37 protein-coding genes and 1 tRNA gene are annotated in these 46378 nt (G+C 56.3%); 7 read left to right on the plus strand and 31 right to left on the minus strand.

Annotated features, from left to right (window positions below; all coding sequences use genetic code 11):
- Positions 1 to 667: 667 nt before the first annotated feature.
- The 8 genes from BCS36_RS06600 to BCS36_RS06635 all read right to left on the minus strand — a co-directional run bounded on the left by BCS36_RS06600 (position 668) and on the right by BCS36_RS06635 (position 9542).
- Positions 668 to 6064: a hypothetical protein gene (locus tag BCS36_RS06600; protein ID WP_291302112.1), complete on the minus strand. Its 5397-nt coding sequence runs from the start codon at positions 6062 to 6064 to the stop codon at positions 668 to 670.
- A gap of 203 nt (positions 6065 to 6267) precedes the next feature.
- A complete protein-coding gene (locus BCS36_RS06605; RefSeq protein ID WP_291302113.1) occupies positions 6268 to 6573 on the minus strand; it encodes a HigA family addiction module antitoxin in 306 nt (101 codons plus the stop codon).
- A gap of 56 nt (positions 6574 to 6629) precedes the next feature.
- A complete protein-coding gene (locus BCS36_RS06610) occupies positions 6630 to 6908 on the minus strand; it encodes a type II toxin-antitoxin system RelE/ParE family toxin (RefSeq protein WP_291302114.1) in 279 nt (92 codons plus the stop codon).
- A gap of 187 nt (positions 6909 to 7095) precedes the next feature.
- Positions 7096 to 7290 (minus strand): hypothetical protein, encoded by a 195-nt coding sequence (locus BCS36_RS06615; protein WP_291302115.1) that lies wholly within the window; start codon positions 7288 to 7290, stop codon positions 7096 to 7098.
- A 25-nt stretch (positions 7291 to 7315) separates the two neighbouring features.
- Positions 7316 to 8302, minus strand: a complete 987-nt coding sequence (locus BCS36_RS06620; RefSeq protein ID WP_291302116.1) for a relaxase/mobilization nuclease domain-containing protein — start codon at positions 8300 to 8302, stop codon at positions 7316 to 7318.
- Positions 8299 to 8706 carry a plasmid mobilization relaxosome protein MobC gene (gene mobC, locus BCS36_RS06625; protein ID WP_291302117.1) on the minus strand — a complete coding sequence of 136 codons (408 nt, stop codon included), beginning with the start codon at positions 8704 to 8706 and terminating at the stop codon, positions 8299 to 8301. Before mobC ends, BCS36_RS06620 begins: the two co-directional genes overlap by 4 nt.
- A gap of 195 nt (positions 8707 to 8901) precedes the next feature.
- Positions 8902 to 9276 carry a hypothetical protein gene (locus BCS36_RS06630; RefSeq protein ID WP_291302118.1) on the minus strand — a complete coding sequence of 125 codons (375 nt, stop codon included), beginning with the start codon at positions 9274 to 9276 and terminating at the stop codon, positions 8902 to 8904.
- Between the two features lie 128 nt (positions 9277 to 9404).
- Positions 9405 to 9542, minus strand: a complete 138-nt coding sequence (locus BCS36_RS06635; protein ID WP_291302119.1) for a hypothetical protein — start codon at positions 9540 to 9542, stop codon at positions 9405 to 9407.
- Positions 9543 to 9759: 217 nt separating this feature from the next.
- Between BCS36_RS06635 and BCS36_RS06640 the strand changes: the two genes are divergently transcribed.
- Entirely contained in the window at positions 9760 to 10635 is an 876-nt protein-coding gene (locus tag BCS36_RS06640; protein WP_291302120.1) for a hypothetical protein, read from the plus strand.
- Positions 10636 to 10838: 203 nt separating this feature from the next.
- On the opposite strand, the gene BCS36_RS06645 is transcribed toward BCS36_RS06640, so the two are convergent.
- From BCS36_RS06645 to BCS36_RS06670, 6 genes are all read right to left on the minus strand, one after another.
- A complete protein-coding gene (locus BCS36_RS06645) occupies positions 10839 to 11261 on the minus strand; it encodes a site-specific integrase (protein WP_291302121.1) in 423 nt (140 codons plus the stop codon).
- 218 nt (positions 11262 to 11479) lie between these two features.
- The gene (locus BCS36_RS06650; protein WP_291302122.1) at positions 11480 to 11773 is read right to left on the minus strand and encodes a hypothetical protein; all 294 of its coding nucleotides are present in this window, start codon (positions 11771 to 11773) and stop codon (positions 11480 to 11482) included.
- Between the two features lie 22 nt (positions 11774 to 11795).
- Positions 11796 to 11889: transfer RNA gene (locus tag BCS36_RS06655), tRNA-Ser, on the minus strand.
- Positions 11890 to 11974: 85 nt separating this feature from the next.
- Complete coding sequence (locus BCS36_RS06660) at positions 11975 to 12793, minus strand: hypothetical protein (protein WP_291302123.1); 819 nt, start codon at positions 12791 to 12793, stop codon at positions 11975 to 11977.
- Positions 12787 to 13605 (minus strand): nicotinate-nicotinamide nucleotide adenylyltransferase, encoded by an 819-nt coding sequence (locus BCS36_RS06665; RefSeq protein ID WP_291302124.1) that lies wholly within the window; start codon positions 13603 to 13605, stop codon positions 12787 to 12789. Before BCS36_RS06665 ends, BCS36_RS06660 begins: the two co-directional genes overlap by 7 nt.
- Complete coding sequence (locus BCS36_RS06670; RefSeq protein WP_291302125.1) at positions 13605 to 14876, minus strand: glutamate-5-semialdehyde dehydrogenase; 1272 nt, start codon at positions 14874 to 14876, stop codon at positions 13605 to 13607. The genes BCS36_RS06665 and BCS36_RS06670 overlap by 1 nt, the downstream gene beginning before the upstream one ends.
- A gap of 183 nt (positions 14877 to 15059) precedes the next feature.
- Between BCS36_RS06670 and BCS36_RS06675 the strand changes: the two genes are divergently transcribed.
- The 3 genes from BCS36_RS06675 (at position 15060) to BCS36_RS06685 (ending at position 18433) form a co-directional block, all read left to right on the plus strand.
- Positions 15060 to 15830 carry a tetratricopeptide repeat protein gene (locus BCS36_RS06675; RefSeq protein ID WP_291302126.1) on the plus strand — a complete coding sequence of 257 codons (771 nt, stop codon included), beginning with the start codon at positions 15060 to 15062 and terminating at the stop codon, positions 15828 to 15830.
- A 128-nt stretch (positions 15831 to 15958) separates the two neighbouring features.
- Positions 15959 to 17815, plus strand: coding sequence for an indolepyruvate ferredoxin oxidoreductase subunit alpha (gene iorA, locus BCS36_RS06680; RefSeq protein WP_291302127.1), 1857 nt, complete (start codon positions 15959 to 15961; stop codon positions 17813 to 17815).
- Between the two features lie 9 nt (positions 17816 to 17824).
- Positions 17825 to 18433, plus strand: coding sequence for an indolepyruvate oxidoreductase subunit beta (locus tag BCS36_RS06685; protein WP_291302128.1), 609 nt, complete (start codon positions 17825 to 17827; stop codon positions 18431 to 18433).
- A gap of 225 nt (positions 18434 to 18658) precedes the next feature.
- Here the strand turns inward: BCS36_RS06685 and rlmN are convergent, their stop codons facing one another.
- From rlmN to BCS36_RS06770, 17 genes are all read right to left on the minus strand, one after another.
- The gene (gene rlmN / locus BCS36_RS06690) at positions 18659 to 19759 is read right to left on the minus strand and encodes a 23S rRNA (adenine(2503)-C(2))-methyltransferase RlmN (RefSeq protein WP_291302129.1); all 1101 of its coding nucleotides are present in this window, start codon (positions 19757 to 19759) and stop codon (positions 18659 to 18661) included.
- 2466 nt (positions 19760 to 22225) lie between these two features.
- Complete coding sequence (locus tag BCS36_RS06695) at positions 22226 to 23557, minus strand: HD domain-containing protein (protein ID WP_291302130.1); 1332 nt, start codon at positions 23555 to 23557, stop codon at positions 22226 to 22228.
- A gap of 469 nt (positions 23558 to 24026) precedes the next feature.
- Positions 24027 to 25196, minus strand: a complete 1170-nt coding sequence (dsrP, locus tag BCS36_RS06700) for a sulfate reduction electron transfer complex DsrMKJOP subunit DsrP (RefSeq protein ID WP_291302131.1) — start codon at positions 25194 to 25196, stop codon at positions 24027 to 24029.
- Between the two features lie 12 nt (positions 25197 to 25208).
- Positions 25209 to 25991 carry a sulfate reduction electron transfer complex DsrMKJOP subunit DsrO gene (dsrO, locus tag BCS36_RS06705; RefSeq protein ID WP_291302132.1) on the minus strand — a complete coding sequence of 261 codons (783 nt, stop codon included), beginning with the start codon at positions 25989 to 25991 and terminating at the stop codon, positions 25209 to 25211.
- Entirely contained in the window at positions 25991 to 26371 is a 381-nt protein-coding gene (gene dsrJ / locus BCS36_RS06710) for a sulfate reduction electron transfer complex DsrMKJOP subunit DsrJ (RefSeq protein ID WP_291302133.1), read from the minus strand. Before dsrJ ends, dsrO begins: the two co-directional genes overlap by 1 nt.
- Positions 26372 to 28015, minus strand: coding sequence for a sulfate reduction electron transfer complex DsrMKJOP subunit DsrK (dsrK, locus tag BCS36_RS06715; protein WP_291302134.1), 1644 nt, complete (start codon positions 28013 to 28015; stop codon positions 26372 to 26374). It abuts the gene before it with no gap.
- Positions 28016 to 28027: 12 nt separating this feature from the next.
- On the minus strand, positions 28028 to 29047 hold the full coding sequence (gene dsrM / locus BCS36_RS06720) for a sulfate reduction electron transfer complex DsrMKJOP subunit DsrM (protein WP_291302135.1): 1020 nt from the start codon (positions 29045 to 29047) through the stop codon (positions 28028 to 28030).
- A 121-nt stretch (positions 29048 to 29168) separates the two neighbouring features.
- The gene (locus BCS36_RS06725; RefSeq protein ID WP_291302136.1) at positions 29169 to 29702 is read right to left on the minus strand and encodes an RsbRD N-terminal domain-containing protein; all 534 of its coding nucleotides are present in this window, start codon (positions 29700 to 29702) and stop codon (positions 29169 to 29171) included.
- Between the two features lie 617 nt (positions 29703 to 30319).
- Entirely contained in the window at positions 30320 to 31360 is a 1041-nt protein-coding gene (locus BCS36_RS06730) for a hypothetical protein (RefSeq protein WP_291302137.1), read from the minus strand.
- 695 nt (positions 31361 to 32055) lie between these two features.
- The gene (gene sat / locus BCS36_RS06735; RefSeq protein ID WP_291302138.1) at positions 32056 to 33327 is read right to left on the minus strand and encodes a sulfate adenylyltransferase; all 1272 of its coding nucleotides are present in this window, start codon (positions 33325 to 33327) and stop codon (positions 32056 to 32058) included.
- A 348-nt stretch (positions 33328 to 33675) separates the two neighbouring features.
- A complete protein-coding gene (locus BCS36_RS06740; RefSeq protein ID WP_291302139.1) occupies positions 33676 to 34068 on the minus strand; it encodes a hypothetical protein in 393 nt (130 codons plus the stop codon).
- A gap of 228 nt (positions 34069 to 34296) precedes the next feature.
- Positions 34297 to 34836 carry a single-stranded DNA-binding protein gene (locus BCS36_RS06745; protein ID WP_291302140.1) on the minus strand — a complete coding sequence of 180 codons (540 nt, stop codon included), beginning with the start codon at positions 34834 to 34836 and terminating at the stop codon, positions 34297 to 34299.
- Positions 34837 to 34877: 41 nt separating this feature from the next.
- Entirely contained in the window at positions 34878 to 35216 is a 339-nt protein-coding gene (locus tag BCS36_RS06750) for a hypothetical protein (RefSeq protein WP_291302141.1), read from the minus strand.
- 185 nt (positions 35217 to 35401) lie between these two features.
- The gene (locus tag BCS36_RS06755; RefSeq protein WP_291302142.1) at positions 35402 to 36052 is read right to left on the minus strand and encodes a biotin attachment protein; all 651 of its coding nucleotides are present in this window, start codon (positions 36050 to 36052) and stop codon (positions 35402 to 35404) included.
- A 484-nt stretch (positions 36053 to 36536) separates the two neighbouring features.
- Positions 36537 to 38786 carry an acetyl-CoA carboxylase carboxyl transferase subunit alpha/beta gene (locus BCS36_RS06760; protein WP_291302143.1) on the minus strand — a complete coding sequence of 750 codons (2250 nt, stop codon included), beginning with the start codon at positions 38784 to 38786 and terminating at the stop codon, positions 36537 to 36539.
- Between the two features lie 15 nt (positions 38787 to 38801).
- Positions 38802 to 39089 carry a DUF1847 domain-containing protein gene (locus BCS36_RS06765; RefSeq protein WP_291302144.1) on the minus strand — a complete coding sequence of 96 codons (288 nt, stop codon included), beginning with the start codon at positions 39087 to 39089 and terminating at the stop codon, positions 38802 to 38804.
- 13 nt (positions 39090 to 39102) lie between these two features.
- On the minus strand, positions 39103 to 40521 hold the full coding sequence (locus tag BCS36_RS06770) for a biotin carboxylase N-terminal domain-containing protein (protein ID WP_291302148.1): 1419 nt from the start codon (positions 40519 to 40521) through the stop codon (positions 39103 to 39105).
- 297 nt (positions 40522 to 40818) lie between these two features.
- Between BCS36_RS06770 and BCS36_RS06775 the strand changes: the two genes are divergently transcribed.
- The 3 genes from BCS36_RS06775 (at position 40819) to BCS36_RS06785 (ending at position 46285) form a co-directional block, all read left to right on the plus strand.
- On the plus strand, positions 40819 to 41733 hold the full coding sequence (locus BCS36_RS06775; RefSeq protein ID WP_291302145.1) for a purine-nucleoside phosphorylase: 915 nt from the start codon (positions 40819 to 40821) through the stop codon (positions 41731 to 41733).
- Between the two features lie 56 nt (positions 41734 to 41789).
- Positions 41790 to 43619: a translational GTPase TypA gene (gene typA / locus BCS36_RS06780; RefSeq protein WP_291302146.1), complete on the plus strand. Its 1830-nt coding sequence runs from the start codon at positions 41790 to 41792 to the stop codon at positions 43617 to 43619.
- 620 nt (positions 43620 to 44239) lie between these two features.
- Positions 44240 to 46285 (plus strand): cache domain-containing protein, encoded by a 2046-nt coding sequence (locus BCS36_RS06785; protein WP_291302147.1) that lies wholly within the window; start codon positions 44240 to 44242, stop codon positions 46283 to 46285.
- The last annotated feature ends 93 nt before the right edge of the window (positions 46286 to 46378 follow it).

Raw genomic sequence — 46378 nt, forward strand, 5'->3', positions numbered from 1 at the left:
CAACCACCGTAGGCCGCATCGCTCCCTTAACGGTAGACCTCCTGCGCCATTGACAGTTTTTACCCCTCCCCAAAGAGGAGAAATGGGACCAATCTCGCCTCCGCCAGAATTATCAGCTATACAGGCGACAGAAACAGAACCACAAAGAATCTACCACTAACATTTAACCTGGTACAAAAAAACGGGGCTGGTCATGGCTGCCGTGAGCCCCCCCCAAAAAAAAGAGCCCCCAGGCATTGATATGCCTGAGGGCGTAACTGAACCGTTCCCAAATGCATCGTGGCAGCTAGAACGAGCACGAATCGGCAAAATTCAGCAATGATATCGTCAGGGGAAAACACCCGCGCCGTCGACAGGGCTGCTATTGTCGAAGTCGCTGGAAAGCCCATCCAGAGCTCAGACGAACCACAAATCGAACCACAACCCTCAAGTTATAAAAAATAGGCTGCCATGCCTTTTAGCATAGCAGCCTGTTATTATTTACTTATGGCGGAGAGGGTGGGATTCAACTACACCTATAACTATCCGATATGTTTTAAAATAAAAATGAAATGATAAATTTGTGTCCGGTTTCATATCCATTATTCGTAGCGCTCGCACGAATAGGTATGCCCCTGCCGGACCGCTATTGGGTGAACTCTCGGCTGAGCCTCCAGTGAGCAATCAGTCATGATGCGCAAGGTACACGGACATCCCGAAACGATTCACTCAGTTGAAGGGCTGCGCTTCTCCTGTCACCCATATCAACTAGCCAATCAAGTATTCGCAGAAACTTTTGCGCGAGAGTCAATGGCATTGGCGAATCTCTATGTGCCATATAGTGCACAAGTTCCGCGATCCGGGCCGGAGCAAGAACGTCGTGCCATTGCACTAACCCGTTTGAGGCATTTGAAATGACCGAAATAAGTTGATCTGCAAATGCTTCAGCAGGGTAATTGGCTTTAGAGCGTTCGCAGAGGGTCAAAAACATGGACATTACCGAGCCGGACCATCCTGCAACTCGGATAAAGCGATCAACTATCGGCAAAATAAAGTTTATTTCTGACCAGTCTCCATTGACATAGCGGGCTGCTAGTTCTGCATACTCAACCGAGATAAACATCAATGAACGCGCGAGATCTGGCAAGTCATAGTCCCAAATTCTTCCGTCAGAATATCCATTCTGAAATACTTTGTCGCAGAGCGTATGCTCAAGGCAAAGCTCAAGAACAACTTTTGCATCTGTGTGTATAATTTGTGCATCATACACATATTTACAAATATATATATCCACAAACGGAGCTAACAGAGCCCAGCAAGCCTCCCCTTCAATTTTTAAAATCGGATCCAACAGCCGTGATCGCAAAATATCAAATGATATTGCACCAGATGCTGATCCTAGCACCCGTCCTAAAGCATGAGTCCATTCATAGAACTCAGCCGCAGGGCGGGGTTTAAATGTTTCCGTCTCCCAAGGTGGAGAATTTTTTTGAATCGTCCAACCCAAAAGGTCACTCAAAAAGTCAACGAGAGAGGCTCCTGCTTGGCTTTTCAGAATTTCACCATAAGGAATGTGCTCAAGAAATTTTTTAGCACGGTACTGATTCCACCGGATGTCGGGTTCCGTCCAGTCATCAGCGGGGCCATCGCCGTTGCCATGAGCGAATTTACTATTAAACTTGGAGGAGGGGGAGTTAAGTTTCCGCCGTCGTACCTGCCGATTTTCTTGAGGTATTTTTATCCAAGCAACAGGGAGAGGAGAAAGTGCGGGCCAATTTTCCCCATTTTTATATAGTTCGATTGCTCTCTGTAATGCTGAGGCGACCATTTCTGAGGAGGGCGAGACTTCATTATAAGGGCGTCTCTCCGAATGACATAACGCAAAAGCTAAATAAATTCCGCACCATGACAGTTTAGGATTTTTATCCCATAATTTACACAATTCATCAAAAGCAGCTAGAGATACTATTTCCAGAGGATGTGTCAGTAACTCTAGAAGCTCTTGCGCAGTCGTTTCACTTTCAGTCCCTTCGCGCAGTTCAGCGGCAAGCCCATGCGCGAGGAATATTGAATGGTGCCATGGAACATAAGAAGATTCAGACAGTAGCGGGCTAAAAGGCTGCTCAACAAATCGTGCCACTTGTTGCAACACATCGCGAGCCCAATCAAGTTCCTCGGGAGAACGCCCTTTTCGAAAATTGAGAACTATGGCTGCGGTTGCTGCCACAGCCCCCCTAGGCATTCCCACTAGGAAGTCTTCGTCTGCACTTTGGGAAACCCTAAATAGTCCATTAGCAATTATCTCGCAGGCCGAGGCAATAGCCTTCTCAACAGTATATGTTTCATCAAGGGAGCTTTTCTTTAAAGATTTTTCTGCCCACATGTATAGGCTGCTCTCCTCCAACCGCTTAGATGCCTCTTCAGCCTTAGCCATGCTTTCTGGCGCAGATTTTGTCGGACTGACATGAACGATTGCGATTTGGTCTGGTGCTCCATCGACTCGCTGAGCGTGGTAGTTATTCCGATCCACTAGCTCTGCGTATTCAATAGCTTGTGCTGTAAGCTGCGCATTAATTTCAGTGTTATCCCGATGTTCTTCATATTCAAATGGCAATTCATTTTGAAAGCCGAGGATGGAATCTCTGGTTTTTTGGTCGTAATCTGGGTTAGAGAAAAAAATAAACCGTGGAATCATCCAACTTAGAGTTTTTCGACGAACTTCCTTGCCATTAAGCTTTTCAACTGCTTCAACATGGGACTTATCAGAGGTTTTCGTAAATCCAATCAAACTTGATGACGGTAAGCAGTCACGTACCCATCGTTTTTTATCCATATCGAGCAAACGCTGTGAACTGATAAGCGGAAATACAGTTTCTGATACGGTTTCAGTCTGGAGCGCAATCATTGCCGCGACACCTAGGATAGCAACGCATTCATTCTCTTCTACGACAGCCTTAATGAGTTCATCTACGGGGACTCTACGCTCAAGCTCAGCGCAACACCATTCTTCTAAAGCCATCAAAGCGCAGCCAAGGATGTACGGAGGCCATACGGACCTGCACCAAAGATACTCGCGGTCATTACCCCAAAATTTTTGCGCCCCCCACGGGAATTTTATCTCGAGTGGAATTGGAGTGCTACGATGATCGTATGACCAGCGGTGCAGCTGCCTCCATGCTGTGATTGCGTGATTACATATTTCTCTGACCAGCCGTAATCCCTCTTGCGGCGCTGTTTGAAAAAGCGAATGAAAGGGGTCTCTAAGAGGAGATGACGGGAAAAATCTGTGATCATCAAGAGAAAGCTTATCCCAATCATGTGAACCCAAATGGTCAGCGAAGAGAGTAGGAAAGGATAGCTCTAGTTCTAGTCGTTCTCGTTCTGTGCGTTCATCTTCGGGTTTGGCAAGAAGAGATTTGCGCCATTCAGAATTGGATTTCTGTCGCCGAATATCACGAGAAATTCGATCTTCTGGCAACTCCTTTAGCAGGAATGCGAGTGAAATATCTACAAGCTGCTTGGGTAATGTTTGAGAAAGAATGCCTGAATAGGCTATGATGTTGTGAAAGCTTTTTTCTTCAATTCGGCTTTGATTTGTGACTCGTTGTAAATACTCTGAGACGAATTCAGGCTCACTCCTTGCTGAAAGTAAAATCAACCTAACCAAAGATTCATGAAATGATGGTAAGTCTTTTATATCATCCCAACCCATTGAATCTCTAGCGCAATTTCGAGATGCCTTGAGTTCATCTTCTGCTGAAGAAAGCCATATAGAGCATTGTTTCAAGATAGCATGAGAAGTCGGATTTTTATAACCAGAAAGGGCATGTTGCCAAACCTCAAAAATGGAAATTATCTCTGGATAGAGGCGCTGCGGAATTTCTTGAATTCGCCTAATGATAAAGTCGATAAGGCGGCGCCATGTTGTTAAATCTGATGGCCATGCAAAAAGATAAGCCATCCGAATCAAATTAGCGTTTGGCACGATTCCAGACATGACGTTAGAGTTTGGTATCGTCTTTTCAGCCTGAAACCACACAAGTACTTTTTTGAATAAATAAAAATCATCAATGAAAGTTGTTGATGCAAACAGAGCATCTGAAGCATCGAATTCCGAGGTTCCAAGAGGACCAAGTAGCCAAGCTCGTAACCATTGATATCTTAACTCAGCACACTTCAATTTTTCCAGACAGCCCCCCCAATCGTTCCCCCTAGTATATTCCCATTGAGAAATTAGCTCTACGACACGTGCAACGGCTGGAGGTTCTCCGCAGTTTTTGATTATATCCATCCACTGAGGGCTAGCCTCTGTGAGAACATAAAAAAAGGCCCACTCAAAAAAAATGTCATGTGTAAAACGAACAGATATGCCCTCACGAGCATCTTGAAGTATGCCGTCTACTCTTAGTGCGTCTAAGTGGTTGATCGTCGATAGCCTGCTAAGAAAAATTGGCTGGCTGAGATTGCTGACGCGAGCTTTTGCCAATTCAAGCAAGGTGCGCTGCCGTTCTACAACGTTTTGTCCGATTTCGTTGTAGCCACCTCGTCGCCACCAGTTTTCAATTAAGTCTATCTCTGATTGGGGAGCAAAGGTTGAATCGCTAGGGTCGGCTAGGTACCCTTGGTTAAGAATTTTTGCAAAAAAGGGCCTTCTAACAATATTTCGCACCTGATCTGTGCCAAACAGAAGCGAACGTAACTGTGGTTTTTTATTTGCCAATATTTCCGATTCTTGATCGTCAAATATCTCTACCTGAAGAGTCTCAACCCTCAACGTGTCAATAAAATCTCCCAACCAGTTGCGAAGAATTTCGACACCAGAGTCTCTGAGTGACACCACGATACGCCAGTCACTCAATAAAGGAGAATTTGTGATAGTGTTGAATAAATCAAGAATGACAGATTGATACCTTCTTTCTACTCGATCTATCGCATCTATAAAAAGGATATTGGTGCCAGCTGCGCCGACTTCTACAAGAAGTCGCTCAAGAGGTATGTTTGATAGCCCATGTGATGTCGCGTAGCTAATCCAACTTGTTCCTTCGAGCTGCTCTGCTTTGATGAAGATCGTCGGACCATGTTCAAGCGAGCGCTCCACAGCCTGCCGCATTATGACGGATTTACCACTTCCGGGGAGGCCTCGAATCTGGAGCAAGCGTGCTGCTGATAGTTTAGTATTATAGTCATCAAGCAGCGCACTTCTTTCAACATTAATTCCACTAATATCATCAGGGATAAGGCTCACATAGCTTCTAGCTAGTTCAGTTAACTTGTTTAAGTCAGAAACGATTGAGGGGGCTCCACGTAGTTGCACGAGGTGCGATACGTCCTTTACAAGCCGGATACGGTTAAATTGGCCAGATTTTCCCGCAGAATCGCGTGCCCACTGAATCATTTTCCCCCATACGAGGGGAGCTTTGCATCCCTCGTTTGGGGCTAAACATTCCCTTATACGATTAATAGCTTCTGGAGAATCCGTGTTGCCTTCACGAAGAAAGTCAAACTGAATAAGCACAAAATGGGCAAGAAACTGGTGGGCTTCGTCATCTGCACATGGTGTACCATTTATTTTTTCTAGCAAGGAGAGGATAGTTTCTTTAATCGCCCGTATTTCATCACTTGCACTCCCATTTGGCGCAAAACGAGCATTAAAATGTTCAGGAGTGAGGCTTTCTCGTGCCCAGTCACAAAGGGTTTTGAGGGCACGTTCTTTGGCGGAGGAGATTGTGCCAACGGCTGTACCGTAGCGATCAATGCCAAAACGAAAATTATTTTTTTTGAAAGTTGCCCAACTGTCGCGAATGATATCACGAAAATCATTATTTGACTCAGCATTGCTGACAGTGAGCGAACGCTTAATTTGCAAGCTAAGGCGTGCTTCATTTTCTGTCGTATCTTTAAAGTCAACAATGACGTCATCAAGTGGTTCGCCGAAGTCACGCTGTTGAACCGAAACACAACATACAATTCGATCTTCAATCCCGGGCGCATATGCTTCGGCGAGAAGGGCAGCAAGATAAAAAGCTGCCACATTACCTTCATAGGTAAATCCTTCTCCTCCGGCTAATTCTGGTGATTGGGGCATAGTTTTATACAATAGTTAAAGTCTCATTTAAAATATGGGCCACACCAAATGCGGACACCTTTGTTATAGCATAAGGTAAGGTTCCGCATAGCGCAATTCGTTACCTTATGGTCTTTGAAGCGTTTGTACTTAATTTGATTAAACTGGCTTACCGGAACGATAGAGGGCGGCCTAAGGCCGCCCTCTATTTTCTGAACAAAATATTATAGCGTAGCACTAGCCCTCTGCAACTCGCTGTAAGGAACTATCCTTTCCATCTCCGTGCGCTTCTGAGCATCCATCGAATCCGCTTCATACTGCGCCTGCAAGTTGACCCACAAATTGAGGTCAGTTTCAAAAAACTTTGCAAGCCGCAGGGCAGTGTCTACAGAGATACCCCGCTTTTCGTTAATAATCTCATGCACTCGTGAAGCGGGAATCCGCAGCTCCAGAGCAAGCATGGAGGCAGTGAGACCAAGTGGAGCCATATATTCTTCGCGCAATATTTCGCCGGGGTGAATAGCAATCATAAAATATCTCCTAACCATGAGTGGTGTTTTGTTGTTTTCTGCCAATAGCTTTGCCGCTAGTGATAATCCACCACTTCTACATCATATGCGTTTCCATCTTCCCATCGAAAGCATATGCGCCACTGCATGTTAATAGCGATGCTGAATTGACCGTCCCGATCTCCCTTCAATTTTTCCAGCCTGTTGCCTGAAGGAATTCGGAGCGAATTGAGCTGGCCTGTTGCATGCAGAATACGCAGCATGCGCAACCCCTTTCGCTGTGCTGTATTCAGAGGCGGAAAATTGCCAGAGGTAAAAAGCTCTTCCGTCTCTTCGTTTTTGAAGCTCATAATCATCTGAAGCGTACCCTCATTAATGCCTCCAGCGAATAGCCTGAACGCTCTTGGCAGCATTCGCAGCGCGAATACGTTAAGCGTATTCGTTAAACATAAATGCGCTCAATTTTGCTCGTTGTCAATATTAGGGCGCGGAAGGAGGTTATCCATGCTTCACGCGCCCATTGCTACTCAACAATATCAGCCATTACCTTTTGAGCCAGCCGATAAAGGCGTACAAAAACACAAAGAAAAGTGCTGTGCATCCAGCAGTTACACTTGCCAACCACCACGTATCACCCCGCAATTCCTTGCCGTAACCATCCATTACTGCACGCGATTTATCAAAATACTCCTTTGATGCGATTGCCGCCGCCTCGCACTTTGCCATGCATTGCTCCATACGCGCCCTGTGTTGATTCAAAACCTCAACGGGATAATCCCTCACCTGACGGGCTGCGCCCTCGATCTCGTTGGCTGCGCGCGAGGTAGCGCTTTGCAATTCCTTCAAACGTTGTATCAGCTCTTGCGAATTCTTGATCCGGGTTTCCTCTTGTAAGCTCAACACCATCAGATGGGCTTCTACCCTTGTCTGATCTATCTCGCTCGGCGCGGTCTGTGCTGTCGCCGCTTCCGATGCCCTGCTCATGTTCTTCAATTCGTCTATCTTGCTCATGGAGTAATCCTCTGAGTTGCAATGCGCCCCATGTGTAGCCTTTGCCGAGCTTGCTGCCCTTGAACTTCACGTCACCAAGCGCAAAGCTGATCCCCGAAACAAATCCGGTGGAGGCTTTATTTAAACGCACGGTCATGCCCTGGGCCGCCAATTTCTGACAAAACGCATTCAACGCAATTTTTTGCGTAAGGGCCGCATCAATTATTTTTTGTAGGTTCATGCGGGTGGATGCCTCGCCAGTACGCAGGGCGTGCTCAATCTCCTCTTTCGTAAGGGCTGCCCGCAACGTTTCCCGGCTTGAGCTCACTTGCCGAAGAGAAAACCGTTGCTCCAGTTCCCGCATGATTTTTTCTTGTCGCCTGTAGTCGTGCGCGTCAGTCACCACTTTTCCATCCAGTGCAATTCTGTTCACCAGAATATGAATGTGTGCGTGTGCTGCGTCAGTATGTCGGCTAATGACATATTGATTGTTTATAAAACCCATGCCTTGAAGCCACGAACGAGCAGCCTCGCACCACTGCTCATCTGATAGGGATTCTTCCGGGTGTAGGCTCAGGCTCACATGACAAACGGCCTTGGACAGATTCGGCCTCAGGGCGCGAATAGCTCCAAACTCCGCAGCAAGGGCGCGTGGTGTTCGCCCCGCCATATTGGTTTCAAGCAGCAGGCTTTTGTGGGGCTGCAAATCATAGGTGGCCGCCCCACGAAAGCCCTTGCCCTTGATACATTTGGCTATCAAGGCGCTTCTTCCGCAACTGGCGGCATGCTGTCAGCAACACCCATCAGGGAAGCTTGCAAACACATGATCTGGCGAAGTAGTTCCCTCAGTAGTCCGAAGGGAACAGCTGTTCGGCCCGCATTGGCAGCCTTGGCGATTTGGTTAAGATTAACGCCCAACCGCGCAAGTTCGCCGTAGGTCTTGCGGTTAACCTCTGGCACAGGGGGAAGCGGCATGCGCCTGCTCAAAGCTGCTGTGCGTAACCACTGCGCAGGACTCATGCCCATGTGCTGCGCACGAAGCTGAAGCGCCTCCCACTCAGCCGGATTGACGCGCACCCCGATTGTCATGTGGCGCACCTTTATGGGGTCGCCTTTTGGGCGGCCATTTTTTCGGGGGGCGTGTTTGCGCGACTCAGCAAGCATAGGCGCGCTCCTTTTGCCGTGAAGCGGCAATGTGTTTTGACGCCTCGCAGAGCAAGCCGTTTGAGCCAAGCGAAAACATGGCTTGCTTCAAACCATCTGGCGCTTGTGGGGTGATGCGGCTGATTGCTGTCCCGCTGTCCCTGCCCCAGAGAGTGGGACAGTGGGACAGAGGACGGGCAAGATTTGCAGATCGTGTCATTGGTCACCCTCCAAGCGCTTTTTGAGCCGATGCAGAACAGATTTGCTGACACCCATTTCATCAGCACAATCTCTGAGGCTGAGGCCTTCTCCAAGAAGGCGCTTAAGTTCTTCAGCCTGAATATTCACTAGATCGCTTACGTCCCAAAGAAGCCGATTGTCCTCACTACGCAGATGCACTTCAAAGGGCAGAGCTTCTTCACCAACAATGCCCCGCGCTTTGGTCAGATGCACTTCAAATCGCGCTCCCTCTGCCACGTTGTATATTTTGGGGCGTCTAAGGCTGATTACCGTGTCCATAATGTCTTCACGGGCAGACGTGCCGCGCTGATCCCTTGATTTCCCTGCATGATGCACCAACAAAACAGCCATGCCACGCCTTCGCAAATCCAGCAGCCATGTTTGTATGGGCGTCCAAGATTGAGACGCGTTTTCTTTACCTGTGCGGCAAAGAGTGGCGAGGTTATCCAGAGCGGCATGTTTACCCGACTCACTGAAATCTATCCCTTTGTCGCGCGGGGTATATTGCTTTGTGGAGCCACAAAAAGCGCCTCAGAAGTTATTTCTTCATTGGCAAAGATGTAGTCCTGTGGCTCAAGGCCGGATTCTACCGCTTCTCTGTAGCTGTATGCGCGCATCATTTTCTCCTCTCTATATCTGTTGCTTTTTGCAGTCAGGTGTCACAGGGTGTGGAAACATATACGCACCCGGACAGCTTCCCCCTTTCGTCAAAAAGGCGGACGAACATTTTGGCTTTGCAAATATAGAGTGAGTCCACATTTGCTTTTGCCGTTTTCAATGTTGGCCGAAGTTGTGAGTAAAATGTAGGTAAGAAATAGAAATGGGAGGAGAGAAATGGAAAAATGGGCTGACTTTGCTGCGCTAATTGATCAAATAAAAGAGATAGGAAAACTTGAGCGGAAAGGAGTTGATGCTACGGCTCAACTTAAAAAAAATGATGAACTGTTTGCTGTATACAACGAGTTAAAAGATAGATTTTCGGATTTGCTATCTATAGATGAGATGTATTCATGTTTTCCAATCATCAGAGAATCTCATGATACGCATAAATTTTTTGGAAAAGCGACATCATATTATGCAAGTATTGATGGAATGTTATTTTTAATCACTGCATCACATGCTCTCGATTGCGCCGCTTCAAATAATATTATAGTTTGTATACCAGGACACGGACTGCATGTTTTAGATGTAAATTTGTTTATAATAAATAAAAGTCTTGATTTGGCAGTGTATCCTTTGTCAAAAGATGATATCCTTGCAAGCAAGCTTCGCATGATGACACCTATAAATGTTGAGGAATCCATAGGCTCGCTGTACCATGATGAAATGTTTTACGTTGTTGGATTTGAGGCTTCAAAATTTAAAATAAAACCCAATAACGTTTTCACATATGAAAAACCATTTGACTGGATGACGCTGCCAAGGGCTACGCCTGAAAACTTGAAGCCTGCCACCCCTGAAATCCAATCCGATAGTTTTTTTTGCATGGAGTATCATCGGAGAAAGCAGAACTCTTTGTCTGCCAACTTAGAAATCACTGGCCCTGTCCCTAGAGGGGTAAGTGGGGGGCCAATATATCGTATCATTCCGCGTGATGGCACTTTTGTACAACTATTCACAGGAATGTTCATTGAATACCACGAAGTGTATTCAGTTTCTCTCGGAATAAAAGGTGCCAAGATTGTAGACTACTTGAGGTCAATTGGCTGAAAATATTTATCAAACGTTGTTACGGCGAAACTTCCCCACGCCTAGCCCCGCAAGCCTGTCTACAAGCTTGTACGCCCGGAGATGGCTATGTCTCGCAAGCAGTTGAAGCGTCTTATGCCCGGATATGGATTTGATTTCCATGATGTCGAGGTCGGTACGTTCGAAAAGGCAGGGTAAGCGCTCATGCCATAAGTCATGAAAGGTTAGCTCTCAATGTTTGCCCTTTGGCATGCCTTGATGAACGCTTGTATGATGGAAACATCGGAGAGCTTGAACTCGCTAGGGTATTCATCCCGCTCTATGCCTTTCAGGATTTCGATAGCGGCAGGGGAGAGGGGAAGCGTCCGCTGCTCATTGTTTTTTGTCTTGGGCAGATAGACAGTCTTCCGGGCAAGGTCTACGTTCTGCCATGTCAAAGACGCGATTTCTCCGCGTCGCATTGCCATTTCAATGGCGAACTGGACGATAGGCCGGAGAGTGTCCTGGCATTCAGCCAAAAGCCGTTCTTCTTCTTCTTCTTCTTCCCCCTCAAGCCGTCTGGTGCGTCCGTTGCCGATTTTAGCGCGCGGAACTTTACTGACGGGGGAGGCGCAGCGATTCCATACCCCATGAGGCGAGTGCCACATTGAAAACTCGGGAGATTACCGCCAAGTCGAGCCTTACGGTGTTGCTCGTAACGCCTTCGGCCTCGTGCTCTTTGATGAATTCCGCAATATCCCTGGAGCGGATAGCCGCCATAAATTTTGTCGCCATCTTCCGCCGCTGCACAGAGCGGGCTTTTATCGTTTCCAGTTTGGGATTATTGTAACGGGGAACATATTCAGCGATAAAGCGTTCAAGGGCTTCATGCAGGATGGTGTTTTCCGCCCGGTTCGAGAGGTGAAAACGCCCCTGTCCATTTCATTTTCGATATCCCGCGCCACTTTTCAGCATCACTTTTTGTGGTGAAGGTTTTGCAAGTGATAGGGTGACCCTTCCGTCGGATTCTCGCTCGGATTCTCGCTTCCCATTGCAGGTCGCCGCGCTTGAGAATGCTTGCCATTTTTACCCCTCCTTTCAAACTGAGTGGAGCATAAATGGAGCAAAAAGATAAATGATGCAAAAAAGGAGCATCGTTTTTGACACTCCATTTTTTCATAAGTACATAATTTTATTATATATGGCGGAGAGGGTGGGATTCGAACCCACGTGCCCCGGTTAAGGGACAACTCGATTTCGAGTCGAGCGCGTTACGGCCAGCTTCGCTACCTCTCCGCAGGTCAGGGCGTTGCGCCCGTGACCGGAAGGCTGTCTATAGCGCATCTTTTTTTGAATGGCAATGCCCAGACGTTACAGTGGACTACCTGCGTTCCAGTGCGGCCATCACTTCCAGCGCGTCGGCCTGCTCCGGATCATCGTGCAGTGCGCGCAGGGCCATGTCCTCTGCTTTCTGGCGTTTGTGCCAGATGAGGTACAGCTTTGCCATTTTGCCGTAGGTGGAAGGGTGCCCGCCGAACGTTCGCAGCACAGCCCTGTAGACGTTCTCGGCCTTTTCGTATTCGAGCAGTTCCATCCAGGCGGCCACTGCGCCGGTGTAGGCGGCAGGGTCGCGTGGCTGTTTGACCATGGCCTCTTCATACGTTTCGGCGGCTTCCTGATACAGACCGGCGGCGGAAAAAATCTGGGCCACCTGGACGCGGATGCCGTCTTCCTGCGTGAACTCTTCAACCACACGCTTGAGAAAGGCGCGCCCCTTGGCGGTCTGCCCTTCGCGAATAAACTGCAGCCCCGTATCAATAAGATGCTTTTTTCTTTCCATACGGGCGGTGGCTTCTGCCTGAACGCAATTTTCAGATTCTTTTTGCAGAATTTTGGCAAGGCCGTCCATCACTGTGGCCAGGGCCGCTTCCTTGCCCTGCTGAAAGGGAATGTTTTTGGGATTGCCCGTCCGGGCCGGGTCCAGCAGCGGCTGCATGCACTGATGGCGCACCAGTGTGGACAGAAATTCATTGATCTGGCTGTCCAGCTCCGCCCGCGCGGGGCGCAGCATCTTGACCTCGGCCATACGGCGCAGAGCTTCACGCATGACCAGAAGCGAGCGCTCCACCTCATCCTTGCGCAGATACCCTAAGGCTCTTGCCACATTTTCGCGTATGTCCTTGGGGGCGGTTGTCAGCATGTCGGCTCCGTCTGTCGCCAGTGTGCTTGAACAGTTTTCTCGCTCTGCTTCAGAATTTCAAAAGCCGCCCGCGGCAGCAGAAAATCCACCCTTCGGCCTGCCAGCCACAAACTGCGCAGGCGCGACGCGCTCACGTCCAGCCAGGGCAAGGGCAGAAAATGCGCCAGCCCGCCGCCGGGCAAGGCCATGCAAGGGCCGCCGCCCACAAGAGGGTCGCGCTCGCGGGCTTCGGGCCACAGCCTTTGCGCCGTGGCTATCACGTCCTGCGCGGTTTGTCCGTCGCGCGGCACCACAACAAAGTGGCACAGACCCGGCAGTTCCAGCCCCCTGTGCCAGGTGGGGAGCAGGGCAAAGTCTGGACTGCCCAGTATGAAATACAGTTCTGTTTGCGGTTCGGCCTCACGATACGCCAACAACGTGTCCCATGTATAGGATGGCCCCTGTCGCTGCCCCTCAAGTCTGTTGCAGCGCAGAAAGGGCAGGTCGACGATGCTGGCTTCCACCATGCGGGCGCGCAGATCAAAAGGCAGCATGCCCGTCATGGTTTTGTGCGGCGGCACGGCACAGGGCACGAGATCAACGCCGCTCACCAGAGGGGCCAGAGCTTCGGCGGCCTCAATGGCCAGACGCAGATGCCCCACATGCGGGGGATTGAAGCTGCCGCCCAAAATGGCCCGACCCGCGCACGGCCCTGGCGTTCCGCCGGGAGCCGCTACACCGTGAGCCTTGCCGCCGGGAGCCGTCACATCTGGAGCCTTGCCATCCGGAGCCGCACTGGCCGCCGCCCCTTGTGAGCCGAGGTTCGCCGTCACTACTGCCGCACCTGCCCTTGCCCAAGTACCACAAACTTGGTGGTGGTCAGCTCTTCCACGCCCATGGCGCCGTAAGCGTGCAGCTTGGAAGTGGAGATGCCGATTTCTGCCCCAAGGCCAAGCTGGCCGCCATCGTTGAAGCGGCTGGACGCATTGACGGCCACCATGGAGGCGTCGGCCTCACGTAGAAAGCGCATGGCCTTGGCGTAGTCGTTGGTGCAGATGATTTCTGTATGATTGGAGCCGTAGCGGGCAATGTGGTCCAGGGCTTCGTCCATATCCGCAACCACGCGCACGGCAAGGATGAGGTTGTGGAACTCCTGTCCGAGGTCTTCGGGTTTCTGGGGCACGACGCTGCCTGCGGGAGCCTTGTCCATAAGCGGCAGGGCGGTAGCGTCGGCGCGAAACTCCACACCGGCAGCGCCGAGCTTTTCCGCCACCATGGGCAGAAAACGAGCGGCCACGCCCTTGTGAACCAGCAGGCATTCCAGCGCGTTGCACACGCCGGGGCGCTGCACCTTGCCGTTGAACACGATGTCCAGAGCCTTGTAAAGGTCAGCGTCCGGCTCGATATAAGCGTGGCACACCCCTTTGAAATGCTTGAGCACGGGCATGGTGGCGGCCTCGGTCACGGCGCGCACAAGACCTTCGCCCCCACGGGGGATGATGACGTCAATATACTGGTCGAGCTTGCACAGGGCGTTGACGGCCTCATGCCCGGGCACGGCCACAAGCTGCGCGGCTTCGGCGGGCAGGCCAGCCTGCACCATGGCGTCCTGAAGCGCCTGCGCAAGAGCGGTATTGGAGTGCAGGGCTTCGCTGCCGCCGCGCAGGATGACGGCGTTGCCGGCCTTGATGCACAGAATGGCCGCATCAACGGTGACATTGGGGCGGGCTTCGTAAATCATGGCGATAACGCCAAGGGGAATACGCATCTTGCCCACCAGCAGGCCGTTGGGGCGCTGCCACTGGCTTTCGGTGGCTCCCACCGGATCGGGCAAATTGGCGACGTGGGCACAGGCGGCGCGCATTTCTTCCATAATGGCGGGAGTGAGCGTGAGGCGGTCAAGGCGGGCGGAATCCTGCCCGGCAGCCCTGGCGGCTTCGACGTCGCGGGCGTTGGCGGCCAGAATATCCGCCTCGCGTTCGCGCAAAAGTTCGGCCAGTCCCAGCAGAGCCCTGTTTTTGGATTCGGGCGTAGCCCTGGTCATGGCACGCGCCGCGTTTTTAGCCTGCGCGCCAAGGCGCGCCATTTTTTCCGATGGCGTCATGCGAACTCCTTGTAACAGCGGCTGTGGGCGCGCGTTTGCGGTCCTGGCCGGGGATATTTGTTTTGACAGAAGGACTGTTTGTGGCCTATGAAGAAGACTTCCGTCCTGAGTCCGTCCTCACGTGCGCGCTCCGCTTGCACGCCGGAAATGGCGGCGATTTCGCCCCTAAGGAGTTTTTGATACATGAATCCGCAAAAGAATCAAGGCACGGGCGATGCGCCCCTGCTGCGTGACCTGCAACTGGAAGTGAGCCAGGAGAGTGCGCCTCTTCTGCAATTCATGCTGCGCCATGCCGGTCTTATAGCCAGCGTGCTGGTGCTGTTTCTTCTGGTGCTCATAGGCACCGGCATCTATAACTGGCACGGCGACTCCCGGGCGAGTGAAGCCCGCGATGCCCTGGCGCGCACCCTTATACAAAATCATGGCGCGGATCAGGTCAAAGCTCTCTCGCAGCTGGCGGAGGGCGCGCCTTCTTCCACCCGTTTTGCCGCCTATATGGCCCTGGCGCAAAGTGCCCTTGAAAACGACGATTACGCCACTGCCGCCCAGGCTTACGGCAAGGCCGCCAAAAGTACGGACGGCGCTTTCAGCCTGTCCGCTTCGCTTGGCGAGGCCGGAGCCCTGCTCAAGGCTGGCAAAAGCGCCGAAGCCCTGACCCTGCTGCAAGGGCTGCAAAACACCCAGCCCGGCGCGGCCAGCGCTCCGCAGCTGCGCCAGATGATGGCTGAAGCCGCCATTGCCTCCGGTCAGAATGAACTGGCGGCCCGCACATACCTGGCCCTGGCCCGTGAGACTGACGGCGTCAACAGCAGCTACCTGCGCGCCCGCGCAGCCGAGCTTGACCCCAAGCTGGCCGCTGAAGAAGCCGCGTCCAGCGCTCCGGTTGCCAAGGCCGCTCCGGATGCGGACAAGGACGGGCAAAAGCCCGTGCAGGCAACACCAACAAAGCCGTAATGATTTCTTACAACAACCCGCAGCATGCACAGCACTGCGGGTTGTTGTGCAATAAGAGCGCGCCACCGGGCGCACCTTGCATCTAGCAGAAGCGGCCCGCGTGCCACGCGCCGGGGTCGGGAGGAAGCATGAGCAACAATCCCCTGTTGCACGGCGCTCATGGCGAGCGTCATTTGTTGTTGGGCAACGAGGCCATCGTGCGCGGCGCCCTTGAGGCGGGCGTGCATGTGGTCACCTGTTATCCGGGTACGCCTTCATCCGAAGTGCCGGACACTTTTCACCGTATTGGCGGCGAAGGGCGCTACCGGCTGGAGTATTCCGTCAACGAAAAGGTCGCTATGGAAGTGGCCGCAGGCGCGGCCCTGGGCGGCGCTCTGAGCCTTGTGACCATGAAGCATGTGGGCCTCAATGTGGCCGCAGACCCGCTGTTCACAGCCGTGTACACGGGCCTGCCCGGCGGGCTGGTGGTGCTCTCCGCTGACGACCCCGGATGTCACTCCAGCCAGAACGAACAGGACAACCGTTATTACGCGCGTTTTGCCATGCTGCCCTGTTTCGAGCCTGCCTCGGCCCAGGAGGCCAAGGACATGACCCGCGCAGCCTTCAGCCTTGCCCGCCAGCTTGAACAGCCCGTGCTGCTGCGCACCACTACGCGCATCAGCCACATGCGCGGCCCGGTGGATTTTGACGATCTGCCCGCGCCGCAGCCCAAGGTGGACTTTCGCCGCGATCCCACACGCTTTGTGCCCGTGCCCGCCGTGGCGCGCAGGCGGCATGTGGCGCTGGACGAAATTGTGGCCCGTGCCCGCCAGATTGCGGAACAAAGCCCCTTCAACACGGTTACCGAACCCTCCGCGCCCACGGATCTGGGCATCATTGTCAGCGGCGTTTCGCGCAACTATCTGGCTGACGCGCTTTCCGCCAATGACTGGACGGACCGCGTGCGCGTGCTGGAATTGGGCATGACCTGGCCTCTGCCGGAAGAAAAAATCTGCACCTTCCTGAATCAGTGCAAGCGCGTGCTGGTGCTGGAAGAAGGGGAAGACCTGCTGGAGCAGGACATCCGCGCCCTGGCGCAGAAGCGCGGGCTGACCGTGGCCATTGACGGCAAGAATGACATCCTCACGCATCAGGGCGAGTATTCCACCACCCTTGTCACGCGCGACCTCGCACAGTGGCTGGGAGTTTCCTGTTGCGTGCAGGAACCGCGCAGCGTCGAGCCGGATCTGCCGGGCCGTCCGCCCAACCTTTGCCCCGGCTGTTCGCACAGGGCCGTGTACTACACGGTGCGCCAGGTTTTTGGCGACGACGCCTACTATTCCAGCGACATCGGCTGCTACACTCTGGGCCTTCTGCCGCCCCTGCGCACTGCGGATTTTCTTGTCTGCATGGGTTCGTCCATCTCGGCGGGCAGCGGTTTTGCCCGCGCCTCCGAAAAGCCGGTCATCGCCTTTATCGGCGACTCCACCTTCTTCCATTCCGGCATGACCGGGCTGGCCAACGCGGTTTTCAACCAGCACAACGTGCTTATGGTCATTCTGGACAACGGAACTACGGCCATGACGGGCCACCAGCCCAACCCCGGCATGTTGCAGGATGTGCTCGGCGGCATGAGCAGCCACATGGACATTGAGACCATCGTGCGCGGCATGGGCGTGACCGAAGTAGCCAAGGTGCGGGCCTTCAACATCAAGGCTCTGACCAACACTCTGGAAGAAATGAAAAGCAAGCCCGGCGTACGTGTGCTCATCACTGAAGAGCCCTGCGTGCTGTATGCCCGCCGCCAGCTCAAAAAGACCTCGCCCCAGGTGGCGGAGGTGGCGCAGCAAGGGCCTGAGGCCATGCGTTGCCTTGAGCAGCTTGCCTGCCCCGCTTTTTACCGCAGTGGCGACAATCTGGCCGTGGACGCGACCCTTTGCACGGGCTGCATGGTATGTTTGCAGGTGGCCCCTGGGGCCTTCAAGGCGCGCAAGCGTCAGGGATAGGTGAGAACAATGACTATGCAGAACAACCAGAAACGCATGCGCGTGTATTTTACTGGTGTGGGGGGGCAGGGCACCCTGACCGCTACGACCCTGCTGGCCCGTACGGCCCTTGAAGCCGGGCTGGATGTTGTGGCTGGCGAGGTGCATGGCATGGCCCAGCGAGGCGGCGTGGTTGAATCCGTCATGCTGCTTGGCGGCTGGCGTTCGCCCAAGCTGGATCTGGGCGAGGCCGACGTCATGCTCGGCTTTGAACCCTTGGAAACCCTGCGCGGTTTGCCCTACCTCAAAAAGGGCGGCGCGGTGTTTTCCAGCAGTGATCCCATGCCGCCTGTAAGCGTGTCGCTGGGCAAGGCCGACTACCCCGCTTTGAGCCGCATTGAAGCCAGCGTGCGCGAAGTGGCGGGGCTGTGCCATTTCATTCCCTGTCGTGAACTGGGAATACAGGCAGGCTCCGTGCAGAGCGGCAATACCGTGCTTTTGAGCGCCGTTTGCGCCTCGGGCGTTTTGCCCTTTGGCGTTGACGCGCTTGAAGCGGCCATCAAAAAATTCTTGCCGTCCAAGCTTCAGGAAGTGAACCTGCGAGCTCTGGAACTCGGTAAGAATGCCCTCAAGGGCTGATAACGTTCGTTATCAGATTATAAATGATAAGGCGGCCCGGCTTTGAAAGTCGGGCCGCCTTTTTTTTGTATATTAGGCGAGATGACTGGAAGGCGGCGTCTCTGGCGCGTCCACTCCAAACTAGAAAGTTTGTTGTGCTATCCTACACTACTATAAGAGTTTTAGGGGATGGGGGCCCTCCCCCACAAAGTATTTCAATGTGTTATTACTCTACGCAGACGTTCTTTACTCGCCGCCGTCAGGCTGGGGAACCCTGATCTCTTCCAGTTGTTCCTTTTGTCTGGCGGCCTTGAGCTGGCCGCAGGCCGCCTTGATGTCCTGTCCCTTGCTTTTGCGCAAAATGGCCGTGACGCCGCGATCCCATAGGTACTTTTCAAAAGCCAGCACGCGCTCATGGCTGGGCGCAGCGTAGGGCGAACCTTCAGCGGGATTGTATACAATGAGGTTCAGTTTGCCTTTAACGGAATTAACCAGGGGCACCAGCTCCCGCGCGTGTTCCAGCCCGTCATTGACGCCGCCGAGCAGCAGATACTCAAAGGTGATGCGTTCCCGCGTGTTGAGCGAGTAGGACTGGAGCGTGGACATCAGGCGGTCCAGAGGCCAGCGGGCGGCCTTGGGCATGATGCGTGCGCGCAATTCCTGATTGGGCGCGTGCAGCGAAACCGCCAGAAAAGCCAGGCCGCATTCGCCCAGTTCCTTCAGGTTTTTTTCAATGCCGCAGGTGGAAACCGTGATGCGGCGCGGCGAAAAATTTAATCCCTTGTCGCTGTTGAGGCTGACCAGCGAGCGCATGACTTCGTTAAAATTCAGCAGGGGTTCGCCCATACCCATAAAAACGATGTTGCGCAGCATGGGCCAGTGCAGGCGCGTGTCGCCCAGATGCTCGCGGGCTACCAGTATCTGGCCGAGAATCTCGGCCATGGTCATATTGCGCTCAAAACCCATGTCGCCCGTGGAGCAGAAGGTGCAGCCCATGGCGCAGCCCACCTGGCAGGAGAGGCATTGGGTCCAGCGGCGCACGCCGTCACGTGAATCCGAGGGAATGAGGACAGTTTCCACCTGCGCGCCGTCTTCAAGGCGCAGCAAAAATTTGGTGGTGCCGTCCTGGCTTTCTTCCACGGCGGTGACTTCCGGCCAGATGATGCAGGCCTTGGCGGCCATGCGTTCGCGGCAGGGCCGGGAAATGTTGGTCATGATGTCGAAATCACGGGCCATGCGCTGCCATATCCATTGCCAGATCTGCATGGCGCGGAATTTGGGCTCGCCCAGTTCTGTCTGCGTCCATGCTTCCAGTTCAGGAAGGGTGAGATTGAGAAGGTTGATCATTCTGTCCTGCCGGGCCGGGGGCGTCCTGGCTGCTGGTTGGTGTTACGGCCTCGCCCTGTGCGTGAAGGCCCGCCCTTTGTTTACCGGGAGGAGGAAAAGAGTACAAGGGGATTTGTTGAAGTGGGGGCCTGCGGCGCGGAGAATACGGGAAGCGGGGAGGGGGCACGGCAGGTATTTCAGGATGAATAAAAATCAAGTCTGTCCTTTGAAGGGCGGGTGTTGTGCCCTGCGGGCACGGGGGCTTTTTTCTTACTGTTGTTTGGGCCGCCTACGCGGCGTGCGGCAAGGCGGGGCCGGTTATGGGGCTGCGCCCCCTTCTCGGCCCCCCTTGCATCCCCCCGAAGCACCCCGCTGGGGCTTTCCCGTTTCCGCCACTCCACGAGGGCTGCGCGGCTTTTGCTTCGGGAGCTTCCTCGCTGCGCTCGGCGATCTCCCTGCGCGCCGCGCAATGCCAGTGCGTGCTCTCGCGCTGAATGAGCGATTGGAAAGGGCGTCTTGTTGACTGTATGAAATTTCTGATAATAAGGTGTTATTATTGGAAAAGATATCGATGTGGCGAGGAGTTTCCGCAGTAGGGGCTCAGGGACAGCCAAGTGGGGCTTGTCCTTTGAGTGGTGATTGTTGTGCCCTGCGGGCTAGAAGGCTTTTTTCCCTGTTGTTTTGACCGCCTGCGCGACAGCGGCGAAGTGCAGGGCTGCGGGGCTGGCGCTCTGAAGAAGATAAAGCAGGGCTTGTCTTTTGAGAGGCAGTTTCTGTGCCCTGCGGGCACGGGGGCTTTTTTCTTACTGTTGTTTGGGCCGCCTACGCGGCGTGCGGCAAGGCGGGGCCGGTTATGGGGCTGCGCCCCCTTCTCGGCCCCCTTTGCATCCCCCCCGAAGCACCCCGCTGGGGCTTTCCCGTTTCCGCCACTCCACGAGGGCTGCGCGGCTTTTGCTCCGGGAGCTTCCTCGCTGCGCTCGGCGATCTCCCTGCGCGCCGCGCAATGCCAATCTCTGCCTTCACTATGGATGAATAAATCTGCGCACTTCGGTAATTGCGGAACGTTTAATACCAAAAAGCCAGCTTCATGAGCAACGTGTCCAGGCTGTTGTTTATGCGGGAAACTAGCAGCTGCGCAAATAAATTGCACTTGTGTTTTCATGCGGATGTCATTTCCTACCGTTACCGGAGCATTTCTGGGTGAAAATACTCTGACTGCACAGGCACGTTATTTTCAGTAAATGCGGTTTCTCATACAGGGACGGAATGTTGCCGGGGGCTGCATCATAAAGAACCGATGCCGACATGTCGGCGAGGTTCGTACGTAGCCGCGCGCTGCGCAATCGTCCCAAACAAAATAGAAGTAAAACCTATGTGGCCACAGGGCATTAGCCACGCATCTCAAAACCAGGGCAAGGTCCAAATCCTTCATCGCAACGTGTCTTACCTGAACAACAGGGCGTCGTTCTTGAGATTTCACGCAGCCAACGAGACGTCCTCACCGGTCTTTCATTCAGTGTGAAGGCGCATGATGGCATTGCGCGGCGCGCAGGGAGATCGCCGAGCGAAGCGAGGAAGCTCCCGGAGCAAAAGCCGCGCAGCCCTCGTGGAGTGGCGGAAACGGGAAAGCCCCAGCAGGGTGTTCCGGGGGGAGTGCAGAGGGGGCCTCGGAGGGGCGCAGCCCCTAACAGGCCCCCATCTGCCGCCCGCCGCGCAGGCGGCCCAAACTAAAGAAAAGAAAAGCCTCCGTGCCCGCAGGGCACGTTCACTTCAATCGAGCGACAGGCCAAAAACTTGAAAGTATGCTGGAAGCACTGCCGGCCGCGCAGGCGGCCCAAACTAAAGAAAAGAAAAGCCTCCGTGCCCGCAGGGCACGTTCACTTCAATCGAGCGACAGGCCAAAAACTTGAAAGTATGCTGGAAGCACTGCCGGCCGCGCAGGCGGCCCAAACTAAAGAAAAGAAAAGCCTCCGTGCCCGCAGGGCACGTTCACTTCAATCGAGCGACAGGCCAAAAACTTGAAAGTATGCTGGAAGCACTGCCCGCCGCGCAGGCGGCCCAAACTAAAGAAAAGAAAAGCCTCCGTGCCCGCAGGGCACGTTCACTTCAATCGAGCGACAGGCCAAAAACTTGAAAGTATGCTGGAAGCGCCGCCCGCCGCGCAGGCGGCCCAAGCTAAAGAAAAGAAAAGCCTCCGTGCCCGCAGGGCACGTTCACTTCAATCGAGCGACAGGCCAAAAACTTGAAAGTATGCTGGAAGCACCGCCCGCCGCACAGGCGGCCCAAACAACACAAAAAGGAAAGCCACCGTGCCCGCAGGGCTCACACATTTCAGTCAATCAACATACCCCAAAATAAAAGCACGCCGGAACCGTCATCAGTTCTCGCTTCGTGAAGGATCAAAGCGAAAAATAAAAGGCCGTCCCATATTTCAGAGACGGCCTCAACAGTCACACAGTCAAACTAACGACGAACTTTCCTCAACAATTACCCCACAGACTTCCGAGCGTATTCCCGCACAAAAATAACCGCTGAATCCAGGTCCGTGACCTCTCCGGCGATCTGCGCCTTGAGCAGGGCATCACGAATAACCCCTACCTGCGGGCCGGGCGACAGCTTGGTTTCGCTCATGATCTCATTGCCGTTGAGCAGAGGCTCCAGCATCTGCTCGGGCGTTTCCGCGCGGTCCAGATACTTCATATTGTGGTTGAACGAGGTGGGGATGCCGTCACGCGCCTTGAGGTCCGCCCGCGCCATGGCGATAAGACGGGGGTAATCGTCCAGCGCCTTGAAGCGGCGTATGCCCCTGTCCGTCATCATGAAGTGGAAGCGCATGTGATTGCGCACAAGGTTGCACAAAAGGTCGATGTCTTCCTGGGTAAAGTGCAAGCGGCGCAGGATTTTGCGCGTCACCTTGGCGCCGACGCGGTGGTGCTGGTAGTAGGTCCACAGGCCGTCATAGTATTCGCCGGTGTAGAGCTTGCCAACATCGTGAAAGAGCATGGCCATGGTGCCCAGCCAGTCGTAATGAAAATCCTCTTCGGGATAGCGCTTCATGCACTCGAGCGTGTGTTCGAACACGTTTTCGGTGTCGCCTTCCTTGTTGCGCATCTGCGTCAGGCAGGAGAGCGACGCCACTTCGGGGATAAGCCCCTGAAGGATATGGGCGTCAAACAACAGGCGGACGAAGCGGTGCATGTTTTCGGCGGCAACCTTGCGCCACTCATCCATAATGTCGGTGGCGGGCACGTAATCAAGCACGCGGCTGGAGGCACGGATAATGGCCAGCCAGGTGTTGGGCTCAATGGGCAGGTCAAAGTTGGCGGCAAAACGCAGGGCGCGAACAGCCAGCAGATAGTTGTGGCGCAGGGTCTCATCCGGCAGGCCGGTGAGGCAGATGGCTCCGCCTTTGATGTCTTCAAAACCGTCATACACGTCGTTGCTGGGTTCGGGCGTATTAAAACCCGTGAGGCGCAGCTTGAGGCGCTCTTCCGGGCTCATGAGATCGATCATCGTGGGCGTGATCCTGACCAGCGACAGTTCGGGGTGTCCGGCCGCAGCCACTTCAAGAGGATAAAAACGGTATGTGACGCCGTTTTCTTCCATAACGGCCAGCGCACGGCTTTCAGAGGTGGCCGTGGCTTTGGGAAAGAGCTTGAACAGGGTGTCCATGTCCGGCTCGCAGGCAATGTCCACGGCCAGATGGTTAGCCTTCTGGAGCAGATGTTCCTGCAAGGGGGCATTGATGACATGCGCGTCATAGCCGTTGCGCAAAAAAGTTTTGCAAATGGTTATGGCGTCTTTAAGCGCTTGCTGCATCGTGATCTCCTTGCAAATAATGATGACAATGGTCTGTACTATGCCTTTGGGGAGCAATGAAAGTCAAGCATGCCGCCTTGTTGAGCTTCTGAATTTGGGCACATGCCAGCAGCCTTGACGCCGTTTGCGTCCGGGCCTGTACAAAGACTTTGCCAGATTTTCGCTTTGTCTTGGGCCGTATCCTGACCGGTCGACTCTGCAAATATACAGTCGCACGGCGTATGGCATCCTGGCTGCGGCCTTGTACTGTTTAGGACTGCAGCAGCCGCCCCCCCGTCGTGTGCGCAGGCGGTTAAAGCTGTGCTGGCTTTTCCACGCCGGGCGTCCGCGTAGGCGGCTCGCTCTGGTTCCGGCACACACGCTCTGATAAGAGAATTTTATCACAATTGGATGGTATAGGAAAGCCCCCGTGCGAACACGGGGGCTTTGGTAACGGTTTTTTCACCGTATGGCCGACCTCGCGGTCAACCTAGTCGTGCATGTGGTTCACTTCCATCTTGACGCCAAGAGCGACGCGCCACAGCAGGGAGAGCACCAGAGCGCCGACGCCGTAGACGCCGAGAGCAACTGCGATTTCCTTGGCGCTGGGCATGTAGGGCGTGAAGGCTTCAAACATGTTGGGCGTGAAACCGGCCACCAGCAGGCCAAGACCCTTGTCGATCCAGGAGGCCAGCACCAGCATGATGAGGGCGATGGGCAACAGGCAGGGGTTTTCGCGCAGCTTGGGCGGAATGAGCAGGGCCAGAGAGGCAAAGGCCATGATGACAGCGCCCCACATCCAGTAGCTCACCCAGGGCAGATGACCTTCGTGCCCGAAGAAGAGGAAGTGGATGGGTTCTTCATGGCCGGGAATGCCGCTGTAGAAGGCGGTGAAGATTTCCAGCAGGTAGAAGAACACGTTGATGCACATGGCGTACACAATGATGGTGGTCAGGGTTTTCACGGCTTCCTTGCCGGGCTCGAAGCCCGTCAGTCGGCGCAGCACCATCATCAGCAGGAGCAGGATGGCAGGACCGGAGCAGAAGGCCGAGGACAGGAAGCGGGCGGCCATGATGGCGGTGAGCCAGTAATGGCGGCCGGGGATGCCCGCGTACAGGAAGGCCGTGACCGTATGGATGGAGAAAGCCCACAGGATGGAGATGTAGATAAGGGGCTTGATCCATTTGGGCGGCTCAATCTCGTGCCTTTCGGCCTCAAGCGTGACCCAGCCGATGATGATGTTCAGACCCAGGTACCCGATGAGCACCATCATGTCGTAGAACATGACGGAATGGGGCGAGGGGTGAAGCATGACGTTGAGCATGCGCTGGGGCTGACCAAGGTCCACCACGATGAAGAGCGCGCACATGACCACGGCCGCGACGGCCATGAATTCACCAAAGATGATCATGCGTTTGAACTTTTTGTAGTGATGGAAGTAGGTGGGCAGCACCAGCATGACGGCCGAGGCCGCCACGCCCACGAAATAGGTGAACTGCGAAATGTACAATCCCCACGAAACGTCACGGCTGAGGCCGGTGACGGAGAGACCGTTCTGCAACTGATCGAGGTACACAAGGCCGCAACCCGCGATAAGAACCAGCAGGAAGATCAGCCACATGTAGTAGGTCTTAGGACCGTCGAGCAATTTTTCAAGCATGGCCTGTTCTCCCTAGATAAGGTAGTAGACGCCGGGCTGGGTGCCCAGGCTGGGCTTGCGGCGAATACTGTAGTTGGCGGCCAAAGCCTGGCGCACCGTTGAATTGGGGTCTTCCAGGTCGCCGAAAAGTATCTTGCCATTGGCCGCTTCCACGCAGGCGGGCAGCTTGCCTACGGCAAGACGCTCGGCGCAGAACGTGCACTTCTCCACCACGCCGATCATGCGCGTGGGGTACTCGGGATTGGGCACGGGGTTGGACAGGAACTTGCGCGGGTCTTTGAAGTTGAAGGAACGCGCGCCGTAGGGACAGCCAGCCATGCAGAACCGGCAGCCGATGCAGCGGTGGTAGTCCATGGCCACAATGCCGTCTTCCATCTTGTAGGTGGCCTGTGTGGGGCACACGCGTACGCAGGGCGGATTGGTGCAATGGTTGCACAGCAGCGGATACATGGATTCGCGTGAGTGGGTGTTCAGGTGCGCGTTCATGTCGTCAGGGAAGACATGGGCGTAGCTGTCCAGCCAGAACCACTTGATTTCCTGGTTGCCGGGAATCTGCGGTACGTTGTGGAAGGCGTGGCATGCGTCGCTCAGGGGCTTGTAGTCTTCAGGGCCCTTGAACTGGCGCGTGTCGATGACCATGGCCCAGCGTTTGGCATGCAGCGCATTGGCCGCGGGCTCATACTTGCCGGGGGCAATCTGCGCCTGGGCAACGCCAGACAGGGCAGCCATGCCGCTGGTAAGGGCGAAGGCCGAAAAGCCCGCCACTTTCAGAAAGCTTCTTCTGCTCTTGTTCATTACTTGCTCCCCTGGGGAATGATGTGGCAAGTCCAGCAATAGGGATCAACGCCGTTAGCCGTATGGCACTTTTCACAGAATCCCTTGTAGTCATTATGACACTTCAAGCAGGTATTCTGGAGGCTGATGTTCCACTTTTTGCCGCTGGTGGCCACATAGACGCGGTTTTCCTTGCGCAGGGCCTCGTCGCGCCATTCATTGAGCAGGCGCATGTGCTGGTCGCGCATGAACTGCACGTCCTCAATGCATTCCTTTTCGCCCTTGGGCAGCTCAATGCCGGTGCTTTTGTAATCCTTCCCCATCATGCTCAGCCAGAAAGGGGAGGTGAACAGGGCCACAAATACTATGATCCCAACGATAACTGCTTTGGCGTTATACATTTATTGGCCCTCCCCCTGTGCTTCGGGCGCGTCCTCGTCGTCCACCACATTGGGCAGGTCTTCCTGACGCAGGTCCATGGTGCGCTTGCCTTCGCCCTTCATGACAAGGGCGTTGGCCACCAGTTCATGCAGGCCGCTCACATTGACGCCCGGCGCCCAGTAATTGGCGAGCGGGGGCAGGGTGGCGCGGTCAATGGCGCAAACGCAGGCCATGTGATTGACACCGTACTTTTCCTGCACAAAGCGCAGGGCGTTGCCGCGCGGCATGCCCGCGCGCATGCGCAGTTCCATGATTTCTTCAGTGTTGAGGCCGGAACCGGCGCCGCAGCAGAAGGTTTGCTCACGAATGGTGTTTTCGGGCATTTCATGGAAGTTGTTGCACACGGCTTTGAGCACGTAGCGGGGCTCTTCCAGCAGGCCCATGCCACGGGCCGGGTTGCAGCTGTCGTGGAAGGTGGTGATGATATGGTCGTTACGGCTGGGATCAAGATTCAGCTTGTTGTGATGAATGAGGTCAGCCGTAAATTCCGCAATGTGCACCATCTTGGTGGAGGCGGCATTCTTGAACACCGTGCCCGTAATGGGCGACACGGGAACTTCCATGCTGGCCGGGGCAGGGCCGTTGTAGGTGTCCATGTATTGGTTGATCACGCGCCACATGTGCCCGCACTCGCCGCCGAGAATCCACTTGGAGCCCAGGCGTTCGGCCTCGGCGTACATCTTGGCGTTGAGCTTCTTGGCCATGTTGAAGGTGGTGAAGGAACCGAAGTTGCCGCCTTCAGATGCGTAGGTCGAGAAGGTGTAGTCCAGGTCAAGCTCGTGGAAGAGCATGAGGTAGCCCATGAAGGTGTAGATGCCGGGGTCGGCAAATACGTCGCCGGAGGGCGTGATGAACAGGATTTCGTGGCCCTTTTCGTTAAAGGGCGTCTTGGGACGGATGCCGGTGATGGTTTCGCAGTCATCGGCCAGCATTTCCACGATTTCCACAAAGGAGTGGGGCTGGATGCCAAGGTGGTTGCCCGTGAAGCTGCAGTTTTTCACAGGATCCATGATCCAGTGGGTGCCGAGGCCGACTTCATGCAGCAGTTCGCGCACGATGGCGGTGATTTCGGCGGTGTCGATGCCGTAGGGGCAGAAGAGCGAGCAGCGGCGGCACTCTGTGCACTGGTAGGCGTAGTAGAACAGTTCTTTGACTACGGCCACGTCCCAGCCACGGGCGCCGACCTTCTTGCCAAGAATCTTGCCCAGCATGGTGTAGTCGCGGCGGTAGAGCGAGCGGAGCAGCTCAGCGCGCAGCACAGGCATGTTCTTGGGATCGTTGGTGCCAAGGAAGAAATGGCACTTGTCGGCACAGGCGCCGCAACGCACACAGATGTCCATGAACAGCTTGAGCGAGCGGTGTTTTTCAAGCCTGTCGGCAAAGGCGTCGCACAGGATTTGTTCCCAGTTTTCGGGCAGGTTCCAGTCCTCGGCGGACGGATCCCACTCGTGGGGATTGGGCATGTGCAACAGTTCCATTGTGTCTTTCTTGGCCGGATAGCAGAAGCTGCCCGGCGTAAATTCCGGCTTGACGTCAAGCCAGTCTTCGACCGGGAATTCCGGACGGCTGGCGACAAGCATTTGCGGCGTAGGTAATTTTGCCATGATGAAGACTCCTTACTCGGCGGCCTTTTCGGGTTGCTTATCCAGCGGCAGCCCGGCTTCAGCCATGGCGTCGCGATAGGTATCCTCGTACTCGGCATAGGTGAAGTACTGCTTGGGCGGATTCCAGGGGTTGATGTGGCGGACCCGGCGGGAATTGTTGGCCAGGTTGCGCGTGGGGCTGAAGAACACGCCCGGCATATGCATGAGCTTGGAGAAGGGGAAGTAGAGCAGCAGTACGCACACCAGAGTAAGGTGGGTGAAGAAGAGCGCGTTAATGCCGGCAGTGGTCACGGGGGCAAAGTGGGTAAGCCCCATGACGAAAATCTTGACCTGGGCTATTTCGGTCTTGTCAAAATACCGAAGGCACAGGCCGGTGCTGATGATGCCTGTGATGAGCCACAGCGGGAAATAGTCGTTGAACAGCGAGATGTAGCGCAGGCGCTTGTCATAGATGCGGCGGCCAAGAAGAAAGAGCACGCCCACCAGCACCAGACCGCCGGTCATGAAAAAGCGGGGCGAGCCCACCTGCATGATGCCGTCGATGGTTTCGAGAAACTTGATACAGGAGGGGATGGGCTCCATGAAAAAGCGGAAGTGCCGGATGAAAACCAGCAGGAAGCAGTAGTGGAACAGCAGGGCGAAAACCCACAGCCACTTGGAAGAAAAATAAATGGTACGCGGTCCCTTGCTGATGGGGTCGTTTTCGCGCACATCGGCTACAGTGTTGCGGAACAGCGAACGGAAGAAAAACACTTCCAGAAACATGCGACGCACCACGTCCCAGGTGTTGCTGGGACAGTCGATCCGGTTGGGCTTGATGAAATCAAGCGACACTTCCTGCCCGCCCGTGGTGGGGATGCAGAAAGGCACGGGCGATTTGGCCCAGTACACCATGCGCCAGATAACACCAGCGATGAAGACGACGACTGCCACATAAGGCAGCACAACGCCGAACAGAGGCGCAAGCCCTATGGCCGCTCCCGCCCAGGCGGTGGCTCCTATGAGCAGCACCAGCAGTAATGAATTGAACATTCCCTACCTCACTTCCACTAAAGTTGCCTCAAAAGCCCACCACGGGATATTGAGAAATGCCTGGACCGCACGCCTGAAAAGCCCGGCAAGGGCAAGATGCCGGGCAGAAAACGTGTGGATTTCAGCGTTCGTCAACCGGATGCGGCGAGCCGCCTTCCAGCTTTTGCGCCCAGCGCGCCAGTTGGGCGTGCTGGTTGCGAATTTCTGTGATGCGCAGGTTGGCCAGAACCTCGCGAGCCTCCGTGTACATGTCGAAGGCCAGCAGGGTCAGGCTGTCCAGGCGCGACTCGGCTTCCATATATGGCGCCACATCGCCCAGAGCTATGAACTCGGGCAAGAGGTGCTCGCGCAGAATGGGCTTCATGAGAAAAAATACACCCAGACCCTGACTTGGAGAAAATTTTTGCACGGCGCGCAGCCTGATGAACCTCTCCAGAGCCTGCTTGGTCTGGGCGGGGTCAACGTGTTCACCGGCCATGGCGTCGTACAGCGCATCGGCCGCTTCCTTGGTCATGTTGGCGACAGGATTGCTGAACGGGTCTTCGCGGGTACGCAAAAAACCCGTCGTTTCAAACGGGTAGGTGTTAAAAACCTCTTCAGCCCAAAGGCGAACGATTTCACTTTTGCGCTCTCTGAACAAAGCCTTTGCTTTCATGCCGCCCTCATGCCTTACGGGTAAGGCTGTTTCATATAAAGTGGAAGAGTAAAGGGCGTCAAGCCCCTTTACCGCTTGTCTGCGCTACTTACGTTATTTTTTGCACAAAGTTGTCTTGCGCCGCACTTGTGCATGGGGTGGCTGCCCATCCCTAACAGCGCCCATCACCTTTGCGCCTGTGTTGCCATGTCGCTATTATTGTTACAACAACGCGCTCCGGGCCTGACGCGGCAAAACGCACAATGCCGCGCACCCGGCGTACCGGGCAGTTCCGCCGCGATTCTTCTGGCGGAGTACCTCCGGGAATGTCCATTCCCGGTGGTTGCGGCATGCCGTGACGCCTTCCGGGGGTTAGCGGCATGCTCTTTACGCCTGTGAGCCGCCTGGAAATCCTGTGCGGCTGCCCTGTGTGGTTGCCCTGTACGCCTACCCGTGCGGACTCCCTGAGTCCATACCCGGCGCGGGACAGGCAGCGTGGATAAACAGTGCGCATATCCTGGGACCTGCCCCGCAGTGCCCCGCGTTGACGCTTTTACGTCGAACGCCCGCTCCCGCAGCCGTCAGAACAATCGTAACGTGCCGCTACTCCCATACCGTCAGGCGGTCAACTGCCCAACCTACTCAGGGCAGGGGGCAGGGCCGCCGCACTGTCCCGCTATCTGCGGTTCCAGCGGCAGCACGTCGCTGGCGTTGCCCTGCGGTCTTTGCGGGGCGGCCGCGCCTGCGCCGCCCGTCATTCCTGCGCCGGTCATGCCGCCAGCAGGTATGCCGGAGTTGGCGGCAGGACCCGCTGCCCCACGCTGCCCGGAGCTCTGGCCCTGCTTGACCAGCATCGAGGGCAGGCCGTGGTATTCAAAGAAAGGCACTGCATGGGATCCCGCCAGAAATACGTGGGATTTGTTGCGCAGCATACGGAAGCGCAGCCACATCATGTCCAGGCTCCAGTTGGCGAGGCCGCCTGGCGCGGTCACGTTTTGCGCGCGCGTCAGGGCTTCTGCCATGCTGTCTCCCAGGTTCAGCCTGTGCAGCATGTGGGCCACGCGGTATACGTCCGTGTCATTTTCCGCCAGGGGATAGAAGGCCACGTCCACATGGCCGGAAAGACGGGCGATGCCTTCACGGCAACTGGAGCAGGAAGGCGAAAAATACATATGCACGGAGGCTTCCTGCCCATTATCGGTAATGGCCCAGACATTGGCCTGCGATTTGGCCACAGCGCCCAGATTGACGATAAAGAGCAGACCCCAGACAAGCAAAAGCGCCGAGCGGCCCACTTTTGCGGAGCGGCTGCGCGCAGCTGCCGCCTGACGAAAGCTCGAATAGGTAAGGGCAAAGAAAATGGCCACGATGAGGCAGCTTACGCAAGGTGCGGTGAGGGCCATGACCAGCAGCAGCGCCACATCACCCGCGAGCGCCAGGGCAGCCAGGCCCCGGCCCCAGTTCGCCGCGCCGAGCAGGGCCAGAAAGCTCAGGACAGCAAAAGCGCCTGCGCCGAGCCACCACAGTGAAATGCCCGCCACGGACGTATCTTGATATAATGAGCAGCCAGCCGTTACGCACAGATTGACCTCGTTGCCAAGGGCGCTCCATGCGCAGAATGCCGCGCCCAGGAGGGCAAGGCACAAGGCGCCGGTAACGATTTCGTGGGATCGGTTCATGGACCACCTGTAGATGGGTTTGAGCGGGAACCGCCTGTGCACGCACAAAGCGCAGGCCTTTGGTGGCCCGCCCGCCGGAACATTCGGGCCGCCCCTTCATGGCAGCCAGCAACGACTTCTATGCCCGAAATGTATCATTTAGGTATAGGCTTTTTTTTGCCTCAGGTAAAGCGCGGGCTGCTCCAAACGGTGCTGCCTGGCAAAAATGCGGAAGGGCATCACCTGGGTGTGGCCGTAAGGATTTTTTGGCAAAAATGGCGGTTCGTTAGCGCAGGAGCAAACAGCATGCAGGCATGAAGGCGACCCCGCATCACGAGTGCAGGGCATCTGCACCACATGGGGGACGTGGCGGGAGCGCCCGGGAGGGGCGCGGCACTGTGCGCAGCAGCGCGGCAGGGGAAAGCGGAGGCGTAAAAGCCCTGCGCAAAAGGCCTGCGTAAAAAAACGCATAGTGCACACGGCAGGGGCACGCGGCACTGGGAGGCCGGGAGCACAAACGCTCCGTGCAAAAGACCTGCGCAAAAAAACGCATAGTCCACGCGGAACAGAGGGCACGCGAAATAGGACACGCGACGCAGTATATGCGCTGCAGGGAGGCTGCGCGACAGGGGAAGGCCATGCATCTGGCAACGGCACTGCGGCAAAACAAAAGGACGCCCTTGCGGGCGTCCTTTCGCGTTGTGACTGCGGCGTCCTTACATGGTGGAACCAGAGGCGGCACGCTGCATCTTGACTTCGACTTTTTCGGTAAGGCTGGAATAGTACTCACGCAGGATGGTGAGAACTTCTTCACGACCGAAGTGATCCGGCACTTCCGCGCCTTCGGAGAGCATCTTGCGCAGCTTGGTGCCGGACAGGATGACGCGATCATCTTTGCCGTGCGGGCAGGTGCGCATGCTGGCCATGCCGTCGCACTTTTTGCAGTAGAAGGTCCAGTCGATATTCAGGGGGTCGCAGAGCAGGCGCTTGCTGGGATCAGCAGAGGCAGGCATCTTGCGGAAGATTTCCTGGGCTTCGAACATGCCGTAGAAGTCGCCCACGCCAGCGTGGTCGCGGCCAACCAGCAGGTTGTTGATGCCGTAGTTCTGACGGAAGGTGGCGTGCAGCAGGGCTTCACGCGGGCCAGCGTAGCGCATGTCCAGGGGGTAGCCAGCCTGGATGACGAAGTCTTTCACGAAGTACTTGTCGACCAGGGTATCGATGCAGCGCACGCGCACTTCAGCGGGGATGTCGCCGGGCTTCAGGGAGCCCACCAGGGAGTGGATGACCACGCCGTCGCACACTTCAACGCCGATTTTGGCGAGGTATTCATGCGAGCGGTGCATGGGGTTGCGCAGCTGCAGGGCGGCAACCTTCTGCCAGCCGCGTTCGTCCATCTTGGCGCGCAGCTGGGCGGGGGTCATGTAGACGCCGGGGAACTTTTCGGGGAATTCGCCCTGCGAAAGCACTTTGACGGGGCCGGCGATGTTGAATTCTTTCTGGGCCAGAACCATTTTCACGCCGGGGTGATCTTCGGGAGCCACTTCCCAGAACTTTTCAGAGTCGGGGCCTTCGCCTTTGAAGACCAACTCGCATTCCAGCTTTTTGTCGGCTTCAGTCATTTCATAGACTTCTTCGACCTTCATGGTGGCCATGATTTCACCCTTACGGACCAGAGCCACTTCTTCGCCAACCTTGAGGGACTTGGCTTCAGCAGCGGAGACATCCAGGGTCACAGGCACGGGCCAGAAGGTGCCGTCGGCGATGGTCATTTTTTCGCACACGCTCTTCCAGTCGGCCTTGTTCATGAAACCGTTCAGAGGCGAAAAGCCGCCAATGCCCATCATGATGAGGTCGCCCTTGGCGCGGGAAGAAATCTCGATCTGCTTGAGGCCTGCAGCCTTTTTCTTTTCGTCTTCCAGGGCCTTGCCTTCAAGCAGGCAACAGACCAGACCCTTACCGCCGTGAGGAGCTACCAATTTGGACATCGCGAAATCCTCCGTTTTTTTGTTATGACAGCCTCCCCCCGTGGCATCACGTTGACCGGAATGGGAAGGGCTTCTTTCAGACATCATCTTGTGAATAATCTAACAAAAAGTCAACTACCTCTCGCAACTTTTCCTGACAACACCAACAAAAATATACGAAAAGGCGTTGATCCCCGCCGAAAATCCTAATTACCATCATACTGCAAGTTTTTTAAAAAGAGAAGCCCCCCGGCTGGAAAAAACGCGCAAGACTTCACCTCTGACGGGGAAAAAAACGCGCGCGAGCAGTGATGATATCATGGCGGTTTTTCATAAGATTTTGCCACTGCTGTAATAAGGTTTGCCCTGCTAACATATTAATATTGTAATAAAAAATTCATATAAAAAGAATGATGCCGCAGCAGGGCGCGCCGGGGCAATGAACACGCTGATTCTGGCCTTGCATGATGCGAAACAGGCGATGGCGCTTTTTTTCGCAATCTCCATGTTCAGACGCACATTGCGTGATGAATGGGGGCATTGACGGCATGTTGGCGCATTTTGCGGGAAGGCCGAGCCTGCATGGAACGACAAACGGTCGGAACCTGACGGCTTCGCCCTCGGGCCGGTTACGCTGGCTGTATAGGGGGCTGCCTGAACCTTGCGGGCGCAGAACTGGCTCCAACGCTCTGCCAGAGCATTTACCAGTTGTAACGCTCGCCCACGATAGGCAAAAGCCTGGTTATTCGGATTTCGCGTCAAGGCTTTTCAGGGAAATCCTTGCAGAGCAGTTAATTCATTTCATTCATAGCTGCGCCAAAACACAATGAAGGTTTTTTGGGGGGGGCGGGGCGTGAGGGAGGAGCCCTTTTGCAAAAGGGTTCCCCCTCCACAAAGCTGTGCAATGGTGCAATGCGCTAACAGAAAAAAGGCCGAAACCTGACGGTTTCGGCCTTTTCATGACAATTCAAACTGCAATGGCTGGTCGGCCTAGAAGGGGACATCATCCATATTGGAAGCTTCGGAGGGAAAGGCCGGGCCAAGGTCTTCATCCATCCCTCTGCGCCCGCCCTGGCCGCCGCCCTGCGGCTGCTGTCGAGCGCCTCCGCCCTGACCGCCGCGCGGGGCATTGCTGCGGGGAGCGGCTGCAGGCGCGCCGTAGTCTTCTTCATAGCCGCGACCGCCGCTTTCACGCGGGGCGTCGCCCTTGCGGTCGAGAAACTGGACACGCTGGGCCTTGATTTCAGTGGTGTAGCGGTCCTGCCCCTGCTGATCCTGCCACTTGCGGGTCTGCAGGCTGCCTTCCACAAAGACCAGGCTGCCCTTGGTAAGGTAGTTTGCGCAGTTTTCCGCCTGACGCTGAAAAACGGATACGCGGTGCCATTCCGTGCGGTCAACCTTGTTGCCTTCACGGTCTGTGTAGGATTCGTCAGTAGCAATATTGAGGCTGGCCACGGGCGAACCGCTCTGAGTGTAGCGCAACTCGGGGTCGCGGCCCAGACGGCCGATAATCATAACTTTATTCAGCATGCGAATGCTCTCCGATAATATACTGCGGCGTTCAGGGTACGTCAGGCTACAAAAGCCTTTTCCAGAGTATCCAGCACGTCTTCCAGTTTGTCACTCAAAATGTTGGCCTCGCGGGGCTGCCAGTCAGCCAGGGCGTTTTCCAGCGCCTGCTTGAGGCGGGCGGCTTCTTCAATGCCGGGGCCCATGGCCTTGCGCCTTGCCTCGGACCAGGGCAGAAACTGCAGTCCTTCATGCAGGGCGCGCACCATCTCAAGCACGCCGTGTTTCTCGTGCTTGATGGGCACGCTGAAGGCCAGTTCCGTCAGTCGGGGCCACAGTTTTTCGAGCAGGTCTTCGTTCCAGGTCACGGCAGTGACACGTATTTGCAAGGCTTCGCCCATGATGACCCTCCGTGTTGTTGGCTGGCTTGTTGCAAGGGGGCGTCTGCCCGTTCAACCCCGGGAATGTGATTCCAAAAGGGTTCGGCATGCCCCTTGCGGCGCGTAACTGTGCGGCTAGCCGGGTTTGCGCCTTTGCGGCGCAGCCCTGTCGTGTGGCCTTAAGGGCAATTTCAACATGAAATTGCCTAGTCTTTTTCCGTCCACTCCGTCTGCACGCGCATGATCACGTCCTGAATGGCGGGCAGCTGGTCCTTGGGGCACACGCCAAGAAGGGGCGCGCCAGCGTCCATGTTGTCGTTGATTTTGAAGTAGACTGCGTAAATCACGCCGTCAGGCCCCGAATAGTTGAGGGGAACCTCACGCTTCATGCGCGACATGATGAGCAGCTCCATGCCGTCGCGAACAGCCACGGACTGCGCATCTGCCGAGCGGATTTTTTTGTCCACATCGGGGGTGAAGTAGTATTTGGCGCGTTCGGGCGCACGGAACAGGTGCAGGGTCTTTTGCAGAATGATGCTCTGCACTTCATCCTTGGTCAGCATGTGCCGCAACACCGCCAACGGGGTTCCGGCCTCCACGAACTGGCCCTCAAGGTTGCTGTGCACAACGCTCACCTCGCCTTTTTCAGGGGCGCAGATGGGCTTGGGGTTGCGTTCGCGTTCAAGCGTGGCAATAAGAGTGCCGGGCTTTTCCTTCCACTGGCCCTGAGGGCCGACTGCCTTGTCGCCCTGCTTGAGCCCCGCGAATGTGACCCGGCCCGTGTGCGGGGTGCGGATGACGATTTCACGGTAAGGAGAGGCTTTAATTTCGTCCAGTAGCGAAGATATATTAATCATGCTTGGTCCGTTATATGCTTGGCGCGTAAGCCGCCGGGGCGGCGCGGGCGTTCGGGTTCTCTTGTGGCGCGCCCGGTGGGCGCGCGTCCTTTCGTGTGCCTGCAGCGATGCGGCGGAGCCTCACAGCCTACCGGTAATACAGGTTTCTGCCGCCGATGGTGAGCAGAGCGCGGCAGGTCTTAGGCCCGCAGGGCCTTAGAGATGGCGACAGTGACTGGTCACGCATCAGCATCATTACACCACCGCCTACCGGTAGTACAGGTTTCTGCCGCCGATGGTGAGCAGAGCGCGGCAGGTCTTAGGCCCGCAGGGCCTTAGAGATGGCGACAGTGGCTGGTCACGCATCAGCATCATTACACCACCGCCTACCGGTAGTACAGGTTTCTGCCGCCGATGGTGAGCAGAGCGCGGCAGGTCTTAGGTCCGCAGGGCCTTAGAGATGGCGACAGTGACTGGTCACGCATCAGCATCATTACACCACCGCCTACCGGTAGTACAGGTTTCTGCCGCCGATGGTGAGCAGAGCTTGCTTGAGGTTGGCCCGAACCTGCCTTCGGTCCCATATGCCCTGAATGTGGCCGCGTGACAAGGCGCGGTACGAGCGGTGGTACTTGGGCGGAATGTCCATACCAGTGGTCTCCTTGATGACGCCGGGACCGGCAAAGCCGATATTGGACGAACGCACGGCGAACTGGTAGGGCGAGCAGCCAAGAAAGCTGGCCACAGGCCCGGCAAAGGAGTTGGTGTCGTACAGCACCATGTACAGGCCGCCGGATTCAATGTAGCGGCGAACGGCCACGGTGCAGCGCGGCATCTGTATGACGCCGTGGGTGCCTTCCTGAATGCGTATGCCCGCCGTGCCATGCACATAGGCCAGGAAGGGATAGCGTTTTTTGGCGGCACGCTGGGCGGCTTCCACAAACTTGTAGCCCTCGGCGGCGCCGACGGAACCGCCACGGAAGGTGCCCATCAGCATGGCCACCACCATCTTGGTATTGTCGATGCGCGCTTCAAAGGTCATGCAGCCGCTTTTGGCTCCTGTCTTTTTTTGCGCATCGCTGACGCGGTCGCTGAAGCCAGGGAAGTCCAGCGGGTTGCCCGCCTCGATTTCACTGTTGAATTCAAAGACCGAACCGGCGTCAAAGACGTTTCTCACATACCATTCCGGTTCCATCGGGAAGTGGTAGCCGCAATGGCTGCATACGCCCGCGAACTCGGCAAAGAGATCCGGCCCCCACAGGTCAAGGCAGCCGTATGACGCGCTGTTGGGGCAGGTGACCGTGCGGTCAGTCCTGTAACGCGGGGATATGTAGTTCCACTTGAGACGGCGCGAATCGTCCGCCCAGGTAGAAAGGGCCATGAGTTCCTTGGCCTTGCTGTCTTGCTTGGTGGGCAACTTGCGGGTGAGCTTGCGCCAGGGGGCCAGCAGGCGCGCCTTGAACACTTCCCACTCGTTGTCCATTTCTTCTACAAAGGTGCGGATGCGCCTTTGATGCTTGCGGTAGAAGTCGTACTTGAAGCTGACCCAGGGTTTGGAGATCCAATCCCAGGCAGCGCCCACCACTTTGGTGACGAAGGGCCTGCGGTCACGCGCGGCCTGACGTGAAAGGCGCAGAAATTTTTGCTGCCGCCGTTCGCGCAGGCAATCCTTGGCGTTGGATGAAAGACCCCAGCGGGTATACATTTCGTCCAGGTTGGCGTCGGGCTTGCGCAGGCGCGAGAGAGCCAACCCCTTGAATATTGGCATCTTACGGGTGGAAACCACCACCTCGTCGGTGGCGCGGATGACTTCCTGCCGCAGGTTGCGGAAAAAGTCGAAGTGCCAGGGGCGCGCGCCCAGGGGCGGCTCCTGCACGATGCGGTCAATGTAGCCGAACTTGAGGTTGTCCTGAGCTGTGATCTTGAGGTTCTGTGCGCAGTGCTCAATGAGCTCGGGGGTGGCGCGCTCCCCCGATTTGAGACGTCCCTCAATGGCGGCGGCCCCTTCGGGCGAAATGACCGAATAGTAGCCGTGCGAAAGCATGAGCCTTTTGTCAGCGAGGCCAATGGCCTCGGCGCCGCCCGAGCCGCCCTCGGAGATCACGGCAATGACGGGAACCCGCAAGCCTGCCATGCAGTAGATGTTGCGGGCAATCTGCTGTGCCGCGCCCGGGTAGTCCTCGATGGGATAGGAGCCGGGCGTGAAGATGTACGCATGAATGGGTATGCCCTCGGTTTCGGCCACGCGCATGTATTGCTGCGCCTTGGCGTTGCCCCAGGGCTTGACCGAGCCGCCGTTGCGGAACTCCGCGCCGTGGCCCTTTTCCTGCCCGATGACCATGACGGACTGGGTATAGGTTTTCTTGCCGCGTCGCCGGGTGATGACGGCGCGGGCGATGAGCATGCTGGGGTCGAGGCTGTGTTCGTCCTGTCCGCCGACTTCAGTGAAGTTGTCGTAGACGTTTTCAAGGATATCACGCAGGCAGACGCGCTGCGGATGGCGCACGATGCGCACCTTGTCCATGGGGGTGATGCTGCCTTCAAGGCGGCGTTCCACATAGGAGAAAAGGTCTTCGACCGTGGCCAGCTCTGCGTAGGGGTCTTCAATTTCCCCCGCCCGGACGCGGGCTGCAAAGGAGGTGAGCTTTTCTTCCAGCAACTGGGCGTTGTCTTTGTGTTTGCCGGCGAAAATGTCCACCAGGTAGCTGAGCCTGTCGCGCAGGCTCTGGATGCGTTTTTCTATGTTGTTATCCATGACTCGCGTGTGCCGCTAAACGGGTGTTTTAAGGTAGTTGGAGTAGGACGAGTGCAGAGCGGCCAGCGGGTTGTTGCCGAGCATGCGGTCCTTGACGGCCAACACTGTGGCGAGTGCGTCAAGGCAGCGCATGGCAAGGGTATCGTGGGCGACGCACAGACCGAGCAGAACATTCAGTTCCACACCAGCTTCGTTCATGATCTTGGCCTGCAGCACCGGATTGCACATGGTTCCCGTCATTGCGGGTTTGTGCAGGCGCCTGGCCTCAAGCCCCAGAGTGGCCTTGGACACGGTGTCCATCATGCATTTCCTTTGGTCAAAAGCGGAGGATACGTCCGGTATTGACCGCTAAAAAATTGACATTGGACTTCAAGTCTTCGCCCGCGCCGTTGTGTCCCTCAAGACGCAGGTCATGCAGAAACTCAAGACCACGGGCCTTGGCTTCCTCCAGGTCCTTGCCCCAAATGATGGCAAGAGCCAGATTTGGATCGAATTCTGTAGGAATTTCATAGGGTTCTTTGGTTGGCACATGGGTGAGCATGGTCAGCCAGGGCTGGTCGCTCCACTGGAAGCGCTCTATACGCCCGACCCAGGGGGTAAAGTTATTGTCGGGATCCTCGGCTATAAGGCGGTATTCAATGCCCACGCCGTCAAAGGCAATGTCGGACTGGCTGTAGCCCAGGGGTTCGCCAAGCCCAATGCGGATCTGCTCGGCGATGATGTCCACATTGCCCTGTCCCTTGACCTTTGAAATGCGGGCAGACACGCCGTTTTCCACCTGGATGCGGGTGTTGACTTCCATAAGGAAGGGTTCGCCCTTGCGGGTGACGATCCACTCCCAGGTGCCCACGTTGTCATAGCCCACCTTGCGGGCCATGGTGAGGGAATAGTGGACGATGTCGGTAAGCACCTTGCCCGCGTCAAAAGTATATTTGAGCTCATTGGGCACAAAGCCGGGGGCGACTTCAATGCGCTTTTGCAGGCCGGTGGACTGGATGGAGCAGTTGCGGGTGCCGAAATGCACGGGGTTCAGGCCCGACCTGTCGGAAACCACCTGTACTTCCAGGTGGTTGAAGTCGGTAATGCGCTGTTCGATAAGCACGCCCTCGTCCTTGAACTGGCGCAGCGCATAACTGCGTATGCGGCGGTAGACGGAGCGGAACTGATCGGGGTCATACACTTCTTCAATGCCCATGCCGCCGCCGCCAGCCGAAGCCTTGACAAGTACAAGGGGCCTGCTGATGCCCTGCTGGGCCTGAAATTCAAAAATGCTCTTGGCAATGCGTTCAGCTTCCATCTCGTCATAGATGGGGCGGTCAGAACCGGGCACCGTAGGCACGCCAAGGCTGCGCGCAAGGCGCTTGGTGTTGATCTTGTCGCCGAGTTCGCGGATTATTTTCCACGAGGGGCCGATAAAGATGAGCTTGCGGTCGCGCTTGGCAACGCGGCGGGCAAAACGGAAGTCTTCGGCAAAAAACCCATAGCCGGGGTGTACGGCGGTGCAGCCCGCCTCATCGGCCACGGACATGAGTTCGTTGGCGTCATGATAGGAAGAGACGCGGAAAAGGCTTTTTTCTCCCCCTTCTTCCTGCGCAAGGCGCACATGCCCCGAAGCCGCGTCTTCGGCGGTGAAAATGGCGGTAAAGGCCACGCCCAGCTTGCGGCAGGCTTTCATGATGCGAATGGCGATTTCGCCCCTGTTGGCTACCAGAATTTTATGCTTTTGCAGGGGGATGGTTTCCTGAGCTTTGTCCAAGCCTGTCTCCGTATGCAGCGCCGCAGGGGCGCAAATAGTTGTTGTCTGTTTATTCCGGGCAGTCGTAATGACGGCGAGCCAGGAATTGAGTCGAGTCCGCCTGTTAGTCCTTGTAGGACAGGGCCGGGCGGGATATACAGAGTTTGTATCAAACGAGCATACGCACTTTCCGTGTGAAAATCCACACGCACGGTTACAGTGCAGGCGAAAAAATCGCGTATCCCTGCGGCTGTAGGGGGGCGGTTTTTCCGCCAGATCAGAATCAGGAGGGATAATATGCAAAATTCGCAGGAAGTCCAGTCGGCGACAGCGGCTCTACGCGCGGCTTTGGAGGCCGCCAACTGCACCTTTTCACAGCCTGCCGGCATGCGTAACATATCTTGCGGCTCTGCTGAAAATACTGCCTCGCCCATAGGGCTCATACTGGGCACCGGCCTTTCCGGGCTGGCGGACAGGCTCGCAGAGCGGGTGGCTGTACCCTATGCCAACCTGCCGGGCTTTCCCGTATCAAGCGTGGACTCTCATGTGGGCGCTTTCGTGTGGGGGCGGTTTCCCACGGCCTGCGGCGGGGATGACGATGCGCCGGGTCGGCCCGTGCTCATCCAGCAGGGGCGGTGTCATTTATATGAAGGGCGCACTCCGGCGGAAGTGTGCATGGGCGTACGCGTAATGGCGGGTATGGGCGTCAAGACCCTCATCATCACCAACGCGGCCGGGGCGCTCAACCCCACCTTTGACGCCGGTTCCATCATGTGCATGACGGATTTTATCAACCATACCGGGCATTCGCCCCTGGTGGGCTGTAATTGTGACCAGTGGGGGCAGCGTTTCCCCGACATGAGCATGCCTTTTGACGCGGAGCTTCGCGCCCTGGCTATGGAAACCTCGGCCAAGATGGGCCTGCGGCTTGAGCGCGGCGTGTATATCGGCGTGCACGGGCCGGAAATGGAAACCCCGGCCGAGACGCGCATGTACCGGCAGTGGGGGGCCGACGCCGTTGGCATGAGCACCGTGCTTGAAGTTATCGCCGCGCGTCATATGGGCATGCGTGTGCTTGGCCTGTCCTGTCTTTCTAATAAAAATTTGCCGGACTGTATGACCCCGGCTCCTTTGGAAGAAATCATTCTTGTGGCTGCTCAGGCAGGCAAAAATCTGGGACGTCTCATACGGGCAATGGTGACAAAACTCTGAAAAATGCGTACAAGCGCTGCCCGGACACTTTTTTTCTACCAAAAGGCAAGCGCTCTATGCAGCACAATGAATCTCTTCGCAATGTAGCCATTATAGCACACGTTGACCACGGCAAGACCACCCTTGTGGACGCACTCTTCAAGCAGGGCGGCGTTCTTCGCGCTGGCCAGCAGCTTGACGATCGCGTCATGGACAGTATGGATCTGGAACGCGAGCGCGGCATCACCATTGCCGCCAAGAACTGCGCGGTGTCGTGGAACGGCGTCAAGATCAACATCATCGATACGCCTGGCCACGCTGATTTTGGCGGCGAAGTGGAACGCTCGCTCTCAATGACCACGGGCGCGATCCTGCTGGTGGACGCCTCTGAGGGGCCGTTGCCCCAGACCCGCTTTGTGCTGCGTAAAACCCTTGAGGCCGGGCTGCCTGTTGTGGTCGTCATCAACAAGATCGACCGCAAGGACGCCCGCCCGCAGGAAGTGCTCAACGAAATTTACGACCTTTTCATCGACCTTGACGCCAGCGAGGCGCAGCTCGAATTTCCGGTTCTTTACGCCATTGGCCGCGCGGGCGTGGCCATGAACATGATTGATGACGAACAAAAAGACCTGTCGCCGCTTTTTGAAGCCATCCTGAAGTATATCCCCGGCCCGGCGCACGACCCCGAACAGCCCTTTCAGATGCTGGTGGCCGACCTTGACTACTCCGACTATCTGGGCCGTCTGGCTGTGGGCCGCATCATGCACGGCCATGTGCAGAGCAAGGAATCTCTTGCCTGCATAGGCGAAGACGGGCAGCCCCGCCCCCTGCGCGCCACCAAGCTTCAGGTGTATGACGGTCTGCAACTGGCCGAGGTCGAAACAGCCCAGCCCGGCGACATCGTTGTGCTGGCGGGCATTGAAGACGTCACCATCGGCGACACCATCTGCACCCGCGAAAATCCGCGCGCCCTGCCGCGCATCCGCGTGGACGAACCCACCGTGGCCATGCGTTTTGGCATCAACACCTCCCCCCTGTCCGGGCGCGAGGGCAAACTGGTGCAAAGCCGCGCCATCCATGACCGTCTGGTCAAGGAAACGCTGCGCAACGTGGCCGTACGGGTTGAAGACACGGCAGACCGTGACGCTTTTCTCGTCAAGGGCCGTGGCGAATTCCAGATGGCCATTCTTATTGAAACCATGCGCCGCGAGGGCTTCGAGCTTTCTGTGGGCCGTCCCGAGGTCATCCTGCAAAAGGACGAAAACGGCAAGACGCTTGAACCCATTGAGCGCCTCTACGTGGACTGCGACGAAAACTTCATGGGCGTGGTCACTGAAAAGCTGGCCCAGCGCAAGGGCCGCATGGTCAACTGCATCAACAACGGCACGGGCCGTGTGCGCCTGGAATTCAGCGTGCCCGCGCGTGGCCTTATCGGCTACCGCGACGAGTTTCTTACGGACACCAAGGGCACGGGCATCATGAACTCCTACCTTGACGGCTATGAGGAATGGCGTGGCGATTTTCTCACGCGCTATTCCGGTTCCATTGTTGCCGACAGGGCGGGCAATGGCGTGGCGTATGCTCTCTACAACCTTGAGCCGCGCGGCATACTGTTTGTGGAGCCGGGCGACCCTGTGTACGAAGGCATGATCATTGGCGAGCACAATCGTGACAATGACATCGACGTCAATGCCACCAAGGAAAAGAAGCTCACCAACCTGCGCGCCTCGGGCAAGGACGAAAACGTCACCCTCACGCCCGTGAAAAGAATGACGCTGGAGCATGCCCTGCACTTTGTGCGCGAAGACGAACTGGTGGAAGTGACGCCCCAGTCCATCCGTCTGCGCAAGTCGGAACTTTCGGCGCAAAAGCGGTATCAGACCGCAGGCAAGCGCAAGAGCAGCTAGAGCGAGCAGATTATTTTTGAACTGCTTTGTGGGGGAGGGACCCTTTTGTAAAAGGGTCTCCTCCCCCACGCCCCCACCCCCCCCCAAACTTTTGTGTTAGAGCATGTTGCCCTTGAAAAAGGGTACACGCTCTAAGCTGAACGATAGTACAGCGTTACGCGCAATATTCATTCATGACAAAAACGGCCTTGCCGTGCGCTTGCACGGTTCTGCGCCAGAAAGGGTGCAGCTTGACCTTTGAGAACTTTTGTTCTCAAAAGGTGATCTGCCCCAGCACCATAAGCGGCTTTTGCCTTTCTTTACGATAGAGGACAAAAATCCGTCTTGTGGTCGGTTTTCCCCCGGTTTTACGCAGCCCGCCCCCCTCGGGCCAAAACACAGTGATAACGGTATTGGTGCGGCAATCCGTGCGGTGGAAGTGAAGGCTTTCTCTGCGGGTTGCCGCTTTTTTTGTTGTGAATGCGTTTTTGCAGCGCAGGCGGGGCAGTTTGTCGTCGGGATCTGGACGCGCAACGGCTGCGGCCGCCCGCTGCAGCGGACTTCTGCCCACGCAGTCACGAAGGCTCGGTCCTTATGAACGTGCGTTAATCATTATGCTCCGGGTGTGAGCGAGGTGTTGCATGCTGTGCGATCTGGATGCCCATACAAAAGCCGCTGTTGAAAAACTGGCCCCCTTTATGCCCGAAATCGGGCGCTGTCGCGCGGTGTTTTCGCAGCTTGAGCGGCAATGGACGTGGATAGCCCTTACCGGCAAGATCAACTGCAATGCCATAGCGTCCACACTGTTCGACTTCATTTTCAAAACACGCGACACCTTTGGCAACCTGCGGCATGATCTGACCGGCATGCTGGCAGAAAAACTGCTTGAAAAAGCCGTGCGCGAGATGTCGCCCGTGGCCCAGGTGGTCATGGACATCATCAAGCGCAATCTTTATGAGCGCACGGCGGACGTCAGCTTTCTGGCCACAGATGGCGAGATTGTCCGCTTTCTGCAACAAGGGGGCGGCGACGAGGCCAGCATGCGCGCCCGTCTGCACGCCTATCGCTCCAAGTACAGCGTGTACCGCGATATTCTTGTACTCGATGCGCAGGGGAATGTGCGCGTGCAACTCAACACCGCAAGGCCCGTGCACGCCTCGCGCGACCCGCTCATCGGACAGACGCTGGCCGCAACGGATTTTGTGGAAACATTTCGCCCCACAGACCTTTCCCCGGACGGGAGCGCGGCGCTTGTTTACTCGCACGTGATCCGCGCCGAGGGCGTGGCGGCTCCGCTGGGGGTGCTCTGCCTTGTTTTCGACATGGAGGGGGAGGCCGCCGACCTTTTTTCCGGCATGGCCCGCTTTGCTGATGACATGGTCGTGCTGCTGCTGGATGGGCAGGGGCAGTCTTTTGCCAGCAGCAACGCTGCGCTGGCTCCGGCGGGCCGTGTGTACGACCTTGGCGGCGATACGAGCTTTTCCATCACCGGCTTTGGCGGCAAAACCTCTCTGGCTGTTTCGCGCCCCTCGGACGGCTACCAGGGATACACAGGGCAGCCCTGGTGCGCGCAGGTGCTGCGCAGCGCGCAAAGCGCTTTTGCGGACAGACACGCGGACGGGCTCGATGCGGCGCTGGTGCGCCGTGAGGCGGATTTTTCGGCCCAGCTGACCAGCATTGAAGAACAGGCGGGCGACGTCATGGGTGATCTCACGCTGGCGGCGCTCAACGGGCAGATCATGGCAGCCCGCCAGAGCGGCAACGCGAGGCAGGACGAGCGGCACGCCGCTCAGGCCTTGCCGCCCATTCTGGACGCAGTGCGAAAAATGTGTCTGGAAATGGAGCGCGAGTTTCACCGCTTCACCAACGGCCTGCTGAACACGGTGACGGCCTCGCGCCTCAATGATGCCTCGTTTCTCGCATCCATCACCGTTGAAATAATGGACCGCAACCTCTACGAGCGCGCCAACGACTGCCGCTGGTGGGCGCTGACGCCCGATTTTCGGCGGATACTGTCGCAGTCGTCTGTCAGCAGGGGCGATCTGGCGCGGCTTGAGGGCGTGCTGGAGTATATCAACAGCTACTATACGGTGTACGCAAACCTCTTTCTGTACAATGCGCACGGCGTCATCGTGGCCTGCTCCCGGCCTGGGGAGCGCAGTCGTTATGGCGAGCAGCTCAGTGAGGATTATGTGCGCCGCACCCTGGCGCTCACGGATTCCGACGATTTCGCCGTGTCGCCCTTTCGCGTTACCGATCTTTACCAGCCGGACGGCCAGCCCCGTCCCTCCTATATCTACAGCGCGCCGGTGTTCCCCCTCGAAGGCGGTCCGGCTGTGGGCGGTATTGGCATTGTCTTTGATTCCCTGCCCCAGTTCGCGGGCATGCTGGACGACACGCTGCCCAGAGACTGCGCTGGCAAGGTGCTGGCAGGGGCGGAAGGCTTTTTTGCCGAGGCGGGGGGCATTGTGGTGGCTGCCAGCGCGCCGGGCCTGACGCCGGGCGAAAGCTGCCGCCTGCCCGACGAATGGCTGGCCTTAAGCCAGGGCCAGTGCGCCTCACGGCTGGAATCCGTTGACGGCGTTCTTTACGCCGTGGGCTGCGCCCGTTCGCGCGGGTACCGGGAATACAAGCGCGATGGGCGCTATACCAACGACGTGCTGTGCGTTATGCGCCTGCCCATTTAGAGCGGTTTAAGTTTGGAAGGTTCTGTGGGGGAGAAGGCTTTGTGGGGGAGGGACCCTTTTGAAAAAGGGTCCCTCCCCCACGCCCCCACCCCC

This window comes from Desulfovibrio sp. MES5 (assembly GCF_002237645.1).
Taxonomy (GTDB): domain Bacteria; phylum Desulfobacterota; class Desulfovibrionia; order Desulfovibrionales; family Desulfovibrionaceae; genus Desulfovibrio.

Bases quoted from the DNA above. Each gene is read 5' to 3' on its own strand.
- BCS36_RS06600 (WP_291302112.1), bottom strand. From the start codon at position 6,064: ATGCCCCAATCACCAGAATTAGCCGGAGGAGAAGGATTTACCTATGAA.
- BCS36_RS06605 (WP_291302113.1), bottom strand. From the start codon at position 6,573: ATGATTGCTATTCACCCCGGCGAAATATTGCGCGAAGAATATATGGCT.
- BCS36_RS06610 (WP_291302114.1), bottom strand. From the start codon at position 6,908: ATGATTATGAGCTTCAAAAACGAAGAGACGGAAGAGCTTTTTACCTCT.
- BCS36_RS06615 (WP_291302115.1), bottom strand. From the start codon at position 7,290: ATGGAGCAATGCATGGCAAAGTGCGAGGCGGCGGCAATCGCATCAAAG.
- mobC (WP_291302117.1), bottom strand. From the start codon at position 8,706: ATGCTTGCTGAGTCGCGCAAACACGCCCCCCGAAAAAATGGCCGCCCA.
- BCS36_RS06630 (WP_291302118.1), bottom strand. From the start codon at position 9,276: ATGGCTGTTTTGTTGGTGCATCATGCAGGGAAATCAAGGGATCAGCGC.
- BCS36_RS06635 (WP_291302119.1), bottom strand. From the start codon at position 9,542: ATGCGCGCATACAGCTACAGAGAAGCGGTAGAATCCGGCCTTGAGCCA.
- BCS36_RS06640 (WP_291302120.1), top strand. From the start codon at position 9,760: ATGGAAAAATGGGCTGACTTTGCTGCGCTAATTGATCAAATAAAAGAG.
- BCS36_RS06645 (WP_291302121.1), bottom strand. From the start codon at position 11,261: ATGTGGCACTCGCCTCATGGGGTATGGAATCGCTGCGCCTCCCCCGTC.
- BCS36_RS06650 (WP_291302122.1), bottom strand. From the start codon at position 11,773: ATGAAAAAATGGAGTGTCAAAAACGATGCTCCTTTTTTGCATCATTTA.
- BCS36_RS06660 (WP_291302123.1), bottom strand. From the start codon at position 12,793: ATGCTGACAACCGCCCCCAAGGACATACGCGAAAATGTGGCAAGAGCC.
- BCS36_RS06670 (WP_291302125.1), bottom strand. From the start codon at position 14,876: ATGACGCCATCGGAAAAAATGGCGCGCCTTGGCGCGCAGGCTAAAAAC.
- BCS36_RS06675 (WP_291302126.1), top strand. From the start codon at position 15,060: ATGAATCCGCAAAAGAATCAAGGCACGGGCGATGCGCCCCTGCTGCGT.
- iorA (WP_291302127.1), top strand. From the start codon at position 15,959: ATGAGCAACAATCCCCTGTTGCACGGCGCTCATGGCGAGCGTCATTTG.
- BCS36_RS06685 (WP_291302128.1), top strand. From the start codon at position 17,825: ATGACTATGCAGAACAACCAGAAACGCATGCGCGTGTATTTTACTGGT.
- rlmN (WP_291302129.1), bottom strand. From the start codon at position 19,759: ATGATCAACCTTCTCAATCTCACCCTTCCTGAACTGGAAGCATGGACG.
- BCS36_RS06695 (WP_291302130.1), bottom strand. From the start codon at position 23,557: ATGCAGCAAGCGCTTAAAGACGCCATAACCATTTGCAAAACTTTTTTG.
- dsrP (WP_291302131.1), bottom strand. From the start codon at position 25,196: ATGCTTGAAAAATTGCTCGACGGTCCTAAGACCTACTACATGTGGCTG.
- dsrO (WP_291302132.1), bottom strand. From the start codon at position 25,991: ATGAACAAGAGCAGAAGAAGCTTTCTGAAAGTGGCGGGCTTTTCGGCC.
- dsrJ (WP_291302133.1), bottom strand. From the start codon at position 26,371: ATGTATAACGCCAAAGCAGTTATCGTTGGGATCATAGTATTTGTGGCC.
- dsrK (WP_291302134.1), bottom strand. From the start codon at position 28,015: ATGGCAAAATTACCTACGCCGCAAATGCTTGTCGCCAGCCGTCCGGAA.
- dsrM (WP_291302135.1), bottom strand. From the start codon at position 29,047: ATGTTCAATTCATTACTGCTGGTGCTGCTCATAGGAGCCACCGCCTGG.
- BCS36_RS06725 (WP_291302136.1), bottom strand. From the start codon at position 29,702: ATGAAAGCAAAGGCTTTGTTCAGAGAGCGCAAAAGTGAAATCGTTCGC.
- BCS36_RS06730 (WP_291302137.1), bottom strand. From the start codon at position 31,360: ATGAACCGATCCCACGAAATCGTTACCGGCGCCTTGTGCCTTGCCCTC.
- sat (WP_291302138.1), bottom strand. From the start codon at position 33,327: ATGTCCAAATTGGTAGCTCCTCACGGCGGTAAGGGTCTGGTCTGTTGC.
- BCS36_RS06745 (WP_291302140.1), bottom strand. From the start codon at position 34,836: ATGCTGAATAAAGTTATGATTATCGGCCGTCTGGGCCGCGACCCCGAG.
- BCS36_RS06750 (WP_291302141.1), bottom strand. From the start codon at position 35,216: ATGGGCGAAGCCTTGCAAATACGTGTCACTGCCGTGACCTGGAACGAA.
- BCS36_RS06755 (WP_291302142.1), bottom strand. From the start codon at position 36,052: ATGATTAATATATCTTCGCTACTGGACGAAATTAAAGCCTCTCCTTAC.
- BCS36_RS06760 (WP_291302143.1), bottom strand. From the start codon at position 38,786: ATGGATAACAACATAGAAAAACGCATCCAGAGCCTGCGCGACAGGCTC.
- BCS36_RS06765 (WP_291302144.1), bottom strand. From the start codon at position 39,089: ATGATGGACACCGTGTCCAAGGCCACTCTGGGGCTTGAGGCCAGGCGC.
- BCS36_RS06775 (WP_291302145.1), top strand. From the start codon at position 40,819: ATGCAAAATTCGCAGGAAGTCCAGTCGGCGACAGCGGCTCTACGCGCG.
- typA (WP_291302146.1), top strand. From the start codon at position 41,790: ATGCAGCACAATGAATCTCTTCGCAATGTAGCCATTATAGCACACGTT.
- BCS36_RS06785 (WP_291302147.1), top strand. From the start codon at position 44,240: ATGCTGTGCGATCTGGATGCCCATACAAAAGCCGCTGTTGAAAAACTG.